The sequence below is a fragment of the Streptomyces sp. NPDC046203 genome, from assembly GCF_040646255.1.
Classification (GTDB): Bacteria; Actinomycetota; Actinomycetes; order Streptomycetales; family Streptomycetaceae; genus Streptomyces.
The window spans coordinates 1-55,737 of record NZ_JBEYZX010000040.1 but is presented as its reverse complement, the minus strand read 5'-3'; the positions used below and the strand labels follow the sequence as shown (position 1 = coordinate 55,737).

Genomic DNA, 55,737 nt, shown 5'->3' with positions numbered 1-55,737 from the left:
AGGACCTCCGGATCCTTCGTCCGTACGGCGAAGTCGGAGGCCCGGACGAACGTGAAGTCGACATGCAGGAGCGGCGGCCCGACGAGGGACACGATCAGACGCGGTTCGCCGACGTGTTCCCCGGTGAAACCGGCCACCAGGGGCACCCAGGAGCCGATCAGCGCGAGCCGCTCCGCCATGACCGCGCCGTGCGCGTCGTCGTCGACGACCACGATCAGGTCCACATCCGAATAGGCGTCGGGCCGGCCTCCCGCGAGCGACCCGGTGAGCGCCACACCGGCCACTCGCGCGTCCTCCCGGATCCGTGGCAGCGTGTCCGCGAGGAACCGGCTGTGCGGGGCGGGAACAACCATCTGCTTTCCTTCCGGTCGGAGCAAAGCAGATCAACGTAGCAGTCGGGCGACCGGTCCGCGCGATGCGCGTCAACGCGCGTCCCCGAGCACCTGGACCGCGTTGGCAGGCCGCGAGGAGGGCGCGCGGGCGGGTGCGGGCGCGGGCCCTCGTGAGCGCGCGCGAGGATCCGCAGGGTAAAGGCAGATCGCCCGACGCGCTCGCGGAGCGTACGGGACAGGGGGAGACTGAAGACGTAGCGCGGCCGTCCGACCGGGGGTGTCCTGGAGGAGTCATGGACGGCACGACGTACGAGACGCTGCGCGAGCGGATGCGCGGCGAGGTGATCACTCCCGAGGACGGCGGATACGACGGCGCCCGGGAGATCTACAACGCGATGATCGACCGCCGCCCGGGGGCCATAGCCCGGTGCGCGGACACCACGGACGTGAGAGCGGCGATAAGGTTCGCCCGCGACGCAGGCATGGACCTGTCGGTGCGCGGCGGTGGGCACAGCGGCGGTGGTCTGTGTCTGGTGGACGACGCACTGATGGTGGACCTGTCGGCCCTGCGGTGGGTACGGGTGGACCCCGCGGCCCGGACCGCGACGGTCGGCGGCGGAAGTCAGCTGGGGGACCTGGACCACGAGGCGCACGGCTTCGGGCTCGCGACCCCCGCCGGGATCATGTCGACCACCGGGGTCGGCGGACTGACCCTCGGCGGCGGGCACGGCTATCTGACCCGGGCCTACGGACTCACCATCGACAACCTCCTCGCGGCGGACGTCGTCCTCGCGGACGGCACGGCCGTCACCGCCTCGGCCGACGAACACCCCGATCTCTACTGGGCGTTGAGGGGCGGCGGCGGCAACTACGGCGTGGTGACGTCGTTCACGTACGCGCTGCACCCGGTCGAGAACGTGGGCTTCGCCGTCACGCTCTGGGAGCCGGATCACCTCGACGCCGTGATGCGCTGGTACCGGGAGTATCTGCCCGGCGCGCCCGAGGAGTTGTACGGATTCTTCGCCCTGCTCGTCGTCCCGCCCGGCCCGCCCTTCCCCGAGGAGATCCACGGAAGGAAGATGTGCGGCGTGGTGTGGTGCCACACCGGCGCGACGGACGAGGAGAGTCTGACGAAGGCGTTCACGGACGTCACCGAACCGGCCCCGCCCGCCTTCCACTTCTCGATGCCCGTGCCGTATCCGGCGCTCCAGACGACGTTCGACGGACTGATCCCGAAGGGTCTCCAGTGGTACTGGCGCGGTGACTTCTTCGACCGGATCACGGACGGCGCGATCGGCGTGCACGGCTCGTTCCTCGACAGCATGCCGACCGATCTGTCCACCATGCACCTCTATCCGGTGGACGGCGCCGCGCACCGCCCCGCCCAGGCGGACACCGCGTGGGCGTACCGGGACGCGATGTGGTCCGGCGTGATCGCCGGCATCAGCCCCGAACCGGCCGACGCGGGCCGGATCCGCGACTGGGCCCGCGGCTACTGGGACGCGCTGCACCCGCACTCGATGGGCGGCGGGTACGTCAACTTCATCGGCGCGGAGGAGGGCCAGGACCGGGTCCGGGCCACCTATCGCGGCCACTACGACCGGCTGGCCGAGGTGAAGGCGACGTACGACCCGGACAACGTCTTCCACCACAACCAGAACATCGCGCCCGCGGCGCACTGACCGCCGGCCGAACAGGGGTCCGGGTCGCGGCCCGAGGGCGGGGCGGGTGCGGCCCGGCTACCTGGCTACCTGGCCGCCAGACCTCCGGGCCCCGGGCCCCCTGCCCCCCGCCTCAGTGGACGACGTCGAAGACCTGCTTCTGGACGCCGTTCGCGTACGCCTCATGCTCGACCAGCCGCAGCTTCTGCGCGTCCTTGTCCGTGGCGCTGAAGAGGCGCTTGCCCGCGCCGAGCAGCAAGGGGAAGACGAGCAGGTGGTAGCGGTCGATCAGGCCCGCGTCCGACAGCGCCCGGTTCAAGGACGCGCTGCCGTGGACGATGATCGGGCCACCCTCGGTCCGCTTCAGTGCGGCGACCTCGTCGAGGGACCGCAGGATCGTGGTCTCGCCCCAGTTCGACACGAGGTCGTCGTCGGTGAGGGTGGTGGAGACGACGTACTTCGGCATCTCCTTGTAGCCGGCGAAGTCCGCCATGCCCGGCCACACGGGGCTGAACGCCTCGTAACTCGTCCGGCCCAGCAGCATCGCCGCGGCCTCCTCCTGCTCCCGGCCCTTGATCTCGAACGCCTCGGGGAGGAACTCGACGTCCTTGAAGGTCCACCCGGAGTTCCGGTAACCGGGCTCGCCGCCGGGGGCCTCGACGACACCATCGAGCGAGACGAAGGCGGTGGTGATCAGGGTGCGCATCAGGGTTCCTCGTTCCGTGGGCGGTGCGGGGTGGTGCGGTGCGGCCGGCGTACGCGGTGGTCTCGGATCTTCGGACCGTCGTGAGGACAGAAAATCATCGGCCACTGACATCCGCGCCATACTGGCCCCCATCGGACGCGCGAGGAGGTCTCCATGCCCAAGTCCTTCGTGGACATCGACGATGTCGCACTCGCCCGCGCCCGCCGCCGGCTCGGCACCCGGACGGCGAGCGAGACCGTCGGCCGGGCTCTGTCGCTCGTGGCGGCACTGACCGCGAGCGACCGTGCTCGGGCCCTCCGTTGGCTCCAGGACAACGCGGAGGACTTCCTCGACTTCGGCTTCCTGGCGGACCAGGAGCGATCCGGCGCCTGAGCGGCGCAGACCAGTTCGCGGAAGGCGACCCGCCGCCTCTGACCTCTACGCCCCCTACACCGCGTCCGCCACGAGCCGCGCCGCCAGGATCACGATCAGCGTGCTCGACGCCAGCGCCGTGGTGACGCGGCCGCGTGGGCCCGACAGAGTGCGGCCGAGGAGGGTGCCGCCGGTGGCGAGGAAGAGTTGCCAGGTCGCGGAGGCGGCGAAGGCCGCCAGGACGAAGACGGCGCGGGTCGGGGTGGTGGACGGGGCGGCGGGGCCCGTGGTGAGGACGAGGGCGGCGAAGTAGATCACCGTCATCGGGTTGAGGAGCGTGATGCCCAGGAAGGTGAGGTACGCGCGGAGCGGGCTCGTCGCGCCAGAGCCGGGGCCGGGGGCGGAGCCGGGGCCGGGGGCGATCCGCGGGGCGCCGCGGTAGGTCCGTACGGCCGTCCAGGCTCCCCGTACGGCGAGGGCCACCAGGACCGCCGCCGACACCCACCGCATCGGGGCCATCACCGGCGTGAGCAGCGGGACCAGGGCCGAGCCGCCCGCGACCGCCACGAGGGCGTAGACGCCGTCGGCGCTGGCGACACCGAGGGCCGCGCCCGCGCCCGTACGCCAGCCGGAGCGGGCCGTGAAGGCGACGAGCAAGGCGCCGACCGCGCCGACGGGGATGGCGATGCCGAAGCCGGCGAGCAGGCCGGCCAGTGCCGCCGCGGTCACGCGACAGTGGGGGTCGTTCCCGCCGTGTCGTCGGTGGTCAGCTGCTGTCGGCGGTAAGCCGAGCCGTCGTTCGTACGGGAGAGCTGGCCGCCGGTGATCAGATAGCGGCGCAGGGCCGGGAAGTCGTCGTGCACGGTCTTCAGGGCCTCGTTGACCTCGCGCTCCGTGTAGGCGCGGTCGGTCTCGAAGAGCGTGGCGGCGAGATGGTCGAGCAGCGCGGCGCGGCGGGCGGGCTTGCGCGGGATGGCCTTCAGCCGGCCGTCGGGTGCGAAGAGGTCGGCGGTGGCGGCCGCTGAGGCGGCGGACGCGGCCGGGCCTGCGGAGGAATCAGTGGCGGAATCGGTGGACATGAGGTCACCCTGGAGCCGAACGGCCCGGCTCCGCAACACAATTCCCCGGTCGACTGCCAGGGTGGCGAGCAGGGCCGCTACCCGGGCGGCGGGACCACCACTTCCACCGCCTTGTCGATCCTCGTCGTGACCGAGGTCAGGCCCGTCTCCTGGAGGATCGGCAGCGTCTTCCGCGCGAACATCCGGTACGCCTCCTCCGAGTCCCAGAAGTCGATCACCCGCCAGCCGCCCGCGCCGTCCGGGCCCGCCGCGTGGGCGAGGAAGCCCGGGGTCGGGAACCACGGCGCACCGGTGATCTTGTCGAAGGTGTGGCGGTAGCCCTCCTCGTCGACGCCGGGGAATTCGAGGGTGACGATCACGGCCATGGTGCGCTCCTGCACTGCGATGCGTTGCCAGGCGTACGGGACCGACACGGGGTCGGTACGGGGGTCGGTAGGCGGTACGGGTCGGGGCAGAGGGGATCGGCGGGGTCCCGGCGCCACCAGCACAACACCGGCGCCCCCACCGCGCACCACGGCAGAGCCGAACGGACTACCTCCCGCCGCCCTGCCTTCCTCCCGCCGCCGCCCTACCTCCCCAGCCCGGACGGAACCCGCCCCGCCACCACCTCCGCTGCCTCCGCCGCCTCCCTCACCCTCGGCAGCCGCCTCGGCTGAACGCCCACGCCCTCCGGGAAGGAATGGGCACCCTCCGCGAAGGAGTGCTCGTCGCCCCACTCCCCCATGCCGTTCCACGGAAACGCCGGCTCGAAGACGACCCGCGCGCCGACGCCGGGGGCGAGGATCTCCCACCGGCCCGCGTCGAAGTCCATCGGGAGCTTCTGTACGACGGTCGCGCCGGGACCGAGCTCGTGCTCGGCGGCCAGCCACCCCAACTGGGCGACGATCGAGCGGTGTTCGGTCGCCAGCCCCACCACCCGGTCGCCGAAGGCGGACGGGTAGACGACATAGGCGAGTTGGGAGGAGTCCGATACGACGTCGGCCAGGGGCCGTTCCGCGCCGGCCGTGCGCCACGCGTACTGCACGGCGTCCTTGAAGGTGACCACGGTGGTGCCGGGCGGGGCGAGTTCGTCGACGCGGGCCCGGAACACCTCCTGGGTGACGACGACCTGCGCACCGCTGTCCTCGATCACCCGGCGCAGCCGCTCGCCGGAGCGCTCCGGCGCGAGCGGGACGTACGCCCCGCCGGACAGCACCACCCCCCACGTACCGATCGCCAGTTCGAGCGCGGGTTCGAGGCAGATCCCGACCCGTTGATTGGCGACCACGCCGAGGGTGCGCAGATACGCGGCGAGGACCGCGGCCCCCTCGTGGAGTTCGCGGAAGGTCAGATGGTCGTCGCCGAAGACGACCGCGGTCTCGTCGGGGCGCGACGCCACCTGGGCGCGCAGCATTCGGTCGAGCGTGCCGGGCATGAGGTGTCCTCTCGTGGGGAGGAAGCGTCGAGCCCCGGCCCGTCCGGGGGAGGTGGACGGACCAGGGCTCGACGCCCCGTCGGGAATCAACGGTCGGGAAACAGCGGTCGGGAATCGGCATTCAGAAGACGGCAGTTGGGAGACGACAGTTGAGAGAAGCGGTGAGGGGCAAGGTCGCCACACCCGCCCGACTCCCCTCCCCTCCCCTCCCCTTCTCTCACCGGTAGATGAGAAGCTCCTGCTCCGTCGCACCGGTCAGCTCGTACCGGGTACGCACCAGCGGCCGGCCCGAGTAGATACGGATCAGCGTCGCCGCGTGCCCGCTGAAGCGGGCCGGGGCCCGCCCTTCGACGGCGTTGCCGAGCGCCACCTCGCCGGGCCGGTCCGCGAGCGCGCAGACCAGTCGCGGAGTCTCCCGTTTGCGGCTGGTCACCGACAGCAGCGGGAGGGCCAGGTCGAGTGCCTGGCCGCAGTACGCGCCGGGTTCGCCGAAGGCCTCCCGTACGTCCCCCGCGTGCACCCACTCCCCGAGGGCGACCGCGTCGAGCCGGCCGTCCTCGCGGGCGGCGATGACCGGTCCGGCCTCGGTCATGCCGCGTTCCAGTTCGTCGAGGACCCGGCCGAGCGGCCAGTCCTCGCGTTCCGCCACGTCGTAGGCGTTGGCGTCGGGCAGGAACACGCCCTCCTCCAGCCGGTCCTCGACGATGCGGACGAGCGCCGCCGCGCAGTGGGCGAGCACCTGCCGGGCGGTCCAGCCGGGGCAGGCGGTGCGGTTGGCATACGCGGGCTCGGGCGTACGGCGCAGCAACGGCATCAGCAGGTCGCGTTCCGTCCTCAGCAGACGGTCCGGAAGCCAGGGGTCACGGTCGTGACCGACCTCGTCGTCGGCGACGCCGGGGACGGCCGGGTCCACGAGGACCCGGGGGTCGGCGGCGTCGGAACAGTCGCTCGGCATCGGATCAGTAGCGGTAGTGGTCCGACTTGTACGGGCCCTCGACCGGAACGCCGATGTAGTCGGCCTGCTCCGGACGCAGCGTCGTCAGCCGTACCCCGAGGGCGTCGAGGTGCAGGCGGGCGACCTTCTCGTCCAGGTGCTTCGGCAGCGTGTAGACGCCGACCGGGTACTCGGACGTCTTCGTGAAGAGTTCGATCTGGGCCAGGGTCTGGTCCGCGAAGGAGTTCGACATCACGAAGGAGGGGTGGCCGGTGGCGTTGCCGAGGTTCAGGAGCCGGCCCTCGGACAGGACGATGACGACCTTGCCGTCCTCGAACGTCCAGGTGTGGACCTGCGGCTTGACCTCGTCCTTCACGATCCCGGGGATCTTGGCGAGCCCCGCCATGTCGATCTCGTTGTCGAAGTGGCCGATGTTGCCGACGATCGCCTGGTGCTTCATCCGGGCGATGTCGGACGCCATGATGATGTCCTTGTTGCCCGTCGTGGTGATGAAGATGTCCGCGGTCTCGACCACGTCCTCAAGAGTTGCGACCTGGTAGCCGTCCATGGCCGCCTGGAGCGCGCAGATCGGGTCGATCTCGGTGACGATGACGCGGGCGCCCTGGCCGCGCAGGGACTCCGCGCTGCCCTTGCCGACGTCGCCGTAGCCGCAGACGACGGCGGTCTTGCCGCCGATCAGCACATCCGTCGCCCGGTTGATGCCGTCGATGAGGGAGTGCCGGCAGCCGTACTTGTTGTCGAACTTCGACTTCGTCACGGCGTCGTTCACGTTGATCGCGGGGAAGAGCAGCGCCCCGTCACGGTGCATCTCGTACAGGCGGTGGACACCGGTGGTGGTCTCCTCCGTCACGCCGCGGATGCCGTCGGCGATCGCCGCCCAGTCCAGGCCGGTGTCGCGCAGCAGCTCCAGGATGACCCGGAACTCGTCGTTGTCGGCGGTCGACGGATCGGGCACGGCGCCCGCCTTCTGGTACTCCACACCCTTGTGGACAAGGAGGGTGGCGTCGCCGCCGTCGTCCAGGATCATGTTGGGGCCGTCGGCGCCCGGCCAGGTCAGCGCCTGCTCCGTGCACCACCAGTACTCCTCCAGCGTCTCGCCCTTCCAGGCGAAGACCGGGATGCCGGCGGCGGCGATCGCGGCGGCGGCGTGGTCCTGGGTCGAGTAGATGTTGCAGGAGACCCAGCGGACCTCGGCCCCGAGCGCCACCAGCGTCTCGATGAGGACGGCGGTCTGCACGGTCATGTGCAGCGAGCCGGTGATCCGGGCGCCCGCCAGCGGCTGACGCTCGGCGTACTCCCGGCGGATCGACATCAGGCCGGGCATCTCGTGCTCGGCGAGCGTGATCTCCTTGCGGCCGAACGCGGCCAGGGAGATGTCGGCGACCTTGTAGTCGGTGAACGCCGTGTCAGACATGGACGAAGCTCCTTGACGCTTGAGATGTTTGAGACGCTTGTGACGCTTGAGACGCTTGGACGGTGCGGTGGATTTCGAGGGCCGCGGTGGACTTGTTGAGGGTGATGTAGTGCAGGCCGGGCGCACCCTCGTCGAGGAGCCTCAGGCTCATCCGGGTCGCGTGGTCGACGCCGACGCGGTACGCGGTGTCCGGGTCGTCCTTCGCCGCCTCCAGGCGGTGCGCCAGGTCCTCGGGGAAGGCGGCGTCGGAGAGTTCGGCGAAGTGCCGGATCTGCCGTACGTCGGTGGCCGGCATGATCTCCGGGATGATCGGGGTGTCGCAGCCGGCCGCGGCGACCCGGTCGCGCAGCCGGAGGTAGTCCTCCGGGTCGAAGAACATCTGGGTGATCGCGTAGTCCGCCCCGGCCCGGCACTTGGCGACGAAGTGCCGGATGTCGCTCTCCCAGTCGGGCGAGCGGGGGTGCCGTTCCGGGAAGGCCGCCACACCGATCCGGAAGTCACCCAACGACCGTACGAGTTCCACGAGTTCGTAGGCGTATGTGAAGCCGTCCGGGTGCGGGTGCCACTCGCCGCGCGGGTCGCCCGGCGGGTCGCCGCGCAGGATGAGCACGTCCCGGATCCCGGCGTCCGCGTACCGGCCGATGATCGCGCGCAGTTCGGTGACCGTGTGGCCGACGGCGGTCAGATGGGCGACCGGCCGCAGGGTGGTCTCGGCGCCGATCCGCTCGGTGATGGAGACGGTGCGGTCGCGCGAGGAGCCGCCCGCGCCGTACGTCACGGAGACGAAGTCCGGCGCGAGGGCCTCCACCCGCCGGATGGCGTTCCACAGGGCCCGCTCGCCCTTGTCGGTCTTCGGCGGGAAGAACTCGAAGGAGAAAGTGGGGTGTTCGGCCGAGGGGAGCGGGATCCCCGGCCTGGGGGCAGGGACGGAGCCGGGGCCAAAGGTGGAGCCGGGTCCGGAGCCAGAACCGGGGCCGGGGCCAGAACCAGGTCCGGGGGTCATCGTCGTCCTCCCGCGTTGAAGTAACTCGCCTCCGGGTGATGGACGATGAGCGCGTCCGTGGACTGTTCGGGGTGCAGTTGGAACTCCTCCGACAGCTCGACCCCGATCCGCTCGGGCCGCAGCAGCGCGGCGATCTTCGCGCGGTCCTCCAGGTCCGGGCAGGCGGGGTAGCCGAGCGAGTAGCGGCAGCCCTGGTACTCGGTGCGGAGCATCCCGTCGAGGCCGGCCGGGTCGGCGCCCGCGATGCCCCACTCGGAACGGACCCGGGCGTGCCAGTACTCGGCCAGGGCCTCGGCCAACTGCACGGACAGGCCATGCAGTTCGAGGTAGTCACGGTAGGAGTCGGCGGCGAACAGCTTCGCCGTCTCCTCCCCGATCCGCGAACCGACCGTCACGACCTGCACGGCCAGGACGTCGATCTCGTCGGAGTCCTCGTCCCGGAAGAAGTCGGACAGACAGAGGCGGCGGCCCCGCTGTTGGCGGGGGAAGGAGAAGCGGGTCCGCTCGCCTCCGTCCTCGTCCAGGACGATCAGCACGTCGCCCTTGGACACACAGGGGAAGTAGCCGTAGACCACGGCCGCTTCGAGAAGCCGGTCGGTCTGCAACCGGTCCAGCCAGCCGCGCAGCCTCGGGCGGCCCTCCGACTCGATCAGCTCCTTGTCCTTCAGGCCCCACTGGCCCTTGAACAGGGCGTTCTCGTCGAGCCAGGGCGCGTAGTCGACCAGCGGGATGCCCTTGACGACCTTCGTGCCGAGGAACGGCGGCTCGGGTACGGGGAGATCGGTGGCCACGTCGCTGCGTCCGGCCGGCTCCGGCTCCCGTACGTCCAGCAGGGCCGCGACCGGGTCGGTCGCCGAGTTCTCGGCCTGCTCGGGGAGCCGGGGGACCCGCCGCTGCTTCAGCTCGGGGAGTACGGCTCCGGGGACGCCCCGCTTCACCGCCATGAGCGCGTCCATCAGCCGCAGCCCCTCGAAGGCGTCACGGGCGTAGCGGACCTCGCCCTGGTAGATCTCGTGGAGGTCCTGCTCGACGTACGCCCTGGTCAGCGCCGCACCGCCGAGGATCACCGGGAAGTCGGCGGCCATCCCCCGGCCGTTCAGCTCCTCCAGGTTCTCCTTCATGATCACGGTCGACTTCACCAGGAGACCGGACATCCCGATCACATCGGCCCGGTGCTCCTCGGCCGCCTGGAGGATCGCGGAGACCGGCTGCTTGATGCCGATGTTCACGACGTTGTAGCCGTTGTTGGACAGGATGATGTCGACCAGGTTCTTGCCGATGTCGTGGACGTCGCCGCGGACCGTGGCCAGGACGATCGTCCCCTTGCCGGCCGCGTCCGCCTTCTCCATGTGCGGCTCCAGATAAGCCACCGCGGTCTTCATGACCTCGGCGGACTGGAGCACGAACGGCAGCTGCATCTGTCCGGAGCCGAAGAGTTCGCCGACCGTCTTCATGCCGTCGAGCAGCGTCTCGTTGACGATGTCGAGTGCGGGCCGGGCGGTCAGGGCCTCGTCGAGGTCGGCCTCCAGGCCGTTCTTCTCGCCGTCGATGATCCGCCGCTTCAGCCGCTCCTCCAGCGGCAGCGCCAGCAACTCTTCCGCCTTGCCGGCCTTCAGCGACTTCGTCGTCGCGCCCTCGAAGAGTTCGAGGAGCCGCTGGAGCGGGTCGTAGGCCGGCTCGTCCCCCTGCCGGGGCCGCCGCCGGTCGTAGATCAGATCGAGCGCGACCTCGACCTGTTCCGGCTCCAGCCGGGCGATCGGGAGGATCTTCGAGGCGTGCACGATCGCCGAGTCCAGGCCCGCCTTCACGCACTCGTCCAGGAAGACCGAGTTGAGCACGAGCCGCGCGGCCGGGTTGAGGCCGAAGGAGATGTTGGACAGGCCGAGAGTCGTCTGGACGTCGGGGTGGCGGCGCTTGAGCTCCCGGATCGCCTCGATCGTGGCGATGCCGTCCTTCCGCGACTCTTCCTGGCCCGTGCAGATCGTGAAGGTCAGGGTGTCGATGAGGATGTCCGACTCACGGATCCCCCAGTTGCCGGTCAGGTCCGCGATCAGCCGCTCGGCGATGGCGACCTTGTGCTCGGCGGTACGGGCCTGGCCCTCCTCGTCGATGGTCAGCGCCATCAGCGCGGCACCATGCTCCCGCGCGAGGCCCGCGACCCGGGCGAACCGCGACTCGGGCCCGTCCCCGTCCTCGTAGTTGACGGAGTTGACGACCGCCCGGCCACCCAGCTTCTCCAGGCCGGCCCGCAGCACCGGGACCTCGGTGGAGTCCAGCACGATCGGGAGGGTGGACGCGGTCGCGAAGCGACCCGCCAACTCTTCCATGTCGGCGACGCCGTCCCGCCCGACGTAGTCCACGCACAGATCGAGCATGTGCGCGCCCTCGCGGATCTGGTCCCGGGCCATCTCCACACAGTCGTCCCAGCGACTCTCCAGCATGGCCTCGCGGAACTTCTTCGACCCGTTGGCGTTGGTCCGCTCGCCGATCGCGAGGAACGAGGTGTCCTGCCGGAACGGGACATGGCCGTACAGCGACGACGCGCCCGGCTCCGCCACCGGCGACCGGTCCGGCACCTCGGCACCCCGGACCCGCTCGACGACCCGGCCGAGGTGCTCCGGCGTCGTACCGCAGCAACCGCCGACCAGCGCGGCGCCGAAGTCGCGGACGAACCCCTCGTGGGCGTCGGCTAGTTGGGCGGGCGCCAGCGGATAGTGGGCGCCGTCCTTCGTCAGCACCGGCAGACCCGCGTTCGGCATCACCGACAGCGGAACCCGCGCGTGCCGCGCCAGATAGCGCAGGTGCTCGCTCATCTCGGCAGGGCCGGTGGCGCAGTTGAGGCCGATCATGTCGATCCCGAGGGGTTCGAGCGCCGTCAGGGCCGCGCCGATCTCGGAACCGAGCAGCATCGTGCCGGTCGTCTCCACCGTCACCTGCACGATCAGCGGCAGATCCAGGCCGAGGGAGTCCAGGGCCCGGCGCGCGCCGACGACCGCCGCCTTCGTCTGGAGCAGATCCTGCGAGGTCTCCACGAGCAGGGCGTCCGCCCCGCCCGTCAGCAGCCCCTCCGCGTTGCTCCGGTACGCGTCCCGCAGCGGCTCGTACGTCACATGCCCGAGCGTCGGCAGCTTGGTGCCCGGCCCCATCGAGCCGAGGACCCAGCGCGGCCGGCCGTCCTTCGCGGTGTGCGCGTCGGCGGCCTCACGGGCGATCCGCGCCCCGGCCTCGGACAGCTCCAACACCCGGTGTTCGACGCCGTATTCGGCGAGAGCGGCCAGGTTGGCACCGAACGTGTTGGTCTCGACGCAGTCCACGCCCACCGCGAAGTACGCGTCGTGGACCGAGCGCACGATGTCCGGCCGGGTGAGGTTGAGGATCTCGTTGCAGCCCTCGAGTTCCATGAAGTCGTCGAGGGTCGGGTCGGCGGCCTGGAGCATGGTGCCCATCGCTCCGTCGGCCACCAGGACCCGGGTGCCGATCTCGTCCCGCAGCGGACGCCTGACCTGCGCGGGATCGAACCGACCGGATCCGAACCGACCGGGTCCGAACCGGCCGGGACCGAACTCCCCTGCCCCGCCCGCCACATGACCGCCCGGCTGATGCCCGCCCGGCCCGTGCCCGCCCTGCTCCTGCCCGCTCATGAAAGCCCCCTCACCACAGCCCGTTTGGCGGCCCGGACGGCAGCCCTCACGACAGCCCTCACGACAGCCCCCTCAGATGAGTGACCAGGGTGGCGGTGCAGCCCACCCCGTATGTGCTCCTGATCCGCTCCAGGAGCGGGTCACGGCCGAGCCGGTACTCCTGGGTGCCCACCGAGTCGAGCACCGTCGCCGCGATCGCGCAGCCCAGCTGCGCCGCGCAGTGCTCCGGCACGCCCCACAGCGTCGCGGCCAGGAACCCGGCCCGGAAGGCGTCCCCGACTCCCGTCGGATCCACCGCCTCGTCCACCCGCACGGCCGGCACCGCGAGTGTGGTCCGGCTCTCCCCCCGGACCCGTACTCCGTCCGCGCCGTGCGTGGTGATCCAGGTGCCGACGCGCCGCAGCACCTCGGCCTCGTCCCAGCCGGCCTTCTCCATCAGGAGCGCCGTCTCGTACTCGTTGGTGAACAGGAACCGCGCCCCGTCCACCAGCTCCCGCACCTGACCGCCGTCCAGCCGCGCCAGCTGCTGCGACGGATCGGCGGCGAAAGGAATCCCCAGCTCACGGCAGGCGCGGGTGTGCCGCAGCATGGCCTCGGGATCGTCCGGCGAGACCAGGACGAGCGACAGCCGCCCGGCCCGGGCCAGTACCTCCCGCAGGTCGATCTCCCGTGCCTCGCTCATCGCCCCGGCGTAGAACGTGGCGATCTGGTTCTGTGCCTCGTCCGTCGTACAGACGAACCGGGCGGTGTGGAGCGACTCGCTGACGCGCACCGAGTCGGTGTCCACACCGTGGTCCTTCAGCCACACCCGGTACGGCTCGAAGTCGGCGCCGACCGCGCCCACGAGAACGGGACGCAGGCCGAGCACGCCGAGCCCGAAGGCGATGTTCGCCGCCACTCCCCCGCGCCTGACCTCCAGGTTGTCGGCAAGGAACGACAGGGACACCTGCTCCAGCCGGTCGGCGATCAGCTGTTCGCTGAACCGGCCGGGGAAGGTCATCAGGTGGTCGGTCGCGATGGATCCGGTGACAGCGATACGCATCTCTTCCAGGCCCCCTCAGATTCCCGCGGCGCGCTTGAGCTGCTCCACCCGGTCGGTGCGCTCCCAGGTGAAGTCCGCCAGCTCCCGGCCGAAGTGCCCGTACGCCGCCGTGGCCGCGTAGATCGGACGCTTCAGGTCCAGGTCCCGGATGATCGCGGCCGGCCGCAGGTCGAACACCGCGGAGACGGCCTCCTGGATCCGCTCGTCCGGCAGGACGCCGGTGCCGAAGGTCTCCACGAACAGACCCACCGGCTCGGCCTTGCCGATCGCGTACGCGACCTGCGCCTCGCAGCGCTTGGCAAGCCCGGCGGCCACCACGTTCTTGGCGACCCAGCGCATCGCGTACGCCGCCGAGCGGTCGACCTTCGACGGGTCCTTGCCGGAGAAGGCACCACCGCCGTGCCGGGCCATGCCGCCGTAGGTGTCGATGATGATCTTCCGGCCGGTCAGGCCGGCGTCGCCCATCGGCCCGCCGATCTCGAAGCGGCCGGTCGGGTTGACCAGCAGCCGGTAGCCGTCGGACTCCAGCGTCACGCCCTCCTCGACCAGCTCCTTGAGGACGTGCTCCACGACGTGCTCGCGCACGTCCGGGGTCAGCAGACCCTCGACGGAGATGTCGGAGGCGTGCTGCGAGGAGACGACGACCGTGTCCAGGCGGACCGGGGTGTCGCCGTCGTACTCGATGGTGACCTGCGTCTTGCCGTCCGGCCGCAGGTAGGGGACGGTGCCGTTCTTGCGGACCTCCGTCAGCCGGCGCGACAGCCGGTGCGCGAGGGCGATCGGCAGCGGCATCAGCTCGGCGGTGTCGTCGCAGGCGTAGCCGAACATCAGGCCCTGGTCGCCGGCGCCCTGGGCGGCGAGCTCGTCGCCTTCGCCCTCGACACGGACCTCGTGGGCGGTGTCGACACCCTGCGCGATGTCGGCCGACTGCGCGCCGATCGACACCGACACGCCACAGGAGGCGCCGTCGAAGCCCTTCGCGGAGGAGTCGTAGCCGATGTCGAGGACCGCCTCGCGCACCAGCGTCGCGATGTCGGCGTACGCGGAGGTGGTGACCTCGCCCGCGATGTGCACCTGACCGGTGGTGATCAGGGTCTCCACGGCGACGCGGGAGGAGGGGTCCTGGGCGAGCAGCGCGTCCAGGATGGTGTCGCTGATCCGGTCGGCGATCTTGTCGGGGTGGCCCTCGGTCACCGACTCCGAGGTGAACAGGCGGCGGCTCATGCCTGCACCGCCCCGGCGGTGGCGCCGCTGAAGAAGTGCTGCTCGATGGCGGCGAGGGTCCGGATGGAGTCGACCTCCAGGGTCTCCATCTGGATCGCCGTGCCGCTCTCCTGCTCCAGCAGGAAGACGAACTCGACGAAGGACAGGGAGTCGATGAGACGGTTCTCGATCAGGTCGAGGTCGGCCGCGACGTCGTCGCGCTCCGGGTGACGCTCCAGGATCCAGTTCTTCACCGTCTGCAGGCCGTCGGCCATGGTTGCTCTCCTTTTACCTACCGCTGGAAGCGGAAGGGGTGGCAGGGGTGGGAGGTTCGGGAGTTACGGGAGTTGCGAGAGTTGCGGAACTTGCGGGGGTTACGGGGGTCGCGAGAGCTGCGGGAGCCGCAGAGGTCGCGGGAGGGAGGGAAGGGGTGGGCGCGATGATCGGTGCGGCGACCGCGACCGCGTAGTCGACGTCGTGGCTGATGGACACGGTGACCTCGCAGATACCGGCCTCCTGGGCCATCTCCGCCGCCGGGCCGCGCAGTTCCACCAGCGGCCAGCCGCCGTCGGAGCGCCGTACGACGATGTCGGTCCAGGGCAGGAACCGGCCGCGGACCCGCAGCGTCTTGAACGCCGCCTCCTTGGCCGCGATCCGGCCGCACAGGCTCAGCAGGTCGAGCCCGTCGGACGTGCGGCAGTCGGCGAGTTCGCCGGGGGTGAGCATCCGCTCGAAGAACTTCTCCCCGTACTGCGTGAGAAGCCTCCGCACGCGGCTGACGGACACGATGTCCATGCCGAGGTTCGCCCAGCCCAGGCCGCCCGCCGGCGGGGCGACGGGACGGGCCGGCACGTCAGATCACCGGCCCGGCCGCGTTACTCGCGTCGGCGCGCATGCGGGCGTTGGCGTCGAGGACCGCTTCGGCCGCGGCCTCCCAGCTGCCGTAGCGGCGGGTCAGCGCCGACAGCCAGCGCTCCAGACCGAAGGCGACACAGCTGGTGAAGGCCGGCCCGCCGGTCGACGCGAGCGCGATGGAGCAGCGCTCGCCGAAGAAGTTCCGGTGCGTGTTGACGGAGGCGATGGCCAGGTCCTCGTACAGGAACTCGTACTTCACCGGCGTGAGCCGCTGGAGCAGCGCCTTCGAACTCCCCTTGTCGAAGAAGGGATCCGTGGCCGCCTCCCGCCGCAGCGGAAGGTCCAGCGCGGTGGCGTAGGCCTGGATACGGGCGGTGAAGTCCGCGAGATGGGCCTCGGCGTGCTCCTGGCTGCCCATGGCCACGATCTCCCGCATACGGAAGCCGAGTTGGCGCCGCATGCCCTCGTAGTGCGTCTCCTTGCGGAAGCACCACGAGCAGATCGTCACCAGGGTGTCGTCGGCCACCGTCGTGCCCTGGTGGGTGAGGTACACCGCGTAGCAGGACGCCGACGGCAGGCCGAGCTCGGCCGGCTGAAGGGCCTCGGCCGGGAAGGTACCGGACTCGGCGGAGAACGGCGCGGTCGTCCGGCGCTCCAGATCGAGCGGGGCGGCCACGACGGCCTGGTGCGGGAAGTTGTCGTAGTAGTCGAGCCGGGCCAGATCGGCGGCCGGGAGCAGCGGGGGCATGGTCATCGGGCGGGCGCCCGCGGCCACTCCCCAGCCCTCGAAGGTGTCGTCGAGGAGCCGCAGCAGGCGGGACCCCTCCGGGCCGAGCGTGGGCAGGCCCCTGGTCGCCCCGACGTTCTCGGGGGTCGTCACGGTCATGGTCGGTGCACCTCTCGGGGTGGGTTCGCGCACTCGGGACCGGGCTTCAGAGGACGGGAAGGGTGTCGTCCGAGAAGATGCCGGTCTTGAGGAAGAAGGAGAGCGGCTTGCGGATCGCCTTGCGCTCGTGGACCCTGCGGGCCTCGTCGGCGATCAGCGCGTTGCGCAGTCCGAGCGGGTCGGCGATGCCGGCGTCCTTGTACACGTGCGGGTTGTAGAGCGAGTTGATGCTGTAGACGACGTAACGCTTCACGTACGCCTCCACCTCGCGGATCCGCTCGGCGCTCACGGCCTCGGTCATCCGCTGGAACAGCAGCGAGACCAGCTCACGGCCGAAGGCGATGTGGCGCGACTCGTCCTGGTGGTGGATCCGGTTGACCTCGCGGATGGTGTGGCACAGGGAAGCGTCCTTGGCCATCCGGGAGTTGTAGTGGTCGACCAGCTCCTCGAAGAAGAGGATGCGGGTGAAGACCAGGAAGTTCTCGACCTCGGGCTCCCAGACCGCGTCGGCGCGCATGCCGGCGCTGCCGTAGATCTTGCTGCCGTAGCGGCGGCAGAACTCCGAGAAGAACCACATGTGTTCGTTCTCTTCGCCGATGAAGTGGTGGAAGAAGTCCGAGGGGACCTCGAAGCCCGGCATGTGGATCCGTCCGATGACCTCGATGAGGAGCTCGCGGATGCCGTGCACGTTGAGGCTGTAGAAGTTGACGGACTCCCACCGCGACAGGCGCTGGAGCGTCTCCTCGTCCAGGGCCTCGAAGTGCTTCGTGCCGTAGACGGTCAGCAGCTCCGGGGTCATCCAGTACTGCTTCTCGTCCAGGGAGTCGGGCCACTGGAAGGTCTGGTACGGGTTGTAGTAGTCCTCGACGGAACGCTCGCTCAGGCGCTCCAGGACCTCCATGAACCGGTCGGTGACGGGCAGCGCTGCGGTGGCGCCCATGTTTCATCTCCTCGTGCTGGGGTGGACTGGCCGGGGGGCCGGGTCCGGAGGATCCAGGGGTCCGGAGAGGGCCGGGGGCCGGGTGACGGCGGGGTGGGGCGGGGTCCCAAGGCGGGATCCCGGGGGCCGGGTCCGGGGGTCCGGAAGGGGTCCGGGGGTCCGGGTCCGGAAGGGTCCGGGGATCCGGAAGGGTCCGGGGGGCCGGTGGGATCCGCGGGGGCGGTTCGGTCGGGTCAGGGGCGGACTTCGTAGACCGCGTTCACCGGGGTCTCGTTCGCGCGGCGCCAGCGGGTGAAGCCGGCCTCCTCCGCGATGGCGCGGAAGGCCTGCTCGCCGGAGTGGTTGCCGAGCGCGTGCGGGCCGCGCTGGGCGACGGCGACGGGCAGGCACATCACGGCCGACAGGGCCATGAACATCCGGGCGGCCGGGGTCTGGGTGTCGATGTCCTCGGGCGAGACGTTCGACTCGACGAGCATCCAAGTGCCGTCCGAGTCGAGAGACTTGAGGACGTGCTCGGCGGCGGCCACCGGGTCGCCCATGTCGTGCAGGGCGTTGAAGAAGCAGACCAGGTCGTAGCCGGCGCCCGGGTAGTCGTCGGCCGAGGCCACCTCGAAGACGACCCGGTCGGACAGACCGGCCTCCTCGGCGAGCTGCCGGGCCAGCGAGATGGCCTCTTCGGAGTAGTCGAAGCCGTGGATGGTGGCGTTCGGGAACGCGCGGGCGATCAGCAGCGTGGTGTGCCCGACGCCGCAGCCCACGTCGGCGACCGTGCCACCGTTGGCCAGCTTGGTGGTGACGTCGCGCAGCGAGGGCAGCCACTCGGCGACCAGCTTGTGCTCGTACGTCGGCTGGAAGAAGGAACCCATGCCGGTGTCGAGGGCCGCGTCGTGCTCGGCCCAGCCGACCCCGTCACCGGTCTTGTACGCCTCGGCCAGCAGGTCCTCGGTGGCGTACAGCGCCTTGAGGGCGGTGAAGAACCCGGCGGCGAAGGTCACGGACTTCGCGTCGGCCAGGACGGCGACGTGCTCGGCGGGCAGGCTGTACACCTGCGAGCCGGGGTCCCGCTCCACGTACCCGGCCGACAGCTGGGCGTGCAGCCACTCCTCGATGTACCGCTCGTTCGTGCCGGTGCGGTCCGCCAACTCGGCGGCCGTCAACGCGCCGTGCGTGGCCAGGGCCTTGTAGAGCCCGAGACGCTCGCCGAGCGCGACGGTGACCCCGCGTACGGCCGCACCGGCGTCGGTGATGACCTTCTGGTGGAACTCCTGGACGCTCATGCCGCCGAACCCTCCTCGTATGCCGGGACATCGCAGGTGAACAGGAAGGACCGCGGCAGCCTGGGGACGGAGCGGTCCGGGACCGGGTAGGGCCACCGCTCGAAGTGGGCGCCGTCCTCACCCGGCTGCCTGACCTCGCGTACGGCCCAGCCGCAGTCGGCGAGCAACTGCTCGGGCTCCTCGGTGCCGAAGAGCCACGGATTGCCGTCCTCCTCCAGCGCCTTCATGAAGGAGCGGGCCAGCGGGTTGCTCAGGGCGGCCTTGGAGATGACGTCGCCGAGCAGCACGGAGCCGGGCGCCGCGTGCGCCGACAGCGTCGAGATCAGGGTGCGCACGGCCTGCTCGGGCAGGAAGAACAGCAGTCCCTCCACCACCCACAGGACGGGCTCGTCGCTCTTCCATCCCGCCTCCTTGAGGGGGCCGGTCCAGTCCTGGGTGAGGTCGACCGGGACCGTGATCCGGGTCCGGCCGGCCGGCTGCGGCTCGTCCTTCAGCATGTCCGCCTTGGCGTCGAGCAGGGCCGGGCGGTCGAGTTCGTAGACGGTGACGCCGTCGGGCCAGGGCAGCCGGAAGAACCGGGTGTCCATGCCCGCGGCGAGGAAGACCACCTGGCGGATGCCGCGCTCCTGGACCGTCTTCACGATGGCGCGGTCCAGATAGGTGGTGCGGATGGCGAGGAACGGAACGGTGCCACCGCCCGCGTAGCGCTCAAGCAGTTCGAAGCCGATCTGGTCGGCGACGGTGCGCGCGTAGGGATCGGCGAACAGCCGGTCCTCGCGCTCGGTCTCCAGGGCGCGCGCTGCGGCGGTCCACTGGGCGGTGCGGGATACGGCCTCCACAGGAGGTCCCCCCTTTCGCTGGTGGGTGGGAGAGGCGGACGGCCTTGCTCGGTCGCCGCACTCGGGTGCCGTGCTCAAATGCCTTGTTCTGGTGTGCTGTTCAGGCGCCGCACTCGGGCGCCTTGCGCGGATGTCGGTTGCCGGGTGCCGGGTGCCGGTGCCGGTGCCGTGTATGCGGCGCCGTGCTCCGGTCCCGTGTCTCCGGTCCCGTGTCTCCGGTCCCGTGTCTCCGGTCCCGTGTCTCCGGTCCCGTGTCTCCGGACTGATCCGGAGGACGGCCCCTGGCGACCTAGGCGCTCATCGCCGGGCTGCGCCGGTCGGACGCGGGGGCGGTCTTGCCGCCCTCCGGTCCGCATCCGCAGCACCCCGCCGGATCCTCGGCCGCGGGCATCGACGACAGATGGCGGACCTCGGCGCCGGCGGGGCGCCGCTGGAAGATGCTGTGCAGGATCATGCTGAACACCGGCGCCCCGTCGGCCCCCACGAGCGTGCACCGCGGCTTGACGGTGCCGGTGGTGGGGTTGAACGGCGACGGCGTGGCGCCGAGGATCTCGACGCGCGCCGTGAGGACGTCCCCGGGGCGCACCGGCCGCAGATAGCGGACCTCGTCGATGCCGGGCGATCCCATGCACACGCTGTAGGCGAGCAGCCCGTCCACGTACCGGCGCATGAACATCGACTGGGTGTGGAATCCGCTGGCGATCAATCCGCCGAACGGGGAGTCCTCGGCACGCTTGGGGTCCGTGTGGAAGGGCTGCGGGTCGAAGCGCCTGCCGAACTCCAGCACCTCCTCCGCCGTGACGGTGACGGTACCCAGCTCGTGGACGTCGCCGGGCCGGAAGTCCTCGAAGTAGCGCATCCCGCGCCCTCCTTGACCTAGGAGTTGTCGTTTCCTGGCATCACCCAATCTACGAATCAGTCGTTTATTTTGTCAACCCAAAAGAAGCCTCAAGGTCCTTCGGGTTACCCCGAACTTCCCTTACTTCAGGGCCTGTTCGATGTCGGTCCACAGGTCCTCGACGTCCTCGATGCCGACCGACATCCGCACCAGCCCTGCCCCGATCCCGGCCGCCACCAGCGCGTCCGCGTCCAGCTCGCGGTGGGACGTGGACGCGGGATGGGTGACCAGCGACTCCACGCCGCCGAGCGAGAGCGCGAGCCGGGCGACCCGGACCCGCTCGATGAAGGCCCGGCCCGCCTCCCGGCCGCCCGCCAGCTCGAAGGAGAGCAGCCCGCCGCCCCCGGAGAGCACCGCGCGCGCGGTGTCGTACGAGGGATGGCCGGCCAGCCACGGATAGTGGACCGCCACGACGTCGTCGCGGGCCGCGAGCCGCTCGGCGAGCACGGCCGCGTTCGCGCAGTGCTGCCGCATCCGCAGCGGCAGCGTCGGGATCCCGCGCAGCGTCAGCCAGGCGGCGAACGGGTCGGCGCTCGCGCCGAGTTCGACGGTGCGCGGCCACACCGCCCGCCGGAGTGCGTCGTCGGCGAAGACGGCGGCGCCGCCGAGGACGTCCGAGTGGCCGGAGAGGTACTTGGTGGTGGAGTGGACGACGACGTCCGCGCCCCACTCGATCGGACGGCAAAGCACGGGTGAGGCAAGAGAGTTGTCGACCATGCTGGTGACACCGAGACGGCGGGCGGCGGCCAGCAGGCCCGGCAGGTCGGCGACCTGCCCGGTGGGGTTGGCCACGGTCTCCAGGACGAGCAGCTCCGGCCGGCCGCCCACGTCCACCGCGTTCTCGAACTCCGCCACGCTGTCCCCGGAGATGTACGTGACCTGGACGCCGAAGCGGGCGGCGAGATCGGACAGCACCGCGTACGTCCCCCCGTACAGACACCGCTGCGCCACCACCCGGTCCCCGGGCTTCAGCCGCGCGAGCAGCACCCCGCTGATCGCGCCCATGCCGGAGCCGAAGGCGAGGGCGCCGGCGCCGCCCTCCAGGCCGGCGAGCGTGGTCTCCAGGGCCCGTACGGTCGGATTGCCGCGCCGGCTGTACACGTACTGCCCGTCGGGCCCGCCCATCGCCTCGGCCAGCTCGTCGGCGGAGGCGAACGCGAAGGCCGAGGACTGCACGATCGGCACGGAGAGCGGCGTGCCGCCCTGGTCCAGCGGCGGGTGGGAGACGTGGACGGCGCGGGTGGTGATGTCCATGAACGGTTCCTTCCGAGAGGGGGGAGCGAGGGGGTGGGCAGGGGACACATGGGGATGGCGACGGTGTGCGGGACGAGGCCGGTATGCGCGCGTGCGTGCTGCGCGGGGGCGGCGAGAGCGCGATCGCGCCGGAGCGGCCGGCGGCTCGAACTCCACCGCGGTCGCCGGTGACCGTTCGGCGAGGATGTGCCGGTGAGTACTGCGCTGGCGGAGGCCCTGTCCGTCGTTCTTCTCGTGGTGGTGCTGGCCTGCGCCGTCATCCGCCCGTTCGGCTGGCCGGAGGCGGTCGTCGCCGTCCCGGCCGCCGGTCTCGTCGTCGCCACCGGGGCGATCTCCCTCGACCACGCGGCCGCCGAGGCCGCCCGCCTCGGTCCGGTGATCGGCTTCCTGGCAGCCGTACTGGTCCTGGCGAAACTCTGCGACGACGAGGGGCTGTTCCACGCGTGCGGGGCATGGATGGCCCGTACCGCGGCGGGCCGGCCCCGCCGGCTGCTGGGACAGGTGTTCGTCCTCGCCTCGGCCATCACCGCAGTGCTCAGCCTGGACGCCACCATCGTGCTGCTGACCCCGGTGGTGTTCGCCACCGCGGCCCGGCTCGGCGCCCGGCCGAAGCCGCACGTCTACGCCTGCACCCATCTGTCGAACACGGCGTCGCTGCTGCTGCCGGTCTCCAACCTGACCAACCTGCTGGCGTTCGCGGCGAGCGGGCTGAGCTTCACCCGGTTCGCCGCCCTGATGACGCTGCCCTGGCTGGTGGCCATCGGGATCGAGTACGTCGTGTTCCGCCGGTTCTTCGCCACCGACCTGGACGCCGGCGCCACGGCCCCGGCCGACGCCGAACCGCCGGAGGTACCGGTGTTCGCGCTGGTCACGGTGGCGTGCACGCTGGCCGGTTTCGTGGTCGCCTCCGCGCTCGGGATCGACCCCGCCTGGGCGGCGTTCGCGGGCGCCGCCGTCCTCGCCGTACGGGCGCTGGCCCGGCGCCGTACCACTCCCGCGGCCCTCGTCCGCGCCGGCGCGCTGCCGTTCCTGGCCTTCGTCCTGGCCCTGGGCATCGTGGTCCGCGCCGTCGTCGACAACGGCCTCGACACGGCTCTGGGCCGGCTGATCCCCGAGGGCACCGGCCTGGTCGCGCTGCTGGGCATCGCGGCGCTGGCCGCCGTCCTCGCGAACATGATCAACAACCTGCCCGCGGTGCTGGTGCTGCTGCCGCTGACCGCCCCGTCGGGGCCCGGCGCCGTCCTGGCGGTGCTGCTCGGGGTGAACATCGGCCCGAACCTGACCTACGCCGGCTCGCTGGCCACCCTGCTGTGGCGGCGCATCGTGCACGCCCACGACAGCGAGGTGGAGCTGCGGGAGTTCACCCGGCTCGGCCTGTACGCCGTGCCGGCCGGCCTGCTCGGCGCGGTCCTGGCACTCTGGGTGGCACTGAACGCGATCCCGGGAGGCTGACCGCGTGACGACCGTGCTGGTCTGGATCGTCGAGGGCACCTGGCCCGCCTGCGTGGACGCCGTCCGCGCGCACGCGCCCGACGGCGCGGACATCACGCTGCTGCACGTCACCCCGGCCGACGTTCCCGGCGCGGCGCACGGCGCGTTCGCCGGGCTGCTCGGCCGGGGCCACGGCGCGCACGATCCCGGCACGCGGCTGGAACAGCTGGCCGCCGCCTCCGCCGACCGGCTGCTCGCCGACGCCGCGGAGCGGCTGGGACGCTCCTGCACCCGGCGGGAGCTCACCGGTCGCGCCGAACGGGAAGTGGTCACCGCCGCCGAGAGTGCCGACCTGCTCGTCCTCGCCCGCGACGGCGACCGTACCCACCTCGGGCCGCACAGCCTCGGCCCCGCCGGACGCTTCATCGTCGACCACGCCCCCTGCCCGGTTCTGCTGGTCTGGCCGGAGACCGCGCCCGGCATCGTCACGGTGCCGCCGCCGTCGCACCCGCCGTCGCCGCACCGGTAGGTCTGCGGGATGCGGGGGCCGGGGGCGGTTCTGGCATATGCCCGTACGGGAAGCGCACACGAATCCGTCCATGTACCCGGACACGAAAAAGAAGGGCCGCCCGAAGTCCGGGGAGGAACATCGGGCGGCCCAGGGGAGAAGAGGTCAGACGCCGACCTTGTCACCCTGCGGCTGCGGGGCGGCGTCGGCCGGGGCCGAGGCGGCGGCCAGGGCCTTGTCGCCCTTCATGACCAGGAGCGTGATCACACCGCCGACGGCGGCGATGATCGCGGCGCCGATGAAGGCGGCCGAGAAGCCGTCGGTCAGCTTCGGCAGGTTGTGGATCTCGGCGGCACCCTGCGACATGGCGACCGCGGTGAGGGCGGCGAGGCCGAGGCCGGAGCCGACGTTGTAGGTGGTGTTGACGATGCCGGAGGCGAGACCGGCCTGCTCCTGCGGAGCGTGGGCCATCGCGGACATCATCGTCGGGATGTAGGCGAGGGACATGCCGAGCGCGGCGACGAGCGAGGCCGGCAGGACGTCGACCAGGAAGGTGCCGGTGGGCTCGGCCACCGACAGCCAGACCAGACCGGCGGCCAGGACCAGCAGACCGACGCCGATGAGCGGCTTCGCACCGAGCTTCGCCATGAGACGGGCGGTGATGGCCGTCATGAAGATCATGAGGAGCACGGTCATCGGGAGCAGCGCGGCGCCGGAGGCGAACGCCCCGTAGCCGAGGACCTGCTGGAGGTAGAGGTTCAGGAAGTACCACATCGGGATCCAGGCGGCGCCGAGCAGCGTCATGGCCAGGTTGGCCGAGCCGAGGCGCGGGACGCGCCAGACGCTGAGCGGCATGAGCGGCTCGCGCAGGGCCTTCTGGATCACGAAGAACAGGATGAGCAGGACGACGGCGCCGGCCAGCTCCAGGATGGTGGCGGTCGAGCCCCAGCCGACCTCGGGGGCGCGGACGACGGCGAACACGGTGAGCGCGAGGCCGGCGGTCACGGCGATGGCGCCGAGGATGTCGACGGAGCCGCGGCGGGCGTCGACGTTCGGGAGGATCTTGGTGGCGGCGAGGGTCGCGATGCCGATCGGGATGTAGATGATGAAGCACCACTGCCAGGCGGCCCACTCGGTGAAGACACCGCCGAGGAACACACCCGCGGTACCGCCGGCCGGGGCCGCGGCGCCGTAGAGGGCCATCGCCTTGCCCAGCTCACGCGGGTCGTGCATGAACAGCATCATGAGCAGGGTCATCGCGGACGGCGCGATGAGCGCGCCACCGACGCCCTGGACGGCGCGGCCGACGATCTCGACCCAGGCCGACTGCGCGGCGGCGGCGACGACCGAACCGGCGATCATGACGGCCCAGCCGGACACGAAGATCTTCCGGGCTCCGACGAGGTCGGAGAGGCGTCCGCCGAGGAGCAGCAGACCGCCGAAGACGATCACGTAGGCGTTGAAGACCCACTGCAGCTCGCTCTGCGAGAAGCCGAGGTCCTTCTGCATTTCCGGAAGTGCGACGCCAATGATTGACGTGTCCATGATAACCATGAACTGTGCGGCGGCGAGCACGACAAGTGCCCACCAGCGCCGGGGATTGACGGTTGACATTGCCCTGACCCTTCGCTCGCTATCGGTGATTGGAGGCGGTGACAGATACCCCTGGGGGGTACCTGTGCGCTGCACCGTAGCATACCCATGGGGGGTATGTAAGAGAGCGGTAAGACCCCGAACGCGACCTCGGCAAGAGTCGTGCGCGGGCCGTGGTCACGGCCTGGTCGCAGCCGGGTCGCAGCCGGGTCGCTACCTGATCAAGCCCTGGATTCACGGGACTTGGGGCGGCGCGGGGCAAGGGGCATACCGGGCGCGCGGTCGGGCGCGAAGAAGGGCGCGCGCACGCCGGCCCGGCGTGCGCGCGAGGGCGGGAGAATGCCCGCATGACCGCCGAGCTGACGCCCCGCGAGGAGCAGGATCTCCTCGCCCGCTGGACCTCCACCCTGCTCGCCGCCCGCGCCGGCCGCGAGGGCCCGGACCCCCTCCCGTACGGCCGGAACCTGCTGGCCCGCTGGACCGAGCCGCAGCGCCGCTACCACACCGTCACCCACCTGCGGGCGGTCCTCGACCGCATCGACGAACTCGCCGATCAGGGCGGTGGAGGTGGGGAGTTGGAGCTGGTACGACTGGCCGCGTGGTTCCACGACGCGGTCTACCGGCCGGACCGTTCGGAGAACGAGGAGCGCTCGGCGGCCCTGGCCGAAAAGGCCCTCTCCGAGGCGGGCCTGACCTCCCACGAGGTCGCCGAGGTCGCCCGCCTCGTCCGCCTCACCACCCTCCACGACCCGGCCCCCGGCGACCTCGACGGCGAGACCCTGTGCGACGCCGATCTCGCGATCCTGGCCACCGAGGCAGATACCTATACGGGGTATACAACGGCGGTCCGCGGGGAGTACGCCTTCGTCCCGGACCCCGACTTCCGCGAGGGCCGCGCCGCCGTACTCCGTCACCTCCTCGCCCTGCCCCGCCTCTTCCGCACCCCCTACGGGGCGGCGGCCTGGGAGGCGCGGGCGCGCGCCAACATGGAACGCGAACTGAAGGAACTGACGGGGACGGCGGGGGCGGAGGGGACGGAGGGCTGAGGAAGACCGCGGGCACCGCGACACGTCACCCCGCCCGACCGCACGCGCGGCGCGCCGCAGCGGTCAGGCGGCTCTCGCCTCCAGGCGGTACTCGATCAGGCCGTCCCGTAGTCCGAGCCGCAAGAATCCGTTCTTCAGCAGGACACGGCCGGATGCCGGGTTGCCGGGATGATGCCGGGCGCCGAGGGAACGGAAGCCGGCCGCCGTGAAGGCGAAGGAGACCAACTCCCGTACCGCATCGGTCGCATGACCGCGCCCCCAGAGGTCCTCACGGAAGACGTAACTCACTCTCCCATGGGCCTCGGGGCGGCGATCGAGCTTGACCACCCCGACCAGAGTCCTCCCGTGCTCGGCTCCGAGGACGTACCGCGCGACCGGGACCTCCATGGCCCACCGACGTGCCCGTCGTACGAAGCGTTCCGCGTCGGGCAGTGTCATCGCGGACCTGGCCAGATACGGCATGGAGGCCCCGCTGTAAACGCGGCGGAGAGCCGGAGCATCGGCATCGCCGAGCGAGCGAAGCACGATCACCCCGCCCCCTCCTCGTCTTCCGCGAGAGCCGGAAGCGCGGCCAGAGTCGCGGCGGTGGGCCGGTCCTCCGGTGAAGGCGCCAAACAGGCGGTGATCACTTCCTCGAACGCCGGAAACTGCCAGGGTCGGACGCACGGCAGCGAGATCGTGGCGCCCCGGGCGATGGTCCGCAGCTTCTCCGACCGCTCCGCGTCGGCCCCGTAGGAGACAGGACGGCGGCCGGTCCAGCACCAGAACAGCGACGCGCCCAGCCCCCACAAGTCGGCGGCCGGCCCTGCCTGGACATGCGCGCCGTCGGCCGTCGACAGGAGAGTGGCGGCGATTTCCGGGGCGGTGGTGTGGGTGAGCGCTCCTCGGTACGGCAGGCGCGGCCCGCCGCCGGGGCCGCACGCGAGGGCGTAGTCGACAAGCTCGGCGCGGCCCACGCCCGTGATCAGGGTGTTGGTGGGCTGGACATCCGCATGCGCCCACCCGGCGGCGTGCATCCGCGCCAGCTCCTCGGCCCAACTCCGCGCGATCCGGCGAAGGCGGGGCCGCATCACATCATGGTCGCCCTCACGATTCCGGGCCGGGGCGAATGCCTTCCACACCGGCACGCCCTCGATCCAGCGCACCGCGAGCCACCGTCCTCCCTCCCAGGTCCCGGCGTCGACCCGATACGCGGCGCTCAGCGCGCCCGCGCCGACGAGTCGCCGCAGATGGTCGTCCTCTTGCGCCAGCTCGGCCGTCTTGTCGCGCCCGATGCCACCGCCAGGGGTGTTCGCCTTCAAGGCGACGGCTCTCCACCGGCCCTGGAGCTTCCAGGCCCGCGAGCCACGCCGGTCGCTCAGGAGCCGGGCCATGACCGGCTCGCCCAGGTGGTCTCCGAGCCGGTCGAGGGCCTCTCCGGGCGGCGAAGGCGTTTCGTCCATGCCCGTAACTCCTGCCAGTCGTGGGGAACATGAGCGAACACGTCCCGGCCGTCGTCCTCGGCCGAGGCGAGCGCGACCGCCAACCCGGGAGTCGCGTGGAGGAACGCCGGGTCGCGCCGTCGCACGGCGGCACGCACCGGGAGAAAGGAGACCGGAGCCGCCGGGACGGGCTCGCCGCCTCGCGCCGTCTCCTCCTCGCCCTCGTGGAACTTGCCGACCATGATCCCGACCGGGCCGTACAGATTCTTCAGAGCCCAGTGCGGCCATGCGAACAGATCACGGTGCCGGACGCCGGGCACCTCACCGAGGACGACCACGTTCTCGCACCGCAGGGGCCCACCGGCCCGGCGGATCAGCGGTCGCAGCCACTCGGCGGCCCGCGCCCCGGCATGGAACAGCTCGGCCTCCACCGCGTCCGCACCACCGACGGCCCGATAGACGGTCCAGGTGGTCAGCCCGCGCTCGACGGAGGGGCGAGATAAGGGCAGAAGGCCGTCATCCGCTCCACGTAGGGGGCGATCTCGATGGACCGCGGCCTGCTGGTGCTCGCCTCGACGAGGCGGAGCGCCCCGGCGGTCGGCCGGGACGCCCTGCCCCTACGGGTCCGGGTCCGGGTCACCGACTGTCCGGCACGGCGTCGCCCTCGCCCTCGTCATCGCCTTCGGTGACGGGGCCGCAGTCCCACTCGGCCACGACCGTGCCGGTCTTCCGGTAGCGGGCGAACGCGTCCGCGTCCAGGGTGCCGTGCCCGTCGGTGAACCAGACCTCCGGCAGCGGCCCGTACGCCTTCTCGTAGGCGGACACCCAGCCGACCGGTCCCGAACCGTTCATCTCGCGGTGTCCGAGGACGGCCCCGGCGTGCGTGGTGGAGAACTCCGCGTACCCGGAGGTGCTCAGCAGGCGATGCCACTCGGCGTCGACGGCCCCCGAGAACATCTCGGCGGGTCCTTCTCCTCGAGCGAACCGCTGTGCGGCGACGGCCAGGAAGCGGCCGAGTTCGTGGTGCTCGATGGTGGTGTCGGTCATGGCTGTACCCCTTCCGGAGGGTTTCGTGGGGTGTCCGGTACGAGCTGAAGGTTGTCCATGGCGGCGGTCCACTCCACGCCGGAGTCGGGACGGATGTGCGCGACCCGGACCGTCCTGCCGCCGGTCTTTTCATGGACGATCGCGGTGAGCCGCCCTTCCCCACGACTGGCGACGTCCCTCACGGCCTTGTGCAGCCAGGGGTGGTCGTCCTCGTGGAAGAAGGATCTGCCGTCGACCTCGCTCACGAATCGTCCGCCTCCTCCGCCGCTTCATCGCGGTCGCGACGGAGGAGAAAACGCGCGAATCCTTCGGCGGCCCGAGCCGCCAGAGCCGCGCTCGGTACGCCGAACTCGGGGGGTTCATCGCTGTCATGGGTAGGGGGTGTGGTCATCGACGTACTCCTGAGGAGCGATCAGTGGATCCGCCCGGGACCCTGCTCGTTCCCGAACCGTGCGACCAGTCAAAGGCCTCACAAGTGCTGCGAACAGGAAGAGTCACTGACGGGCCATGTGTGACCAACCGGAAGACTTTGCTTCCCCATTACCGTCTGACTGGTCGAGGCTCCACAGCCCGGCTACCTTCCCTCCCATGGGAGCGAACGTCATCCTGAAGCGTCGCATGGCCGAACTCGGTCTCACCCAAGATGAATTGGCACATCGGATGAATCGCGCTATCGAAGCGCTCACCGGCAGACCTGGCGACGTGTCCGCGCGAACAGTCCGGAATCTGATCAACGGCAATACCCGCCGTCCGATCGGCCGGACCTGCGCCGCACTGGAGGCGGTGTTCGGATGTCCCGTCTCGGAACTAGGGTTCACCCCACCACGTACCGCCGTACAGGTGGAGGACCCCGTGCGTCGTCGAACCTTCCTCGTCACAGCGGCCGGAACGGTCGTCGCTTCGCCTTCCCCTCGACTCCGGCGTCTGGGGCAGTCCGACGCCGATCTGTTCCAACTGGAATACGCCGGCCTGCTTCAGGAGGACCAGCGAACCGGTGGAGCGAGGCAGAACGAGAACAGAGCCGTCGAACTCGCGGTGCGCGTTCAAGCCTCGCTCACTGACGGCGGATCCTCGGATCGCATCCGATGCCGGCTGTACCGGCTCTCGTCCGATGTCCGGTGCCTGGCCGCCTTCGCCGCCATCGACGCGAGCGCACCAGAAAGAGCGCGCGATCATCTGGACAAGGCCCTCGCGCTCGCCGGCCTCGCGCGCGACAACACGGCCATGTTCCGCGTCTGGGATCACTTGACGCTCACCTCCAGTCAGAGGGAGAACCATGCCGAGGCAGCGGCCGGCGCGGACGTCCTGAAGCGTTCATCGGTGGCCCGGCGCGATCCGCTGTACGCATCGCTGGCGCACATGCGACTCGCCAACGCCCTGGCGAGACTGGGACGGTCCGCCGAGTCGAAGCGCTCCATGAATCTCGCGGAGTCGGCATTCGGGCAGGCCCGCGAAGGACGACAACCCTCGGAATGGATCACCTTCTACAGCAGGGCCGAGTACAACGCCCTGTCCTCGTACGCCTGGACGGCAATGGGGGAGCACGAGCGGGCGGAGTCCTGTCTTCACCGCACGCTCGCCGCCCTCCCTTCCGAACTTGTGCGGGACAGGGCTCTCTTCACCGCTCATCTGTCGCTGTGCCAGGCGCACCAAGGCGAAGTGGAACTGGCCTGTGCGACCGGCAGACAGGCATTCGAGATGTTGCCGCGGGTCTCCGGTTCTCTGCGTACCGCGAACACGCTGATCAGGACTCGGCAAGTCGTCGAGGCCACGGGAACGAAAGCCCCCGAGGCCGTGAGGTGGATCGAGGAGTCACGCCAGTGGATCTGAAGTGGTATTCGCACACGGACGCGCGAAGTGTCCGCTCCACTCTTCTGGATATTCACGACGAGGTGTACGCGGACGACCCCGATCCGTTCCACTCGCGCGAGCGGTTCTCGTACTTCGTCGACCTCTGGTCGGGGCGGGAGGACTGGTCGTGCGTGTCGGGATGGGAGGGCGAGGGGCCGGTCGGATACGCGTACGGCTCGGCGTTCAAGCCGGGCGGCTGGTGGAAGGGAGCCGACCGGCCGAGGGATGTACGGGGGAGGATCTTCGCGCTGTCCGAGCTGATGGTGGTGCCCCGGTGGCAGAAGACCGGGCGGGCGCAGCGGATTCACGACGCGCTGATCCGGTCGACGAACGCGGACTTCGTGACGCTGCTCGTCGACTCGGCCCACCCTCGGGTCCAGGCGCTGTACGAGCGGTGGGGCTACGAGAAGCGGGCGGAGACCCGGCCCTCGGATGACTCCCCGCGATTCGCCGTCATGGTGCGGCACTTGAGGAGCGGGGCCTGAGTCCTGCCTGAAGACGCCTGGGGGCGGCGGTTCGGGCAGGGGGCGACGGGGGCAGGGGCGCGACGGGCCGGGGTGCGACGGGCGCCGTGGCGGCGGCCGGGGCGCGGTGGGTCAGCGGATCAGGCCCTTGAGGTGTGCGCGCAGGACGGCGAGGCAGTCGTCCGGGTCGAGGACCTCGGGGTGGAGGACGCCGTTCATGCCGAGGCCGTCGACGAGGGACGCGAGCCGCTCCGTTTCGAGGGCGCGGTCGAGGCCGGGGCGCAGGGTACCCGCGTCCTCCAGGCGGTCGAGGACCCGGCGCACCAGATCCCGTACCCCCTCGGCGGTCTGCCGGGACAGATCCGCGAGCGACGGGTCGGTGCGGGCGGCGGTGTTGAAGTCGAGGAAGACGGTGACCTCGGCCCGCCGGCGGGCGTCGAGCGGCAGAAGTTCGGCCAACAGGTCGGTGCAGAGCGAGAGTTGCTGTCGACGGGGGTAGTCGATCAGCTCGCCTATCTCCTCGACCCGGTCGATCAGGCGGGCCGCCACCCGTTCGAGCATCGACCCCATGGCGAACCGCATCAGTTCCTGTTGCCCGGAGAAGTAGTGGCGCAGCGAGCCGATGTTCAGCGCTGCCTCGTCGGCGACGGCGCGCAGCGAGGTGCGCTGGAGGCCGTCCCGGACCACGACACGGAACAGCGCGTCGACCACGTGCCGACGACGCGCTTCCGGATCCACCTGCTTGGGCATGCGGCATTTTTATCACGCGCGTGATACAAAGGATTTATCACAGTCGTGATAAAAAAGCTGGAGGTCGCTCTCATGGACACGGTTCTCACACTCCTGCTCATCCGGTTCGGCCTGGTCGTCGGCGGTCTCGTCGTCCTCGCCCTGGTGGTCTTCGCCGTCGCCCTCCACCTCAGACGTACGGGCCGGCTCGACGAGGTCCGGCGCCACGCGACCCCCGCTGTGAAGGCGGCCGCGCGCGCCGCCGCCCGTCATCTGGAGAGCCACCGATGATCCCGTTCACCCTCGCGCCCCTCACCTCCCTGCCGTTCGCTTCCATGCCGCTCGTCTCCGTGCCGCTCGCCTCCCGGTCGGCCCAGCTGATGGAGTCCTCGGAATTCCTCCACCACGTCCTCGTGGATCTCGTGCTCAGGACCGGAATCGTCGTCGCCGCCGTTGTGGTTCTCTCGCTCGGCATGCGCGCGATGTGGCGCAGGTCGGCGGAACGCCGGCACCCGCCCCGGCACCGCCCGTGACTACCCGGGACCACCCGGGACCACCCGGGACCACCCGGGACCTTTCGGCGGTGGCCCGGCACCCGTGACCGGCGGCGGTGGTGACTGCCCGGCGGTGGCCGCCCGCGGGTCCCCGCCGGGGCCCGTCGCGCCAGGTCATGGCCGCCCGGCGGCCGGAGAAACGCGCCACGCCCGCATCCGTATCCCGAGAAAATTCCGCGCGGCGGAATGAACCGGCGCGAGCGACGGGTTGCCCGTGTCATGCCGTCTTCCTCCGCCGCGTCACCTCCGCCCGCCGCCCGGGCCCGGATGCCCCTCGCCGTCTACATCCTCGGTCTGTCCGTCTTCGCCCTCGGCACCAGCGAGTTCATGCTCTCCGGACTCCTGCCGCCGATCGCCGAGGACATGAACGTCTCCATCCCCCGCGCCGGACTGCTCATCTCCGCCTTCGCTATCGGCATGGTCGTGGGCGCCCCGCTGCTCGCCGTCGCCACCCTGCGGCTGCCGCGCAAGACCACCCTCACCACCCTGATCGGCGCCTTCGGCCTCGGCCAGGTCGCCGGCGCGCTCGCGCCGAACTACGCCGTCCTCTTCGCCTCCCGCGTCGTGAGTGCCCTCGCGTGCGCCGGATTCTGGGCGGTCGGCGCCGCCGTCGCCATCGCGATGGTGCCCGTCGGAGCCCGTGCCCGGGCCATGGCCGTCATGATCGGCGGTCTGTCCATCGCCAACGTCATCGGCGTCCCCGCCGGCGCCTTCCTCGGCGAACACCTCGGCTGGCGCGCCGCCTTCTGGGCCGTCGGCGTGGCCTCCGCCATCGCTCTTGTGGGTGTCGTCACCCGCATCCCGCGCATACCGCTGCCCGAGAACCGCCCCCGCCTCGCCGGCGAACTGGTCATCTACCGCGACCGCCAGGTCCTGCTCTCCGTCGTCATCACCGCGCTCGCCGCGGGCGGCGTCTTCTGCGCCTTCTCCTACCTGGCCCCGCTGCTCACCGATGTCTCCGGCCTCGACAAGGGCTGGGTCTCGGGCGTCCTCGCGCTGTTCGGCATCGGCGCGCTGATCGGTACGTACATCGGCGGCCGGGTCGCCGACGCCCACCTCTTCGGCGTCCTGCTCAGCGGCCTCACCGCCTCCACGCTCTTCCTGGTGGGCCTGGCCCTGTTCGCGAGCAGCCCGGTCGCCACCATCGTGCTGACCTTCCTGCTCGGTGTCTCGGCCTTCTACACGGCGCCCGCGCTCAACGCCCGGATGTTCAACGTGGCCGGCGCCGCCCCCACCCTGGGCGCCGCCACCACCACCGCCGCCTTCAACCTCGGCAACACCAGCGGCCCCTGGCTCGGCGGCGCCGTCATCGACGGCGGCCTCGGCTACGCCTCCCCGGCCTGGGCGGGCGCCGCGATGACCCTCGTCGGCGTCGGCGCCGTCGCCCTCTCCCTGCGCCTGAGCCGTACCCCCGGCACCACGAGCCGCGTGGTCGCCCGGGGCGAGACCGCCACCGCCGAGAGCGCGAAGAACACCACGGCCGACTGCGTCTGACGCGGGCCACCACGGCGAACGGGAGCCGACTCACCGAAGTCGGCTCCCAGTAGGGCCGGGGGAACGCGGGACCTGGCCGCCGCCCGCACGACACGGCCGGGGCTCCGGGCCTGGACCGGCCCGCCCCCTCCTCCGCCCCGTATCCCCAGCACATAAACAGGGGGCCCGCCGGCATCGGCGAGCCCCCTGTCAGTGGCTCCTCACTTCCTTACTTCCTTCAGGCTCCGGTCACCTACGGGCCCTCGCCGGCGGGAGCACGGCGCGTGCCGGGGCATCGTCGTGGTCATAGCCGTCGCTGTGGTCATAGCCGTCACCGTGGTCGTAGCCTTCGCCGTAGCCGTGGGGCGGCTTCCCGCCCGGGGTCAGCTCGACGGTGCAGGCGGGATCGGTCGAACCGGGCGGGCAGTTGCCGCCCGGATCGACACTGCTGACATGGTTGGCGACCTTGGGACTGGCGGGCAGCTCGCTGGTGATGGTGACCGAGTAGCGGATGGTCACCGTCGCGCCCACCGGCAGCGGACCCTGCCAGTGCAGGGTGTCGCCGTTGACGCTCACCGTGCCGGACGTGGCCGTCGCGTCACCGTTGTAGTCGGCGTGCTGCAGGACCTCCGACAGGTCGTCGTCGAGCGTCATCTCCGGGTAGGGGACGTCACCGGTGTTCTGCACGGTGATCGTGTAGTCGACCGTGTCACCGACCGAAGCGGTCCGCGGAGTGGCGGTCTTCGTGATCCGGTGCGTCGGGTTGTCGGGAGGGGTCCCGCCCGGGGTCAGCTCGACGGTGCAGGCGGGATCGGTCGAACCGGGCGGGCAGTTGCCGCCGGGATCGACGCTGCTGACGTGGTTCGCGACCTTGGGGCTGGCGGGCAGCTCACTGGTGATGGTGACCGAGTAGCGGATGGTCACCGTGCCACCGACCGGCAGCGGACCCTGCCAGTGCAGGGTGTTGCCGGTGACACTCACCGTGCCGGACGTGGCCGTCGCGTCACCGTTGTAGGTCGCGTGCCGCAAGACCTCCGACAGGTCGTCCTCGACCCGCATCTCGGTGTAGGGAACCTCGCCGGTGTTGCGCACGGTCACCGTGTAGTCGACCGTGTCGCCGACCGAAGCGGCCTGCGGAGTGGCGGTCTTGGAGATCGTGTGCGTCGGCTCGCTGAGCCTCACCACCCGCGCGGCCACCCACGGCGGCTCGGCCGGCAGCAGTGCGCGCGTGGTGCCGCCGGTCTCGACGACCTCGGCCTGGGCGGCGACCTTGTTCCAGTTCATGTCGCCGTTCTGGAGCGCGGTGTGGTCGGCGCGGGTGACCGGGACCGTCATCTCCCACTCGAAGGTGAGGATCTGGCCGGGTTCGAGAACGGTGTCGCCGAAGTCGAAGCGCAGGGACCGGATCAGGGTCCAGTCCGTGACCTCGGAGGCGGGGACGAACGAGGGGTCGACCTGTCCGCCGCACCAGAACGGAGCGCTTCCCCGCGTGGCGTCCATCTCGGGCCGGCAGGGGTCTTCCTTCGTGGAGTACGTGAGGGTGACGGGGGTTCCGGTGGTGTCGATGGGACCGGTGAGCACCGGGGTCCACACGGTGTTGGTGGTGTCGTTGTACCGGCCGTCGGTGACTCCGTGGCTGGTGGGGGTGCCGAGGAGGTCGTAGGCGACGAAGTCGGTCAGCTGCCGGTTGCCCTGGTTGCCCAGCCGCACCCGGTAGTCGAACGTTCCGCCCGAGGTGACCGGGGCGACCTGGTCCTCCTGGCCGGGCACCTCCGCCGAGTCCTTCCACTCGCCGTCGTCGCCGCGGACCTGCTTGTAGACGAACATGTCGGCGGCGTCGGCGACCGAGTAGTCGTCGGCGGCGAAGTAGACCTGCTCGGTGGTGTTGCCGTTCCGGTTGATGTCGTACGTGTCGGCGATCCTGTCGTAGCGCGGCACCAGGATGGTCTGCTCGGCGTCGAAGAGCCAGGACAGGTTGCCGAGGTACGTGTTCGGGTTCTGGGGGTCGCCGCCCTTGACGCCGGCGCTCGTCCCGGCCTTCACCTTGCCGCTGATGGTGTACCCGCACGCGAGGGCGCCGAGGTACTCGATGGGCTGGGAGGAGGCGGGGGCCTTCCAGATCACGGCCGTACGCCCGAACTGGTAGTCGGGCGTGACCGTGACGTCGGCGGCGGACACCACGGGGCACCTGTCGGAGGTGGCCGGGTCCGTCAGCCGCAGCGAGCCGGGCACGTAGTCCACGTCCGGGGGCAGCAGATCGAAGAAGTGCGGGAAGAGCTGGGAATTGGTGCCGTTGTTACGGATGTCCAGGTCCCAGTCGACGACACCGCCGGGGGCCACCGGCACCTGGTCGTTGACCTTGGTCAGGATCGGGTCGGGCTTGCTCCGGTCCAGGTAGGTCGTCCTGCAGACGGTGTCGGTGAACTCGCCGCCGGTGCCGGAAGCGGCGGCCAGCGTGCCGGTCATGCAGTTCTCGACGTCGGTGGGGTTGCCGCCGGGGATGTCGGAGAGCACGACGTCGGAGGTGAAGGCGAGCAGGGCGTACTGGTACGGCTCGATGGAGGGGAGCGTGGCCTGGATCCGGGTGACGCGGGTGCCCGCAGGGCCGGCCGGGATCGCGGTGTCCACGTTGGTGGTGGGTACGTCGAAGGTGGCGGTACTGCCGTCGCTGTACGTCACGGTCACCGGGACCTGGCCGACCGGGGCCGTCCCTCCGTAGCGGATCCGCACGGCCCTGGGCCGCAGGCCGGCCGGGACCGTGTCGTCGAGCGTGGCCGAGGCGGCGACGTTGCTGCGGTTGAACGCGTCGAGCTCGTAGCCGTACGCCTGGCCCTCGAACCCGGCCGGGTTGCCCGACTTCACGAACTCGCCTCTCACCCCGGGATCCGTCGCGGTGATCGTGGTGGTGAAGGTGGTGTCTTCCTCGTGGGTCGTCGTGGTGCCGTGGCCGGTGCCGGAGACGGACGCGGTGTCCGTCATGGTGTCGCCCGGAGAGACGGCGGTCGACGGGTAGCGCACGCTGACGGTGTTGCTGAAGGCGGTGTCCGCGAGAGTGGCGACCTGCCAGGTGACGGTGCGCGTGGCCGGGTTGTACGTACCGCCGCCCGAGGCACCGACGAATTCGGCGCCCACCGGCAGCACGTCCTCGATCGTCACGTCGTCGAGCGCCAGCGTGCCGCGCGGCCGGTCCGGGTCGACGGGTCGGTTGGAGACGTAGACGGTGTACGAGACCGTGGTGTCGGGGGCCGTCTGGGTCGGTCCCGTCTTGATGAGCACGAGGTTCGGCGCGGCCCTCAGGTCGATCGTCGCGGTGGCCTCGGAGGTACCCGTGCCGGAGGGGGTCTCGGCGATCACCGTGACCGGCTGCGCGCCGGGCGGCGTGGTGTAGTTCGCCGTGGGCCAGGAGACCACGGCGTTGACGCTGTCACCGGCGGCCAGGTTCGCGGTCACCACCAGCCGGCCGTTGACCGTCTGCACGTTGGTGACCTGGCTGGGCCACGGCTCGGACAGCGCCCCGTCCCCGGAAGCGCCGGGCGGACGGCTGAAGGTGAGCGTGGTGTTCGGGCAGCCCGTCGGAATCGAGCAGGCCACGTTGACGTCGTAGATCAGCCGGTCGCCCGCGTCGACCACCGCGCTCGACGCGTTCAGGGTGACGGGAAGCCGGGGGTCGGCCGAGGCCGGCCGCGGGGAGAGCAGGGTCGCACCGATGGCCAGCAGCACCACCAAGAGCCACGAGAGTGGGCGAATGCGAGGGAGGACAGGGGTCATGGAATCATATTTACTTACCCTTTATGTCCTGAATGTCAGACACGCCTGACGCGGACTCAGGTATCCCCCCGTTACCTCTTTCCCGTTGGCTTTTTCGGGGGTGCCCCGCCAGGAAACAGACAGGGCGCCCGCTCCGAGGCCCTCGTGCGGGTCGTCGTCCGGGGTGGCGGGCGCGTCGGCGGGACGGGCGCGGCCGGTCGGCCGCCATGCTGACCGCATGGCGTCCATGCCCCCGCCCTGCCCCCGGTGCCCCTCGCCCGCGCCCATGCTCTGGAAGGACACCACCGACACCCGGCCCGGCGCGGCCGGCCACTGGAAGTGGTACTGCGCCGCCTGCGCCGGGCACTGGCAACCCGCCCCCGCGCGCGGGCCGCGGAGTGGACCGGGGCGCGGGCGCGGGGCGTGAGGGCCGCGGAGTGGACCGGGGTGCGGGCGGGGCGGGGGCGTGACGGGCGCGGGGCGTGGGCGCCGGCCGCTACCGCGTTTCGTACGGGAAAAGACAGCCGCCGCCCGGCAGGCCCGGGGCCGGCCGGCCCTTGGGGCGGCGCAGGCCCGCGGCGGTGAGGCGGCGGAGGAGTTCCTTCGAGCCGACCTCGACCGCGCCGGCCGCGACGGCGGACGCGTAGTAGTCGGACGGAACGTCGTAGTGGTCGCGCTCGAACGCGCGGGGCGGGCAGCCGATGCCGGTCGCGAAGACGTGCAGTTCATCGAAGGACACGTCGCTGACCAGGTGCGACCACATGCGGCCGTGGCCCGGCCAGGTGGGCGGGTCGATGTAGAGAGTCATCGCCGGGCCTCCGCGGTCGCCGGGCCCGGCGGACGGGCCGGGTCGTGCGGAGACCGTACGGCACACCGGTCTCGTACGTCACCACGCGTGCGTACGTCACCACGTACGTGGAGGTCACCACGCGCGCGTAGGCCCTGCCGGTCGCTTACGTCCCGCCGGTCGCTCACGTCGTACCGGTCACTCACGTCGTACCGATCCCGTACGTCACCACGCGCGCGTACGTCTCGCCGACCGCGTACGTCCCCCACGCGCCATCCACCGCGCCCCTGCCCCCGCCCCGGGCCCGGTGTCACGTCAGGCCGCCCACCGGCGCGACGACCACTCCCTGCTTGCCGCAGACCCAGTGCGGGTCGGGGCCCAGTTCCGGTTCGACGTCGAGGGCGTGCGGGTCGCCCGAGGAGCAGACGGGGCACAGCGGCCAGCGGCCGTAGCGTTCGAGGAGGGCGTCCTGGACGTCCTGGGCGACCAGGCCCGCGACGAAGGAGCGGCCCTCGGGCCACTGCTCGACCCACCAGCGGCGGTGGGTCACGGCGTCCTCGACCATCGAGACGACCTCGGCCATGGCTACGTCACGCGCCGCCAGGTCGGCGAGAACCAGGGCGCGGGCGGCGTGGAGCGACTGCTCCACGGGGTCGATCTCGTCCATGTTCACATTGTCACCCCGGTGGCGCCCCGGGGACGAACCTCCCGCGCGCCCCGCCCGCGCCCCCTGTTCCGCGCCCACCGCTCCCCCACCGCCCTATTGACGGTCCAGACGGCCGAAAATATCTTTCAGATGTGACCCATGACGTGAAGGAAAGTTTCATCAGCGTCCCGGAGCAGCCCTCCACGGCCACCACCGCGGCCACGGTCGCCGCCCCGGTCGCCACGGCCCGCATGGCGACCCCGGCCACGCCCCCGGCCCCAGCCCTGACCCCGGCCGCGGGCGCCGCCGCCGCGCCGGCCCCGCCCGCCCCCGCCGCGCTCGCGGCGAAGGTCCGTACCCTCGCGCCCTCCATGACCCGCTCCATGCAGCGGGTCGCCGAAGCCGTCGCCGGGGACCCGGCGGGCTGCGCCGCCCTCACGGTCACCGGACTCGCCGAGCTCACCGGCACCAGCGAGGCCACCGTCGTCCGCACCGCGCGGCTGCTCGGCTACCCCGGCTACCGCGATCTGCGGCTCGCCCTCGCCGGGCTCGCCGCCCAGCAGCAGTCGGGCCGCGCGCCGGCCGTGACGGCCGACATCGCCGTCGACGACCCGGTCGCGGACGTGATCGCCAAACTCGCCTACGACGAGCAGCAGACCCTCGCCGACACCGCCGCCGGCCTCGACACGGTCCAGCTCGGCGCCGCCGTCGCCGCCCTCGCCACCGCCCGCCGGGTCGACATCTACGGTGTCGGCGCCTCCGGTCTGGTCGCCCAGGACCTCGGCCAGAAACTGCTCCGGATCGGCCTCGTCGCCCACGCCCACAGCGACCCGCACCTCGCCGTCACCAACGCCGTGCAGCTCCGTTCCGGGGACGTCGCCATCGCGATCACCCACTCGGGTTCCACCGGCGACGTCATAGAACCGCTGCGGGTCGCCTTCGACCACGGGGCCACCACCGTCGCCATCACGGGCCGCCCGGACGGGCCGGTGGCGCAGTACGCCGACCATGTGCTGACCACCTCCACGGCCCGCGAGAGCGAGCTGCGGCCGGCCGCGATGTCATCCCGGACCAGTCAACTGCTGGTGGTGGACTGCCTGTTCACCTGCGTCACGCAGCGTACGTACGAGACGGCCGCCCCGGCCCTCGCGGCTTCGTACGAGGCCCTGGCGCACCGCCACACCCCCCGCAGCCGCTGACCGCCGGGGGCGCGGGGCGGCCTCCGTCCCGGCGGCCACCGCCGCCCCCCGAACCACCGAACCACCGAACTCCCGAACCGCCGCATCACCCGGCCCGACGGCTCTCCGAGGCACCACCTCACCACCTCACCTCACCGCCTCGGCAACCCGCCGACTCGCCGGACCGTCCACCCCCCGACCCGCTCGAACCGCTGAGAGAGCACCGTGTCCACGACACCCACGTACTCCGAGCTGCGCGCCCAGCTGGCCACCCTCACCACCGAGGCGTTCCGGCCCGAGCTCGCCGACATCGACCGGCTGCCCACCCTCGACATCGCCCGGATCATGAACGGCGAGGACCGGACCGTCCCCGCCGCCGTGGCCGGGCAGTTGCCCGCCATCGCCGCCGCCATCGACGCCACCGCCGCGCGCATGGCCCGCGGCGGCCGCCTCCTCTACCTGGGCGCGGGCACCGCCGGGCGGCTCGGCGTGCTCGACGCCAGCGAGTGCCCGCCCACCTTCAACACAGACCCGGCCCAGGTCGTCGGCCTCATCGCGGGCGGCCCCGGCGCCATGGTCCAGGCCGTCGAGGGGGCCGAGGACTCCAGGGAACTCGCCGCCGCGGACCTGACCGCGCTCGGGCTGACCCCCGACGACACCGTGGTCGGCATCTCCGCCTCGGGCCGCACCCCGTACGCCGTCGGCGCCGTCGAACACGCCCGTGCGCACGGGGCGCTCACCATCGGCCTGTCGTGCAACGCGGACAGCGCGCTCGCGGCGGCGGCCGAGCACGGCATCGAGATCGTGACCGGGCCCGAACTCCTCTCCGGATCCACCCGGTTGAAGGCAGGGACAGCGCAGAAGCTCGTCCTCAACATGATCTCGACGATCACCATGATCCGGCTCGGCAAGACCTACGGGAACCTGATGGTCGACGTCCGCGCCTCCAACGACAAGCTCCAGGCCCGCTCGCGCCGCATCGTCGCCCTCGCCACGGGTGCGCCGGACGAGCGGATCGAGATCGCGCTCAAGGCGGCGGACGGAGAGGTGAAGACCGCCGTCCTCATGATCCTCTCGGGAATCGACGACGCCGACGAAGCGGAGCGGCGGCTCGCCCGGACCGACGGCCGTCTGCGCGCGGCACTGGAGCCGTCCGAGACCCCGTAGCCCCGGCCGCGCCGGCGCCCCGGCCCGCCCACCCCCGGCCCGCCCGTCGATCGACCGTCGATCGGCCGGACGGGTGGACCGGCGGGCCGGAGCGCGTACCACCCCCACGCGGCATGGCACCACCGCACCATGAGCACAGACGACAAGTACCGCGCCCTCGCCGCCGCGATCCTCCCGCTCGTCGGCGGCGCCGGGAACATCGAGTCCGTGGCCCACTGCATGACCCGGCTCCGGCTGGGTCTGCGGGACCGCGCGCGCGTACGGGACGAGGAGCTGCGGGCGCTGCCGGGTGTGCTGGGGGTGGTGGAGGACGACACGTACCAGATCGTCCTCGGGCCGGGCACCGTCGCCCGGGTGGCGCCGGAGATCGAGACGCTGGTGGAACGGGCGGGGCCGGGGACCGGGGGCGCGGCGGCGGGAACCCCGACGGTAAGGCCCTTCGAGGCCGGACCTCCGGCCGACGGGAATACCGGAACCGGCGAGGACACCGGCCCGGGCGAGGGCTCCGGAGCCGACAACGGCAGGTCCTCCGACGAGCCCGGTCACGACGCCGCCGCCCTCGCCGGCAAGGGCGCGGCGATCCAGGCGGCCCGGAAGGCGAAGAACGCCACCCCCGTGAAACTCCTCCTCCGCCGGATCGCGAACATCTTCGTCCCGCTCATCCCCGCCCTCATCGGCTGCGGCATCATCGCCGGGCTCAACGGCCTTCTGATCAACCTGGGTTGGCTGCCCGGCCTCACCCCGGCCCTCACCGCGCTCGCGAACGGCTTCATGGCCCTGCTCGCGGTCTTCGTCGGCTACAACACCGCCAAGGAGTTCGGCGGCACCCCCATCCTCGGCGGCGCGGTCGCGGCGATCATCGTGTACGCGGGGGTCGCGAAGGTCGAGGTCTTCGGCCGGCCGCTCGCCCCCGGGCAGGGCGGGGTGCTCGGCGCGCTCGGCGCGGCGGTGCTCGCCGTGTACGTGGAGAAGTGGTGCCGCCGCCGGGTGCCGGAGGCCGTGGACGTCCTGGTCACCCCGACCGTCACCGTGCTCGCCGCCGGTCTGGCCACGCTCTACGGCCTGATGTTCGTGGCCGGTGAAGTAGCCCGGTTCATCGGGGAGTTCGCGGACTGGCTGCTCTCCCACGCGGGTCTCGGCGCCGGGTTCCTCCTCGGCGGTCTGTTCCTGCCGCTGGTGATGCTCGGGCTGCACCAGGCCCTCATCCCGATCCACACCACGCTCATCGAACAGCAGGGCTACACGGTGCTGCTCCCGATCCTGGCGATGGCGGGCGCGGGCCAGGTCGGCGCGGCCGTCGCCGTCCATCTGCGGCTGTCGCGCAACCGCTCGATCCGCCGCACCATCCGATCCGCGCTCCCGGCCGGGCTCCTCGGCATCGGCGAGCCGCTGATCTACGGGGTCTCGCTGCCCCTCGGCCGCCCGTTCGTCACGGCGTGCGTCGGCGGCGCGTTCGGCGGCGGCTTCGTCGGACTCTTCGACATGCTCGGCCACACGGTGGGTTCGACCGCCATCGGCCCCTCCGGCTGGGCCCTCTTCCCCCTCCTCGCCGGCACCGGGGGCCTGGGCACGACGGCCGCGATCTACGCGGGCGGCCTGCTGGTGGGCTATCTGACGGGCCTGATCGCCACGTACTTCTTCGGCTTCGACAAGGACCTGCTCGACACCTTCAACGTGTCGACGGAACCGGACCCGGAGAAGAGTTCACGGGCCACTCCTGCCACTCCTGTCACCTCCGCCCCGTCCTCCGATCCGGACTCGCCGCCCCGCCCCGAACCGGCCGGTCTCTGACACTCGAACCTGCCCGACTACGGGAACCGTTCGGCCACCCATCCCCGGCTCCCGCGCGGTTGCACGACTTCCCGTCATTGCATCCCGCCCCTTCACGCCATGATTCCGCCCCCGCCCCGGAGGCATGGCCTCCATCACAGACAACCCGCCGCCGCCCGACTTCCCATGGGGCATGACCGACACGCACACATCCCGACGAGTTCCACGAGTGGTGCGCCCTTGACGCTCCGCACCCTCTTCCGCACCTCTGCCGCGCTCTGGACCGCCCCGGTCTGGCTCGGCATCGTCTTCCTGTACTTCTTCTATCCGCTGCACATCCACGCATCACACCAAGAGGTCGTCGACGGTCCCCTCTGGGCGCCCGCACAAGTAGCGGTCTCCCTCAGCTACTTCTACGCCTTCGCGTACTCGATCACCCTCGGTCTCGCGGTATGGGAAGGCGGGCGGCTGAAGCAGGACCGCGTCTGGGAACTCGCGCCCAGCAGGTCCCGGTTCCGGGTGGCGGGCCGGGCGCTCGCGCCCTCGCTCGGCGCCGGATGGGCGATCCTACTGCTGCCCGTCCTCATGCGAATGGTCGAGACAGGACTCGTCCCCACGCCCACCGCCCTTCTCCCGCTGTTCATGGGTCTGGGCATCGTGGGCGCCTACGCCGTCGTCGGCTGCGCCCTCGGCCGGCTGGCCCCGCGCGCGATCGCCGCGCCGTTCGGGGCGGTCGCCGCGTTCTACCTGGTCAACAAGACGTCCACCTACAGCCCTCCGGTCTGGCCACGCCATGTCTCGGGGCAGCTCGACACGAGCGTCACGTTCGGGGAGCGGCTCTCTCTCGTCACCGTCCTCGTTCCGTTCCTCTTCGCCGCCGCCGTCGCGGTGGCCGTCGCCGCGTGGTGGATCACCGGGCCCCGGCGTGCCCTGTGGCGGTCGGTCGCGGCGGCCGTGGCCCTCGCCACCCTGGTGGCGAGCGCGTGGACCGCCTCCGGGTGGGGGATCGCGGGAGGCCCGGTCAGCGCCGGGCACGCCCCCGCCCGGTGCACCGGCTCGGCGCCCCGCGTCTGCATGGCCGAGACCGGTGGCCGGGTCGAACGGCTCGACGCCGTGCGCGAGGAAGTCATCGACTCGTTCCAGAGGCTCAAGGCCTCGGGGGTCGAGGTCGTCGTGCCCGCCACCGTCACCGACGAGTTGCTGTACGAACGCGAGGCCACCCGGCCCAGGTCGACCGCCACGACCTGGTGGCTTCCCCTCACCGCCCAGGCGGCGAGGAAAGACGGCGATCTCGTGGGCGTCCGCTACGCCGTCCTGCGCGATGCGGTGATCTTCCCCTGTTCCATGCCCGTCTCCTTCGCCCCAGGGGCTTCCGCCGACTGGGCGGTCCACCGGGACGCCGCCAGGCTGTGGGCCGCCCACAGCCTGGACCTTCAGGACCGCTATCTCCACGAACGCGCGGGACAGTACGCGCAGTTCGCACACGGCCCCGAAGTCCTCGCCAAGGTCAAGGAACGCGCCGCCCAGGGCCTCACGCTGCCCACCGCCCGTGAGCGCGCCGCCTGGTTCGAGGAGGAGAAGGCCACGGCCTGCCGGCTGGCACCGAAGGCCGCCGGCCAGGGGGTGGGCTCGTGATCTGGTGGTGCAAGGGGCGGCGGCTGCTGTCCGTCGTCCTGCCCGGTCTCGCCGCGTTCGCGCTGCTCGCCGCCCTCGCGCACGACGAGGCGGTGAGCCTGCCGGGACTGCTCGGCTCGGGCAACCTCGTCTTCCTCGTCCACCTCACGCCTCTCCTCGTGACCGGCGTCCTGACCCACAGCCTTGCCCAACGCCTCCCCGAGGCCGAGGACTTGGCCATGCGGCCGGTTCGGCGCTACGACGTTCTCCTCGTGCTCCTCACCGCCGTCGCGGCGGCCGGGGCGGCGGGGGTAGTCGGCGCGGTCGCGCACTCTTCCACGGCGTACGAGGCCGGCCGGAACACCCTCTTCCTGACCGGCCTCATGCTGCTCGCGGGCGCCGTGTACCCCCGGGCCGCGTCGGTCGCCCCCGTCGCCTGGGTCTTCACCGCCGCGCTCGTCGGCTACCAGGACCACCACCGCCCCTGGCCCTGGGCCGTCACCCTGCACCGCGCCGGGTATCTGCCCACGCTCGCGCTGTGCGTGGCGGTCTTCCTCGGCGGCCTGGTCGTCCTGTACCGCACGCGCGGCCACCGGCCGCCCACCGACTGAAAGGCCCCGTCCTCCGTGTCCCTCGAACTCGACGTCGTCTCCTACGCGTACGGGCGCCGCGAGCGCCCCATCCTCGACGGCCTCAGCTACACAGTCCCCGACGGCTTCACGATCCTCCTCGGCCCCAACGGGGCAGGGAAGACGACCCTGTTGAAGCTGGCCGCCGGAGCGACCCGTCCCGCCCGGGGCACCGTGCGGCTCGGCCGTCTGTCGTCCCACACGGCCGCGTACCGGACCCGGGTGGCCTGGATGCCGCAGTCCGTCACCGCCATGACCGGCCTCACGGCGCGCGAACAGGTCGCCTACACCGGCTGGTTGAAGGGCATGAACCGGCGCACCGCCTGGGACGCCGCCGCGGCGGCGCTGGAGCAGGTCCAGATGGGCGAGCACGCCGGCCGGAAGACGAAGGCGCTGTCGGGCGGGCAGTTGCGCCGGGTCGGCGTCGCCTCCGCCCTCGTCCACGGCGCCGAGGTGCTGCTCCTCGACGAGCCCACCGCCGGCATGGACCCGACCCAGCGCCGGGTCTTCCGCGATCTCGTCATCAGTCTCGTCTCCCGCGAGGTACGGGTCCTGCTGTCCACGCACGACGTCGCCGACCTGGCGGAGGAGGCCGACCATGTCACCGCGCTCATCGCGGGGACGATCGCCTTCTCGGGGACGACCGACGCGTTCCTCCGCCACGCGCCCGCGCAGGTGCCGGAGGCCCGGCGGGCGGAGGCCGCGTACACGGCCCTGACCGCCGGAGCCGCCGCTGTCTAGATCCGCTGCCTAGACTCACGCCATGCCCAACTCCCCTGAGAACGCCCGGAAAAGCGACCTGAAGAGCAATCCGACGACCGGTCCGAAGGCCGGTCCGAGGACCGGTCCGACGACCGGTCCGGACCGTGCGATCGTCGCCGACCTCGCCCCCACCGGCACCCTGCGGGCCTCCGTCAACCTCGGCAATCCCGTCCTCGCCCAGGGCACCCCCGAGGCACCCTCCGGGATCACCGTGGACCTCGCGCGGGAGATCGGGGCACGGCTCGGAGTGCCCGTGGAGCTGCTGTGCTTCGACGCGGCGCGCAAGTCCTACGCGGCGATGGCGGACGGGCGGGCCGATCTGTGCTTTCTCGCCGTCGAGCCGGCGCGGGAGGCGGAGGTGGCGTTCACCACGCCGTACGTCGTCATCGAGGGCGTGTACGCCGTTCCGCGCGACTCCGCGCCGCGCACCCCGGCGGACGTGGACGTGCCCGGTGTGCGCGTCGGGGTGAAGGAGGGTTCCGCGTACGACCTGTTCCTGACCCGCACGCTGCGGCACGCGACGCTCGTCCGGGGCGCCGAGGGCGTCGACACCTTCGTGGAACGGGAGTTGGAGGCAGGAGCCGGGATCCGGCAGCCGATGCGCGCGTACGCGGCGGCGCATCCGGAGGTTCGGCTCATCGAGGAACGCTTCATGGAGATCCGGCAGGCCGTCGGCACGACGACCGGACGGGCGCCGGAGACGGTCGCGTATCTGCGGGCGACCATCGAAGAGTTGAAGGAGAAGGGCTTCGTCGCCGCGTCCCTCCGCCGCTCCGGCCAGGACCCGAACCTGCTGGCTCCACCGGCGAATTGACGTCTCCGACGCGCCCCGGAAACGCCCCTGGACGGGCCTGCGCGCCCTCTCCCCGACCCGCTCGCCGGGGTGCGGGGCGTGGCCGCCGCACCCGTACGCGTACGCCCGCACAGACCCCTCCCAGCCCTTTCCTCCGGACCCGCTACACACCCTCTGACCTGGTCTTATCCCCTCCCCATCCGTAGCGTTCAGCCATGGACACGGACCTGGATCGCACCACCCGTACCACCCGAACGACCGAGGACACCCTCCTGCTCCTGGACGGTCTGTTCGCCGACGACCACGCCAAATGGCAGGGCTTCTACAAGGACCGGCAGCGCCCCGTCCCCTTCTTCGCCGACAAGCCCGACGAGAACCTCGCCGACCACCTCGCCGACCACCTCGGCGAAGGACCGCTGCCCGCCTCCGGCCGCGCCCTCGATCTCGGCTGCGGCCCCGGCCGCAACACTCTCCACCTCGCCCGGCACGGCTACGAGGTCGACGCGGTCGACCTCTCCGCCGACGCGCTCGCCTGGGCCCGGGAACGCGCCCACGAGGCGAGCCCGGACGTCCGCGCCCGGGTCCGGTTCCTGCACGGCGACGCGTTCGGATCCGCCCGGCCGGACCTGCCCGCGATCGGTGCCGGCGGCCCGTACGACCTGATCTACGACTCCGGCTGCTTCCACCATCTCGCACCCCACCGGCGCGCCACCTACCTGGGCTTTCTCGCCCGTCACCTGGCCCCCGGCGGCCACTTCGCCCTCACCTGCTTCGCCGCGGGACCCGGCGGGATGGGCTCCGAACTCCCCGACGCCGCCTTCTACCGCGACCGCAGCCTCCACGGCGGACTCGCCTACACCCCGGCCGATCTGCGCGCCCTGTTCTCCCCGACGGACACCGCCCCTGACGCCGCCCCCGACGCCCACCACACCCCCGACCTGACAGAGATCGCCCTGCGTCGCATGCGCGAGCAACCCGCCGACTCTCCGCACTTCGGCGAGTCGTTCCTCTGGACCGGGCTATGGCGCCGTCGCGACCCTCGGTGACAGACAGAACGGGTGCCCCGCCGGGTCCGTGAGGACGAGGAAGCGCTCCGGATCCGGCTGGTGGGCGGCCCGCACGGCGCCCAGGGCGACCAGCCGGGTCTCGGCCGACGCGAGGTCGTCGACGTCGAAGTCCAGATGGAGCTGCTGCGGTACGTCCTGGCCGGGCCAGACCGGGGCGCGATAGCCGTCGACCCGCTGGAAGCCGAGGAGCAGCCCGCCGGCGGGCTGGACGACACCCGCGAACTCGGCGTGGTTCCTGGGGTGCAGCGGCAGACCGGTGGCCCGGTGGTAGAAATCGGCGAGCGCCAGCGGGTCGGAGCAGTCGAGGGTGATCGCGGAGAGCTGCATGATCCTCACACTAGAGACGCCGCACCGCCCGCCCACGCGTTTGCCGCTCCCCCGCGTGTTCCCACCTGCGGAACACCCCCGGAGAGGCCCCGGGCACCCCCGGAACGGCCCCGGAGCACACCCGCCCCAGCCGTCCCACCCCACCCCATCGGCACATTGAGGACATATCACCGGCCACATGAGGATCCCGTGGGAATCCGGTGAACATGTTCAATCCGCGAGCGCTATCGTGCTACCACGCGGCCCGTCTGCATCACTGAGCACGTGCGCCGCCGCATTCATAACCTGTGGGGGGTTACCTTGACGCGCTCATCGCGCACGCTGCCGCATGCCCTCGTGCGTGCGGCCACCGTTTTCGCACTGTCGGCGGGACTGACTCTGCCGGCCCTGGCGACCGCGCCCGCGGCCTACGCCATCGACATGACCCGTGCGGTCACCTACGACGACGGACGGCTGGTCGTCGACCTGCCGGCCCAGGCACTGTGGGCGAAGGTCTCCGTCCTCGCCTCCACCGCCCCGGACGCCGACGTCCTCGCCACCAGCGACGACCTCCGCTTCGAATACGGCGACTGGGCCACCGAGCGCATCACCGGCTGGGTGACCTCGGAAGCTCTGAAGCTGCCCGAGGGAACCGCGCTCGGCGACTACCCGGTCGTGGTCGAGTACCGGATGCCCTCCGGCACCACGCAGAAGTGGACCGGCGGCACCTACAGCTACAAGCTGCACACCGGTGTCGACACGCTGGCCTTCGACCGCAAGACGACCAGCTACGACAACCGGAAGGTCGTCCTCTCCGGCACGGCGAGCACCTGGGACCCGTCCACCGGGGCCCGTACGCCGGCTCGCGCGGGCACCAAGATCCAGGTGTCCGTCAACCTGTACGACCTCGACTACCGGTCGCGCACGGCCGGCCTCACCGTCACCACCGGCGCCGACGGCACCTTCTCGCTGCCGTACACGCCGAACGCGGAGATCAGCGGCGGCAAGGCCACCGTCGTCGAGCCCGCCGCGGACACCGACCCGGACGTCGGACGCCCGCTGCCCGCCGTCGGCATCGAGAAGCTGACGTACCGGATCAACGCCGGCCAGAACAAGTTCCGCGTCACCAAGAACACCGACGTCACCATGAGCGGCACGGTGCAGCGGCTCACCCAGGACGGCTGGAAGCCGTTCGCGTACGCCCCGGTCGTCACGGCGAACACCTACCCCCGCGGAGACCTGGCCGTCCCCGGCCAGATGGGCAGCGGGACGACCGATGCCGAGGGCAAGTTCAAGTACGGCGCCCGCGCCACGTACGCCACGCAGACCTACACCTACCTGCGGCCCTCGCCCTACTTCGAGGACATCCCCTACGACCAGAGCGAGATCGCGGTCCCGCAGCCGCTCACGTACAGCGTTCTCAAGATGTCCATGGACCAGTACGGCGAGGTCCACGCCACCGCCCACCTCAACGGCGGCGACTGCGCGAACGAGCCGTACCAGCTCCAGGTCTCCTTCGACGGCGGACGCAGCTGGAACTGGCTGAAGAGCGGCAAGGCGCAGTACGGGAACGGCTACTCCTACTGCAAGGTCGACATCAAGACGTGGGGCTACGTCAGCGCCACGTACCGGCTGCACCACTACGAGACGGACCGTTACGCGCCGAAGGACTCCGGCACGGTCAAGCTCTCCCGTACCGAGACCCGCTTCTCCGCCTTCTCGATCACGCCGAACCGGCCGCGCGAGAACAGCAAGATGACGGTCACCGGCACCGTCCAGAAGAAGACGAACGGCACCTGGAAGGCCCTCTCGGGCGCCAAGGTCACCCTGGTCTTCCGCCCGAAGGGCGACCGTAACTGGTACTGGGTCACCCGCAATGTGACCACCAACGCGTCCGGGAAGTTCAGCTTCAAGGCCACGAACTACGGCGACGGCACCTGGGGCATGTACAAGCAGGATCAGGCCGGTTACTTCTACAGCGAGTCCAAGGAGAAGTACATCGATGCGATCTGATCTCCGCGCGCCCAGCGCCCCCCGAGCCCTCCGGGCCTCCCGGGTCTCCCGGGCCTCCCGGACCTCCGTGATCGCCGCGGTGACCGTGCTCGCCCTCGCGGCCGGCACGGCCCAGGCCCTCGCGGACGACCCGGCCACGCCGTCCCCCGTCGGCGTCGGCCGCGCCACCACCGACACGTTCCAGCGCGGTAATTTCACCGTCAACGCGTGGACGGACGCGCCGCAGGCCACCGTGACCAAGGTGTCGGCGAAGATCCGCAAGGGCGACACCGTCGTCACCGAGATCGACCAGCTGTCCCCGGTCGCCTACAACCCGGGCCGTTTCCAGGTGCCGACCGTGCTCAAGCTCGCCGAAGACGGCGGCACGATCCAGGACCTCGGCAAGTACGCCATCGACGTCACGGCGACCGACTCCCTCGGCAACACCGTCACCCGCACCGACGCCGGCACGCTCGACTTCACGCTGACGCCGCAGCTCGACTTCGGTCTGTCGACGCCGAAGTGGAACGACCGGACCTCCCGCCCCACGGGAACGCTCGTCGGTGCCCAGCCCGGCTCCGGCGACCTCGTCCCGATCACCGGACGCGGCATCTCCGTCCTGCGCCTCGGCGCGGGCGGCGAGGCGGTGCGTACGGTGACCACGGACGACCTGGGCATCTTCAGCGGTGAGCCGTACGCCGACGTCAAGGTCGGCGAGGACTTCCGCGTCTCGTACAACGAGGACAGCGAGCAGGTCCACGGCTCGTTCGACTTCGTGAAGTCGATCTACAACCTGGTCCCGCGCAGCATCAAGGCGACCGCCACGGCCGACCGGACCCGTGTCCTGCCCGGCCAGCAGGTCACCGTCACCGGCACGCTGAACGACCCGAACGCCCCCGCCAAGCCGGCCGAGGGCACCCCGCAGGTCGACACGTCACTCGCCGGCCAGCAGGTCCGGGTGGGCTTCGGCAGCTTCGGGCGGGAGGACGGCCGCGTCACGCGGACCGTCACGACCGACGCGAACGGCCGCTTCACCGCGAAGCTGCCGTTCGTCCCGGGCCTCAACCTGGACAGCTGGGTGGTCTCCCCGGTCGACCCGTACCTGAGCTTCCCCAAGGTCACCGGCAGGCTGGCGATCCCGCAGGAAGGCCGCATCACCCTGGAGACCGTCGCGCTCGCGGCGGACGGCACGGGCACCCTGACCGGCACCTTCCGTTCCTGGTACAACCCGTGGAACGCCCAGTGGCAGACCGGCGGGCAGAAGCTGGTCCTGGAGTACTCGGCCGACGGCCGCACCGGCTGGCGCGCCCTCTCCTCCGGCAGCGCGAAGACCTACCCGGGCTTCTACTCCCTCAGCGGCAAGGGCTGGACCGGCTACTACCGGGTGCGGCACCCGCTGAGCGACCAGTTCCTGGAGAGCTCCACCGCCATCTGGGGCATGTCCCGCTACTCCACCCGGATCCTCAATGTGAACGCCGCGCCGGAGCCGGTCCGCAAGGGCAAGACCGTGACGGTCACGGGCAAGCTCCAGCACAAGGTCGGCACCACGTGGAAGACGTACGGGAACGCTCCCGTGACCGTGTGGTTCAAGGCCAAGGGCTCGAAGACCTGGACCAAGCTCGGCTCCGCCAAGACCAACTCCAGTGGTGTCGCGACCTACAAGAAGGCGGCGACGGTGTCCGGCTGGTACACCATGCGGCACAGCGGTGACGGCTCGCACTTCAACTCGTCGAACGCGTACGAGGACTACGTCGAGGTGCGGCGCTGACGTACGGCGCAGGCATACGGCGCTGATGTGCGCCGGCGTCGTACGGCGCATGGACGTACGACGCTGGCGTCGACGCACGGCACGGACGAGGGTTGGACGCGGGTCGCTGACGTACCGCACCGCACCGCACCACACGCACACCCGCCGAGCCGGAACCCGTGAAAAGCCCGAGGGCGGCACCCCCACTGGGGGTGCCGCCCTCGGTCGCGTTCAGCGATGAACCACCGATCCGTCAGGATCAGAAGTCCATGTCACCGCCCGGCATGCCGCCGCCGGCCGGCGCGGACGCCTTCTCCGGCTTGTCGGCGATGACGGCCTCGGTGGTGAGGAACAGGGCCGCGATGGAGGCCGCGTTCTGCAGAGCGGAACGGGTCACCTTGGCCGGGTCGATGATGCCCTCGGCGATCATGTCGACGTACTCACCGGACGCGGCGTTCAGGCCGTGACCGACGGGCAGGTTGCGGACCTTCTCCACCACGACGCCACCCTCGAGGCCGGCGTTCACGGAGATCTGGGTCAGCGGGGCGGCCAGGGCCTTGCGGACGATCTCGGCACCGGTGGCCTCGTCGCCGTCCAGCTCCAGCTTCTCGAAGACCGAACCGGCCTGCAGCAGCGCCACGCCACCACCGGCGACGATGCCCTCCTCGACGGCCGCCTTCGCGTTGCGAACGGCGTCCTCGATGCGGTGCTTGCGCTCCTTGAGCTCGACCTCGGTCGCGGCACCGGCCTTGATGACGGCGACGCCACCGGCGAGCTTCGCCAGGCGCTCCTGGAGCTTCTCGCGGTCGTAGTCCGAGTCGCTGTTCTCGATCTCGGCGCGGATCTGGTTGACGCGACCCGCGACCTGCTCGCTGTCACCGGCACCGTCGACGATGGTGGTCTCGTCCTTGGTGATGACGACCTTGCGGGCGCGGCCCAGCAGGTCCAGGCCGGCGTTCTCCAGCTTGAGGCCGACCTCCTCGGAGATGACCGTGCCGCCGGTGAGGATGGCGATGTCGTTCAGCATCGCCTTGCGGCGGTCGCCGAAGCCCGGGGCCTTGACGGCGACGGACTTGAAGGTGCCGCGGATCTTGTTGACGACCAGGGTCGACAGGGCCTCGCCCTCGACGTCCTCGGCGATGATCAGCAGCGGCTTGCCCGACTGCATGACCTTCTCCAGGAGCGGGAGCAGGTCCTTCACCGAGGAGATCTTGGAGTTGACGATGAGGATGTACGGGTCCTCGAGCGCGGCCTCCATGCGCTCCATGTCGGTCGCGAAGTACGCCGAGATGTAGCCCTTGTCGAAGCGCATACCCTCGGTGAGCTCCAGCTCCAGACCGAAGGTCTGGGACTCCTCGACGGTGATGACGCCTTCCTTGCCGACCTTGTCCATGGCCTCGGCGATGAGCTCGCCGATCTGGGTGTCGGCGGCGGAGATGGAGGCGGTGGAGGCGATCTGCTCCTTCGTCTCGACCTCCTTCGCCTGGTCGAGCAGCGCACCGGAGACGGCCTCGACGGCCTTCTCGATGCCGCGCTTCAGGGCCATCGGGTTGGCACCCGCGGCCACGTTGCGCAGGCCCTCGCGGACCAGAGCCTGGGCGAGAACGGTGGCGGTGGTCGTACCGTCGCCGGCGACGTCGTCCGTCTTCTTGGCGACTTCCTTGACCAGCTCGGCGCCGATCTTCTCGTACGGGTCCTCGAGCTCGATCTCCTTGGCGATGGAGACACCATCGTTGGTGATCGTGGGGGCGCCCCACTTCTTCTCGAGGACGACGTTGCGGCCCTTCGGGCCGAGGGTGACCTTGACGGCGTCAGCGAGCTGGTTCATGCCGCGCTCGAGACCGCGCCGGGCCTCCTCGTCGAACGCGATGATCTTGGCCATGTGAAGTGGTCCTCCCGGACATGGGGTGGATAACGCTCCAGGACCGCGCCGACGCCCGCGACGGACGGCCGGCGCATGCCCCGTGGTTCCTTGCCCCACGCGGTTCGGCGGCCTCGTCTGCCCGATCCTCGTAGCACTCTCACCTTCAGAGTGCTAACGCCAATGATTAGCACTCGACCCATGCGAGTGCAAGCGACTCTCGACGATCGGGAGCTTCGCGGTCACCTCCGACGGCCCCAGGAATACCCCGGGCGGACCCCCGGCAGACCGCCGGCAGACCCCCGGCGAACCTCTGGCGGACCCTCAGCCGGGCCCTGCTCGACCCCCGCTCGGCCCCCGCTCGGCCCCCGGCCGGGACCCGCTCGGGCCTTCTGCGACCTGCTCACCGAGTACGTCACCCACCCGTACGCCCCCGGGCGCGGCGCACGCGCCCGTACGCGCGCCCGCGCCCGCGTACCCGCGCAGAACACACGCCGCCCGCGCACCCCTACGCCTCCGCTCGCGCACCCGCGCACCCGCGCATCCACGCATCCGCGCCCGCCCGTACACGCGCGAGGGGCCCGCGTCCCGGATCCGGGATGCGGGCCCCTCGACGGAAATGCGTCGGTGGCCGATCGCGCCGCGCTCAGACGGCGAGCTTGACCATGTCCGCCTGCGGACCCTTCTGGCCCTGCGAGATCTCGAACTCGACCCGCTGACCCTCTTCGAGGGAGCGGTAGCCATCCATCTGGATCGCGCTGTAGTGGACGAAAACATCCGCTCCGCCGTCGACCGCGATGAAGCCGTAGCCCTTCTCCGCGTTGAACCACTTGACGGTGCCCTGAGCCATGCCTAACTCCCCTATTACTGGCCCTTGCGCGGGGCCGCACTTCGCGGACCCGGGTCAGACCCTGCGCCGGAACGCGTCGACCGCCGCTGAATGTATCTGCCCAACTGCCCTCTGCAACAGGTCAGTCCGACGAGAATTCTGGGCGTACCGGAATGGGGAATCGTGGCGAATACGCCGAATTACCGGGCAAGTCGGGCCCGTCAAAACCGTGCACAAGGGGCAGAAGCCCTGGCCTTATTGACCGTATCTTGTCGCGAGTCGCCGCATTCTCATATGCGTCTGGCATGGGCGGCGGAGGGGGCTTCCCCAACTCTATCGCGCTCAACCATGCAGAATTACCCCTTCCGCTTCTTCTTGCGGAAGGGGTAATTCCGTATTGCGCGAGGTGAGGCGGAAGGGGCCGAAGGGGCATACGAGCCATTCGGCGAATCACCCGCCGGACCGCCCGAACGGCAGCCCGAACGGCAGCCCAGCGGACGGTGCGGCGGACGGTGCGGCGGGGACGGCCTACCGGACCGCCCGCCGGACCGCCCGCCCGACGAGAACTCGGCTCAGCAGCCGCCGGCGACCGCCGGGATGATCGAGACGCCGGCGCCGTCCGGCGTCACCGTCTCCAGGCCCTGCTCGAAGCGGACGTCGTCGTCGTTCACGTACACGTTCACGAAGCGGCGCAGCTTGCCCTGGTCGTCGAGGACGCGGGCGGCGATGCCGGTGTGGTTCTTCTCCAGGTCCGCGATGACCTCGGCGAGGGTCGTGCCCTCCGCCGGGACCTCGGACTGCCCGCCGGTGTAGGTGCGGAGGATGGTGGGGATGCGGACGTTCACGGCCATGGGTTCACGAACCTTTCGAAGAAGGCGGAAGAAGAGAGGAGGCCCGTGGGACGGCACACCGTCCCTTCCCTCCTCTCGCGATGGGCTCACTGTCTCTGTGACGGGTGGCCCGCAGGGCTATGAC

At 71.1% G+C, this 55,737-nt stretch carries 54 protein-coding genes (1 of these 54 only partly in view); 20 read left to right on the top strand and 34 right to left on the bottom strand.

Annotation, left to right across the window (positions count from 1 at the left end; translation table 11 throughout):
- A protein-coding gene (locus ABZ990_RS24345; protein ID WP_361235307.1) for a nucleotidyltransferase domain-containing protein crosses the window boundary here: on the bottom strand, positions 1-353 show its 5' end (the start). The gene continues 445 nt to the left of window position 1, outside the view; the window shows 353 of its 798 coding nt (coding positions 1-353); it begins with the start codon at positions 351-353; the stop codon falls past the left edge of the window.
- 272 nt (positions 354-625) lie between these two features.
- Here ABZ990_RS24345 and ABZ990_RS24340 point away from each other — a divergent pair, with 272 nt between their 5' ends.
- Positions 626-2,014 carry an FAD-binding oxidoreductase gene (locus ABZ990_RS24340; RefSeq protein ID WP_361235304.1) on the top strand — a complete coding sequence of 463 codons (1,389 nt, stop codon included), beginning with the start codon at positions 626-628 and terminating at the stop codon, positions 2,012-2,014.
- A 112-nt stretch (positions 2,015-2,126) separates the two neighbouring features.
- Here ABZ990_RS24340 and ABZ990_RS24335 read toward each other — a convergent pair whose 3' ends face one another.
- A complete protein-coding gene (locus ABZ990_RS24335) occupies positions 2,127-2,699 on the bottom strand; it encodes a dihydrofolate reductase family protein (RefSeq protein ID WP_361235301.1) in 573 nt (190 codons plus the stop codon).
- A 153-nt stretch (positions 2,700-2,852) separates the two neighbouring features.
- On the opposite strand from ABZ990_RS24335, the gene ABZ990_RS24330 reads away from it, so the two are divergent.
- Positions 2,853-3,071, top strand: coding sequence for a DUF2191 domain-containing protein (locus ABZ990_RS24330; protein WP_361235299.1), 219 nt, complete (start codon positions 2,853-2,855; stop codon positions 3,069-3,071).
- Between the two features lie 54 nt (positions 3,072-3,125).
- On the opposite strand, the gene ABZ990_RS24325 is transcribed toward ABZ990_RS24330, so the two are convergent.
- The 18 genes from ABZ990_RS24325 to ABZ990_RS24240 all read right to left on the bottom strand — a co-directional run bounded on the left by ABZ990_RS24325 (position 3,126) and on the right by ABZ990_RS24240 (position 21,750).
- Complete coding sequence (locus tag ABZ990_RS24325) at positions 3,126-3,779, bottom strand: LysE family transporter (RefSeq protein WP_361235296.1); 654 nt, start codon at positions 3,777-3,779, stop codon at positions 3,126-3,128.
- Positions 3,776-4,129, bottom strand: coding sequence for a DUF2087 domain-containing protein (locus ABZ990_RS24320; protein WP_361235293.1), 354 nt, complete (start codon positions 4,127-4,129; stop codon positions 3,776-3,778). Before ABZ990_RS24320 ends, ABZ990_RS24325 begins: the two co-directional genes overlap by 4 nt.
- Positions 4,130-4,206: 77 nt before the next feature.
- Complete coding sequence (locus ABZ990_RS24315) at positions 4,207-4,494, bottom strand: hypothetical protein (protein WP_361235290.1); 288 nt, start codon at positions 4,492-4,494, stop codon at positions 4,207-4,209.
- Positions 4,495-4,697: 203 nt separating this feature from the next.
- Positions 4,698-5,543, bottom strand: coding sequence for an AMP-binding protein (locus ABZ990_RS24310; RefSeq protein ID WP_361235287.1), 846 nt, complete (start codon positions 5,541-5,543; stop codon positions 4,698-4,700).
- A 217-nt stretch (positions 5,544-5,760) separates the two neighbouring features.
- Positions 5,761-6,498: a maleylpyruvate isomerase family mycothiol-dependent enzyme gene (locus ABZ990_RS24305; protein ID WP_361235284.1), complete on the bottom strand. Its 738-nt coding sequence runs from the start codon at positions 6,496-6,498 to the stop codon at positions 5,761-5,763.
- A gap of 4 nt (positions 6,499-6,502) precedes the next feature.
- Positions 6,503-7,912 carry an adenosylhomocysteinase gene (gene ahcY / locus ABZ990_RS24300; protein WP_361235281.1) on the bottom strand — a complete coding sequence of 470 codons (1,410 nt, stop codon included), beginning with the start codon at positions 7,910-7,912 and terminating at the stop codon, positions 6,503-6,505.
- Positions 7,905-8,915, bottom strand: coding sequence for a methylenetetrahydrofolate reductase [NAD(P)H] (gene metF / locus ABZ990_RS24295; protein WP_361235278.1), 1,011 nt, complete (start codon positions 8,913-8,915; stop codon positions 7,905-7,907). Before metF ends, ahcY begins: the two co-directional genes overlap by 8 nt.
- Positions 8,912-12,556 (bottom strand): methionine synthase, encoded by a 3,645-nt coding sequence (metH, locus tag ABZ990_RS24290; protein WP_361235275.1) that lies wholly within the window; start codon positions 12,554-12,556, stop codon positions 8,912-8,914. Before metH ends, metF begins: the two co-directional genes overlap by 4 nt.
- A 58-nt stretch (positions 12,557-12,614) precedes the next feature.
- On the bottom strand, positions 12,615-13,598 hold the full coding sequence (locus tag ABZ990_RS24285; RefSeq protein WP_361235272.1) for a carbohydrate kinase family protein: 984 nt from the start codon (positions 13,596-13,598) through the stop codon (positions 12,615-12,617).
- 15 nt (positions 13,599-13,613) lie between these two features.
- Positions 13,614-14,822 carry a methionine adenosyltransferase gene (gene metK / locus ABZ990_RS24280; protein ID WP_361235269.1) on the bottom strand — a complete coding sequence of 403 codons (1,209 nt, stop codon included), beginning with the start codon at positions 14,820-14,822 and terminating at the stop codon, positions 13,614-13,616.
- Entirely contained in the window at positions 14,819-15,076 is a 258-nt protein-coding gene (locus ABZ990_RS24275; protein ID WP_361235266.1) for an acyl carrier protein, read from the bottom strand. Before ABZ990_RS24275 ends, metK begins: the two co-directional genes overlap by 4 nt.
- Before the next feature lie 13 nt (positions 15,077-15,089).
- Positions 15,090-15,653, bottom strand: a complete 564-nt coding sequence (acpS, locus tag ABZ990_RS24270; RefSeq protein WP_361235263.1) for a holo-ACP synthase — start codon at positions 15,651-15,653, stop codon at positions 15,090-15,092.
- Position 15,654: 1 nt separating this feature from the next.
- Positions 15,655-16,542, bottom strand: coding sequence for a hypothetical protein (locus ABZ990_RS24265; RefSeq protein WP_361235260.1), 888 nt, complete (start codon positions 16,540-16,542; stop codon positions 15,655-15,657).
- A 46-nt stretch (positions 16,543-16,588) separates the two neighbouring features.
- Positions 16,589-17,482, bottom strand: coding sequence for a diiron oxygenase (locus ABZ990_RS24260; RefSeq protein ID WP_361235257.1), 894 nt, complete (start codon positions 17,480-17,482; stop codon positions 16,589-16,591).
- 233 nt (positions 17,483-17,715) lie between these two features.
- Positions 17,716-18,759, bottom strand: a complete 1,044-nt coding sequence (locus ABZ990_RS24255; RefSeq protein WP_361235254.1) for a class I SAM-dependent methyltransferase — start codon at positions 18,757-18,759, stop codon at positions 17,716-17,718.
- Positions 18,756-19,598, bottom strand: coding sequence for an SAM-dependent methyltransferase (locus ABZ990_RS24250; protein ID WP_361235251.1), 843 nt, complete (start codon positions 19,596-19,598; stop codon positions 18,756-18,758). Before ABZ990_RS24250 ends, ABZ990_RS24255 begins: the two co-directional genes overlap by 4 nt.
- A gap of 289 nt (positions 19,599-19,887) precedes the next feature.
- The gene (locus tag ABZ990_RS24245) at positions 19,888-20,457 is read right to left on the bottom strand and encodes a MaoC family dehydratase (RefSeq protein ID WP_361235248.1); all 570 of its coding nucleotides are present in this window, start codon (positions 20,455-20,457) and stop codon (positions 19,888-19,890) included.
- A 120-nt stretch (positions 20,458-20,577) separates the two neighbouring features.
- Entirely contained in the window at positions 20,578-21,750 is a 1,173-nt protein-coding gene (locus tag ABZ990_RS24240) for an aminotransferase class I/II-fold pyridoxal phosphate-dependent enzyme (RefSeq protein ID WP_361235245.1), read from the bottom strand.
- Positions 21,751-21,942: 192 nt separating this feature from the next.
- Here ABZ990_RS24240 and ABZ990_RS24235 point away from each other — a divergent pair, with 192 nt between their 5' ends.
- The gene (locus ABZ990_RS24235) at positions 21,943-23,202 is read left to right on the top strand and encodes an SLC13 family permease (RefSeq protein ID WP_361235242.1); all 1,260 of its coding nucleotides are present in this window, start codon (positions 21,943-21,945) and stop codon (positions 23,200-23,202) included.
- A 4-nt stretch (positions 23,203-23,206) separates the two neighbouring features.
- Complete coding sequence (locus tag ABZ990_RS24230; RefSeq protein ID WP_361235240.1) at positions 23,207-23,710, top strand: universal stress protein; 504 nt, start codon at positions 23,207-23,209, stop codon at positions 23,708-23,710.
- A gap of 144 nt (positions 23,711-23,854) precedes the next feature.
- On the opposite strand, the gene ABZ990_RS24225 is transcribed toward ABZ990_RS24230, so the two are convergent.
- Positions 23,855-25,303, bottom strand: a complete 1,449-nt coding sequence (locus ABZ990_RS24225) for an MFS transporter (protein WP_361235237.1) — start codon at positions 25,301-25,303, stop codon at positions 23,855-23,857.
- A 326-nt stretch (positions 25,304-25,629) separates the two neighbouring features.
- Between ABZ990_RS24225 and ABZ990_RS24220 the strand changes: the two genes are divergently transcribed.
- Positions 25,630-26,328 carry a hypothetical protein gene (locus ABZ990_RS24220; protein WP_361235234.1) on the top strand — a complete coding sequence of 233 codons (699 nt, stop codon included), beginning with the start codon at positions 25,630-25,632 and terminating at the stop codon, positions 26,326-26,328.
- 63 nt (positions 26,329-26,391) lie between these two features.
- Here ABZ990_RS24220 and ABZ990_RS24215 read toward each other — a convergent pair whose 3' ends face one another.
- From ABZ990_RS24215 to ABZ990_RS24195, 5 genes are all read right to left on the bottom strand, one after another.
- Entirely contained in the window at positions 26,392-26,859 is a 468-nt protein-coding gene (locus ABZ990_RS24215; RefSeq protein WP_361235231.1) for a GNAT family N-acetyltransferase, read from the bottom strand.
- On the bottom strand, positions 26,856-27,770 hold the full coding sequence (locus tag ABZ990_RS24210) for a hypothetical protein (RefSeq protein WP_361235228.1): 915 nt from the start codon (positions 27,768-27,770) through the stop codon (positions 26,856-26,858). Before ABZ990_RS24210 ends, ABZ990_RS24215 begins: the two co-directional genes overlap by 4 nt.
- Positions 27,686-28,180: a hypothetical protein gene (locus ABZ990_RS24205; protein ID WP_361235225.1), complete on the bottom strand. Its 495-nt coding sequence runs from the start codon at positions 28,178-28,180 to the stop codon at positions 27,686-27,688. The genes ABZ990_RS24210 and ABZ990_RS24205 overlap by 85 nt, the downstream gene beginning before the upstream one ends.
- A gap of 205 nt (positions 28,181-28,385) precedes the next feature.
- The gene (locus tag ABZ990_RS24200) at positions 28,386-28,796 is read right to left on the bottom strand and encodes a hypothetical protein (RefSeq protein WP_361235222.1); all 411 of its coding nucleotides are present in this window, start codon (positions 28,794-28,796) and stop codon (positions 28,386-28,388) included.
- Positions 28,793-29,041: a hypothetical protein gene (locus tag ABZ990_RS24195; protein ID WP_361235219.1), complete on the bottom strand. Its 249-nt coding sequence runs from the start codon at positions 29,039-29,041 to the stop codon at positions 28,793-28,795. Before ABZ990_RS24195 ends, ABZ990_RS24200 begins: the two co-directional genes overlap by 4 nt.
- A 343-nt stretch (positions 29,042-29,384) precedes the next feature.
- On the opposite strand from ABZ990_RS24195, the gene ABZ990_RS24190 reads away from it, so the two are divergent.
- Together ABZ990_RS24190 and ABZ990_RS24185 are read left to right on the top strand one after the other, a co-directional pair.
- A complete protein-coding gene (locus ABZ990_RS24190) occupies positions 29,385-30,626 on the top strand; it encodes a helix-turn-helix transcriptional regulator (protein ID WP_361235216.1) in 1,242 nt (413 codons plus the stop codon).
- Positions 30,617-31,132: a GNAT family N-acetyltransferase gene (locus ABZ990_RS24185; RefSeq protein ID WP_361235213.1), complete on the top strand. Its 516-nt coding sequence runs from the start codon at positions 30,617-30,619 to the stop codon at positions 31,130-31,132. The genes ABZ990_RS24190 and ABZ990_RS24185 overlap by 10 nt, the downstream gene beginning before the upstream one ends.
- Positions 31,133-31,243: 111 nt before the next feature.
- Here ABZ990_RS24185 and ABZ990_RS24180 read toward each other — a convergent pair whose 3' ends face one another.
- Complete coding sequence (locus ABZ990_RS24180; protein WP_361235210.1) at positions 31,244-31,861, bottom strand: TetR family transcriptional regulator C-terminal domain-containing protein; 618 nt, start codon at positions 31,859-31,861, stop codon at positions 31,244-31,246.
- Between the two features lie 72 nt (positions 31,862-31,933).
- On the opposite strand from ABZ990_RS24180, the gene ABZ990_RS24175 reads away from it, so the two are divergent.
- The 3 genes from ABZ990_RS24175 to ABZ990_RS24165 all read left to right on the top strand — a co-directional run bounded on the left by ABZ990_RS24175 (position 31,934) and on the right by ABZ990_RS24165 (position 33,888).
- Entirely contained in the window at positions 31,934-32,131 is a 198-nt protein-coding gene (locus ABZ990_RS24175; RefSeq protein ID WP_361235207.1) for a hypothetical protein, read from the top strand.
- The gene (locus ABZ990_RS24170) at positions 32,128-32,373 is read left to right on the top strand and encodes a hypothetical protein (protein ID WP_361235204.1); all 246 of its coding nucleotides are present in this window, start codon (positions 32,128-32,130) and stop codon (positions 32,371-32,373) included. Before ABZ990_RS24175 ends, ABZ990_RS24170 begins: the two co-directional genes overlap by 4 nt.
- Before the next feature lie 288 nt (positions 32,374-32,661).
- Positions 32,662-33,888, top strand: a complete 1,227-nt coding sequence (locus ABZ990_RS24165) for a Cmx/CmrA family chloramphenicol efflux MFS transporter (RefSeq protein ID WP_361235345.1) — start codon at positions 32,662-32,664, stop codon at positions 33,886-33,888.
- A 228-nt stretch (positions 33,889-34,116) separates the two neighbouring features.
- Here ABZ990_RS24165 and ABZ990_RS24160 read toward each other — a convergent pair whose 3' ends face one another.
- The 3 genes from ABZ990_RS24160 to ABZ990_RS24150 all read right to left on the bottom strand — a co-directional run bounded on the left by ABZ990_RS24160 (position 34,117) and on the right by ABZ990_RS24150 (position 39,068).
- Positions 34,117-37,590 carry a hypothetical protein gene (locus ABZ990_RS24160; protein ID WP_361235342.1) on the bottom strand — a complete coding sequence of 1,158 codons (3,474 nt, stop codon included), beginning with the start codon at positions 37,588-37,590 and terminating at the stop codon, positions 34,117-34,119.
- 520 nt (positions 37,591-38,110) lie between these two features.
- Positions 38,111-38,422 (bottom strand): DUF4031 domain-containing protein, encoded by a 312-nt coding sequence (locus ABZ990_RS24155; RefSeq protein ID WP_361235201.1) that lies wholly within the window; start codon positions 38,420-38,422, stop codon positions 38,111-38,113.
- A 289-nt stretch (positions 38,423-38,711) separates the two neighbouring features.
- Positions 38,712-39,068: a hypothetical protein gene (locus ABZ990_RS24150; RefSeq protein WP_361235198.1), complete on the bottom strand. Its 357-nt coding sequence runs from the start codon at positions 39,066-39,068 to the stop codon at positions 38,712-38,714.
- Positions 39,069-39,298: 230 nt separating this feature from the next.
- Here ABZ990_RS24150 and ABZ990_RS24145 point away from each other — a divergent pair, with 230 nt between their 5' ends.
- The 8 genes from ABZ990_RS24145 (at position 39,299) to ABZ990_RS24110 (ending at position 48,006) form a co-directional block, all read left to right on the top strand.
- The gene (locus ABZ990_RS24145) at positions 39,299-40,246 is read left to right on the top strand and encodes a MurR/RpiR family transcriptional regulator (protein ID WP_361235339.1); all 948 of its coding nucleotides are present in this window, start codon (positions 39,299-39,301) and stop codon (positions 40,244-40,246) included.
- Between the two features lie 204 nt (positions 40,247-40,450).
- Positions 40,451-41,392, top strand: a complete 942-nt coding sequence (gene murQ, locus ABZ990_RS24140) for an N-acetylmuramic acid 6-phosphate etherase (RefSeq protein ID WP_361235195.1) — start codon at positions 40,451-40,453, stop codon at positions 41,390-41,392.
- Positions 41,393-41,521: 129 nt separating this feature from the next.
- Positions 41,522-43,183 carry a PTS transporter subunit EIIC gene (locus ABZ990_RS24135; RefSeq protein ID WP_361235192.1) on the top strand — a complete coding sequence of 554 codons (1,662 nt, stop codon included), beginning with the start codon at positions 41,522-41,524 and terminating at the stop codon, positions 43,181-43,183.
- A 219-nt stretch (positions 43,184-43,402) separates the two neighbouring features.
- On the top strand, positions 43,403-44,797 hold the full coding sequence (locus tag ABZ990_RS24130; RefSeq protein ID WP_361235189.1) for a hypothetical protein: 1,395 nt from the start codon (positions 43,403-43,405) through the stop codon (positions 44,795-44,797).
- Positions 44,794-45,387, top strand: coding sequence for a hypothetical protein (locus tag ABZ990_RS24125; protein WP_361235187.1), 594 nt, complete (start codon positions 44,794-44,796; stop codon positions 45,385-45,387). The genes ABZ990_RS24130 and ABZ990_RS24125 overlap by 4 nt, the downstream gene beginning before the upstream one ends.
- A 15-nt stretch (positions 45,388-45,402) precedes the next feature.
- A complete protein-coding gene (locus ABZ990_RS24120; protein ID WP_361235184.1) occupies positions 45,403-46,146 on the top strand; it encodes an ATP-binding cassette domain-containing protein in 744 nt (247 codons plus the stop codon).
- A 22-nt stretch (positions 46,147-46,168) separates the two neighbouring features.
- Positions 46,169-46,981, top strand: coding sequence for a transporter substrate-binding domain-containing protein (locus ABZ990_RS24115; protein WP_361235181.1), 813 nt, complete (start codon positions 46,169-46,171; stop codon positions 46,979-46,981).
- A gap of 194 nt (positions 46,982-47,175) precedes the next feature.
- Positions 47,176-48,006, top strand: a complete 831-nt coding sequence (locus tag ABZ990_RS24110) for a class I SAM-dependent methyltransferase (protein WP_361235178.1) — start codon at positions 47,176-47,178, stop codon at positions 48,004-48,006.
- Here the strand turns inward: ABZ990_RS24110 and ABZ990_RS24105 are convergent.
- Positions 47,980-48,354: a VOC family protein gene (locus ABZ990_RS24105; RefSeq protein WP_361235175.1), complete on the bottom strand. Its 375-nt coding sequence runs from the start codon at positions 48,352-48,354 to the stop codon at positions 47,980-47,982. The two genes, ABZ990_RS24110 and ABZ990_RS24105, sit on opposite strands and share 27 nt — an antisense overlap.
- 336 nt (positions 48,355-48,690) lie before the next feature.
- On the opposite strand from ABZ990_RS24105, the gene ABZ990_RS24100 reads away from it, so the two are divergent.
- Complete coding sequence (locus ABZ990_RS24100) at positions 48,691-50,346, top strand: hypothetical protein (protein WP_361235172.1); 1,656 nt, start codon at positions 48,691-48,693, stop codon at positions 50,344-50,346.
- Positions 50,336-52,093: a hypothetical protein gene (locus ABZ990_RS24095; protein ID WP_361235169.1), complete on the top strand. Its 1,758-nt coding sequence runs from the start codon at positions 50,336-50,338 to the stop codon at positions 52,091-52,093. The genes ABZ990_RS24100 and ABZ990_RS24095 overlap by 11 nt, the downstream gene beginning before the upstream one ends.
- A gap of 238 nt (positions 52,094-52,331) precedes the next feature.
- On the opposite strand, the gene groL is transcribed toward ABZ990_RS24095, so the two are convergent.
- The 3 genes from groL to ABZ990_RS24080 form a co-directional block, all read right to left on the bottom strand.
- Positions 52,332-53,954 carry a chaperonin GroEL gene (gene groL / locus ABZ990_RS24090; protein ID WP_361235166.1) on the bottom strand — a complete coding sequence of 541 codons (1,623 nt, stop codon included), beginning with the start codon at positions 53,952-53,954 and terminating at the stop codon, positions 52,332-52,334.
- Between the two features lie 625 nt (positions 53,955-54,579).
- Positions 54,580-54,783, bottom strand: coding sequence for a cold-shock protein (locus tag ABZ990_RS24085; RefSeq protein ID WP_015035246.1), 204 nt, complete (start codon positions 54,781-54,783; stop codon positions 54,580-54,582).
- A 551-nt stretch (positions 54,784-55,334) separates the two neighbouring features.
- Entirely contained in the window at positions 55,335-55,613 is a 279-nt protein-coding gene (locus tag ABZ990_RS24080; protein WP_361235163.1) for a MoaD/ThiS family protein, read from the bottom strand.
- Positions 55,614-55,737: the final 124 nt, after the last annotated feature.

Coding starts and splice junctions, on each gene's coding strand:
- metH (WP_361235275.1), bottom strand. CDS start 12,556: ATGAGCGGGCAGGAGCAGGGCGGGCACGGGCCGGGCGGGCATCAGCCG.
- ABZ990_RS24255 (WP_361235254.1), bottom strand. CDS start 18,759: ATGAGCGTCCAGGAGTTCCACCAGAAGGTCATCACCGACGCCGGTGCG.
- ABZ990_RS24335 (WP_361235301.1), bottom strand. CDS start 2,699: ATGCGCACCCTGATCACCACCGCCTTCGTCTCGCTCGATGGTGTCGTC.
- ABZ990_RS24315 (WP_361235290.1), bottom strand. CDS start 4,494: ATGGCCGTGATCGTCACCCTCGAATTCCCCGGCGTCGACGAGGAGGGC.
- ABZ990_RS24275 (WP_361235266.1), bottom strand. CDS start 15,076: ATGGCCGACGGCCTGCAGACGGTGAAGAACTGGATCCTGGAGCGTCAC.
- ABZ990_RS24245 (WP_361235248.1), bottom strand. CDS start 20,457: ATGCGCTACTTCGAGGACTTCCGGCCCGGCGACGTCCACGAGCTGGGT.
- ABZ990_RS24095 (WP_361235169.1), top strand. CDS start 50,336: ATGCGATCTGATCTCCGCGCGCCCAGCGCCCCCCGAGCCCTCCGGGCC.
- ABZ990_RS24170 (WP_361235204.1), top strand. CDS start 32,128: ATGATCCCGTTCACCCTCGCGCCCCTCACCTCCCTGCCGTTCGCTTCC.
- ABZ990_RS24340 (WP_361235304.1), top strand. CDS start 626: ATGGACGGCACGACGTACGAGACGCTGCGCGAGCGGATGCGCGGCGAG.
- metK (WP_361235269.1), bottom strand. CDS start 14,822: ATGAGCCGCCGCCTGTTCACCTCGGAGTCGGTGACCGAGGGCCACCCC.
- ABZ990_RS24115 (WP_361235181.1), top strand. CDS start 46,169: ATGCCCAACTCCCCTGAGAACGCCCGGAAAAGCGACCTGAAGAGCAAT.
- ABZ990_RS24190 (WP_361235216.1), top strand. CDS start 29,385: ATGGGAGCGAACGTCATCCTGAAGCGTCGCATGGCCGAACTCGGTCTC.
- ahcY (WP_361235281.1), bottom strand. CDS start 7,912: ATGTCTGACACGGCGTTCACCGACTACAAGGTCGCCGACATCTCCCTG.
- ABZ990_RS24305 (WP_361235284.1), bottom strand. CDS start 6,498: ATGCCGAGCGACTGTTCCGACGCCGCCGACCCCCGGGTCCTCGTGGAC.
- ABZ990_RS24225 (WP_361235237.1), bottom strand. CDS start 25,303: ATGTCAACCGTCAATCCCCGGCGCTGGTGGGCACTTGTCGTGCTCGCC.
- ABZ990_RS24240 (WP_361235245.1), bottom strand. CDS start 21,750: ATGGACATCACCACCCGCGCCGTCCACGTCTCCCACCCGCCGCTGGAC.
- ABZ990_RS24150 (WP_361235198.1), bottom strand. CDS start 39,068: ATGGACGAGATCGACCCCGTGGAGCAGTCGCTCCACGCCGCCCGCGCC.
- ABZ990_RS24265 (WP_361235260.1), bottom strand. CDS start 16,542: ATGACCGTGACGACCCCCGAGAACGTCGGGGCGACCAGGGGCCTGCCC.
- groL (WP_361235166.1), bottom strand. CDS start 53,954: ATGGCCAAGATCATCGCGTTCGACGAGGAGGCCCGGCGCGGTCTCGAG.
- ABZ990_RS24260 (WP_361235257.1), bottom strand. CDS start 17,482: ATGGGCGCCACCGCAGCGCTGCCCGTCACCGACCGGTTCATGGAGGTC.
- ABZ990_RS24330 (WP_361235299.1), top strand. CDS start 2,853: ATGCCCAAGTCCTTCGTGGACATCGACGATGTCGCACTCGCCCGCGCC.
- ABZ990_RS24175 (WP_361235207.1), top strand. CDS start 31,934: ATGGACACGGTTCTCACACTCCTGCTCATCCGGTTCGGCCTGGTCGTC.
- ABZ990_RS24285 (WP_361235272.1), bottom strand. CDS start 13,598: ATGCGTATCGCTGTCACCGGATCCATCGCGACCGACCACCTGATGACC.
- ABZ990_RS24200 (WP_361235222.1), bottom strand. CDS start 28,796: ATGACCGACACCACCATCGAGCACCACGAACTCGGCCGCTTCCTGGCC.
- ABZ990_RS24320 (WP_361235293.1), bottom strand. CDS start 4,129: ATGTCCACCGATTCCGCCACTGATTCCTCCGCAGGCCCGGCCGCGTCC.
- ABZ990_RS24210 (WP_361235228.1), bottom strand. CDS start 27,770: ATGGACGAAACGCCTTCGCCGCCCGGAGAGGCCCTCGACCGGCTCGGA.
- ABZ990_RS24110 (WP_361235178.1), top strand. CDS start 47,176: ATGGACACGGACCTGGATCGCACCACCCGTACCACCCGAACGACCGAG.
- ABZ990_RS24085 (WP_015035246.1), bottom strand. CDS start 54,783: ATGGCTCAGGGCACCGTCAAGTGGTTCAACGCGGAGAAGGGCTACGGC.
- ABZ990_RS24135 (WP_361235192.1), top strand. CDS start 41,522: ATGAGCACAGACGACAAGTACCGCGCCCTCGCCGCCGCGATCCTCCCG.
- ABZ990_RS24165 (WP_361235345.1), top strand. CDS start 32,662: ATGCCCCTCGCCGTCTACATCCTCGGTCTGTCCGTCTTCGCCCTCGGC.
- ABZ990_RS24310 (WP_361235287.1), bottom strand. CDS start 5,543: ATGCCCGGCACGCTCGACCGAATGCTGCGCGCCCAGGTGGCGTCGCGC.
- ABZ990_RS24080 (WP_361235163.1), bottom strand. CDS start 55,613: ATGGCCGTGAACGTCCGCATCCCCACCATCCTCCGCACCTACACCGGC.
- ABZ990_RS24145 (WP_361235339.1), top strand. CDS start 39,299: ATGGCGACCCCGGCCACGCCCCCGGCCCCAGCCCTGACCCCGGCCGCG.
- metF (WP_361235278.1), bottom strand. CDS start 8,915: ATGACCCCCGGACCTGGTTCTGGCCCCGGCCCCGGTTCTGGCTCCGGA.
- ABZ990_RS24105 (WP_361235175.1), bottom strand. CDS start 48,354: ATGCAGCTCTCCGCGATCACCCTCGACTGCTCCGACCCGCTGGCGCTC.
- ABZ990_RS24220 (WP_361235234.1), top strand. CDS start 25,630: ATGACCGCCGAGCTGACGCCCCGCGAGGAGCAGGATCTCCTCGCCCGC.
- ABZ990_RS24155 (WP_361235201.1), bottom strand. CDS start 38,422: ATGACTCTCTACATCGACCCGCCCACCTGGCCGGGCCACGGCCGCATG.
- ABZ990_RS24180 (WP_361235210.1), bottom strand. CDS start 31,861: ATGCCCAAGCAGGTGGATCCGGAAGCGCGTCGTCGGCACGTGGTCGAC.